The 57,671-nt window shown below is 39.3% G+C and carries 59 protein-coding genes and 3 pseudogenes (1 of these 62 cut by a window edge); 47 read left to right on the plus strand and 15 right to left on the minus strand.

Annotated elements, in window-relative coordinates; translation table 11 throughout:
- Positions 1 to 28: 28 nt before the first annotated feature.
- The 3 genes from ACZ9EE_RS18345 (at position 29) to ACZ9EE_RS18355 (ending at position 1,778) form a co-directional block, all read left to right on the plus strand.
- The gene (locus ACZ9EE_RS18345; protein ID WP_476029271.1) at positions 29 to 736 is read left to right on the plus strand and encodes a DNA alkylation repair protein; all 708 of its coding nucleotides are present in this window, start codon (positions 29 to 31) and stop codon (positions 734 to 736) included.
- Between the two features lie 135 nt (positions 737 to 871).
- Positions 872 to 1,333: a hypothetical protein gene (locus ACZ9EE_RS18350; protein WP_476029272.1), complete on the plus strand. Its 462-nt coding sequence runs from the start codon at positions 872 to 874 to the stop codon at positions 1,331 to 1,333.
- Positions 1,263 to 1,778 carry a glycoside hydrolase domain-containing protein gene (locus ACZ9EE_RS18355; protein ID WP_476029274.1) on the plus strand — a complete coding sequence of 172 codons (516 nt, stop codon included), beginning with the start codon at positions 1,263 to 1,265 and terminating at the stop codon, positions 1,776 to 1,778. The genes ACZ9EE_RS18350 and ACZ9EE_RS18355 overlap by 71 nt, the downstream gene beginning before the upstream one ends.
- Before the next feature lie 226 nt (positions 1,779 to 2,004).
- On the opposite strand, the gene ACZ9EE_RS18360 is transcribed toward ACZ9EE_RS18355, so the two are convergent.
- The gene (locus ACZ9EE_RS18360) at positions 2,005 to 2,322 is read right to left on the minus strand and encodes a hypothetical protein (protein WP_476029276.1); all 318 of its coding nucleotides are present in this window, start codon (positions 2,320 to 2,322) and stop codon (positions 2,005 to 2,007) included.
- Positions 2,323 to 2,513: 191 nt separating this feature from the next.
- On the minus strand, positions 2,514 to 2,975 hold the full coding sequence (locus ACZ9EE_RS18365; RefSeq protein WP_476029278.1) for a hypothetical protein: 462 nt from the start codon (positions 2,973 to 2,975) through the stop codon (positions 2,514 to 2,516).
- An 81-nt stretch (positions 2,976 to 3,056) separates the two neighbouring features.
- Here ACZ9EE_RS18365 and ACZ9EE_RS18370 point away from each other — a divergent pair, with 81 nt between their 5' ends.
- Positions 3,057 to 3,938 carry a VanW family protein gene (locus ACZ9EE_RS18370; RefSeq protein WP_476029280.1) on the plus strand — a complete coding sequence of 294 codons (882 nt, stop codon included), beginning with the start codon at positions 3,057 to 3,059 and terminating at the stop codon, positions 3,936 to 3,938.
- A gap of 81 nt (positions 3,939 to 4,019) precedes the next feature.
- Positions 4,020 to 5,021 (plus strand): DUF3231 family protein, encoded by a 1,002-nt coding sequence (locus ACZ9EE_RS18375; RefSeq protein ID WP_476029282.1) that lies wholly within the window; start codon positions 4,020 to 4,022, stop codon positions 5,019 to 5,021.
- A 69-nt stretch (positions 5,022 to 5,090) separates the two neighbouring features.
- Here ACZ9EE_RS18375 and ACZ9EE_RS18380 read toward each other — a convergent pair whose 3' ends face one another.
- On the minus strand, positions 5,091 to 5,759 hold the full coding sequence (locus tag ACZ9EE_RS18380) for a slipin family protein (protein WP_476029284.1): 669 nt from the start codon (positions 5,757 to 5,759) through the stop codon (positions 5,091 to 5,093).
- A 454-nt stretch (positions 5,760 to 6,213) separates the two neighbouring features.
- Here ACZ9EE_RS18380 and ACZ9EE_RS18385 point away from each other — a divergent pair, with 454 nt between their 5' ends.
- Positions 6,214 to 6,663 (plus strand): VanZ family protein, encoded by a 450-nt coding sequence (locus tag ACZ9EE_RS18385; protein ID WP_476029286.1) that lies wholly within the window; start codon positions 6,214 to 6,216, stop codon positions 6,661 to 6,663.
- 429 nt (positions 6,664 to 7,092) lie between these two features.
- On the opposite strand, the gene ACZ9EE_RS18390 is transcribed toward ACZ9EE_RS18385, so the two are convergent.
- Positions 7,093 to 7,905 carry an alpha/beta fold hydrolase gene (locus ACZ9EE_RS18390; protein WP_476029287.1) on the minus strand — a complete coding sequence of 271 codons (813 nt, stop codon included), beginning with the start codon at positions 7,903 to 7,905 and terminating at the stop codon, positions 7,093 to 7,095.
- Positions 7,906 to 8,137: 232 nt separating this feature from the next.
- Here ACZ9EE_RS18390 and ACZ9EE_RS18395 point away from each other — a divergent pair.
- The 13 genes and pseudogenes from ACZ9EE_RS18395 to ACZ9EE_RS18455 all read left to right on the plus strand — a co-directional run bounded on the left by ACZ9EE_RS18395 (position 8,138) and on the right by ACZ9EE_RS18455 (position 19,112).
- Positions 8,138 to 9,080, plus strand: a pseudogene (locus ACZ9EE_RS18395) (AAA family ATPase).
- Entirely contained in the window at positions 9,077 to 10,273 is a 1,197-nt protein-coding gene (locus ACZ9EE_RS18400; RefSeq protein ID WP_476029289.1) for a DUF58 domain-containing protein, read from the plus strand. The pseudogene ACZ9EE_RS18395 and the gene ACZ9EE_RS18400 overlap by 4 nt, the downstream one beginning before the upstream one ends.
- Before the next feature lie 299 nt (positions 10,274 to 10,572).
- Entirely contained in the window at positions 10,573 to 11,463 is an 891-nt protein-coding gene (locus ACZ9EE_RS18405; protein ID WP_476029291.1) for a hypothetical protein, read from the plus strand.
- 234 nt (positions 11,464 to 11,697) lie between these two features.
- Positions 11,698 to 11,832: a hypothetical protein gene (locus tag ACZ9EE_RS18410; RefSeq protein ID WP_476029293.1), complete on the plus strand. Its 135-nt coding sequence runs from the start codon at positions 11,698 to 11,700 to the stop codon at positions 11,830 to 11,832.
- Between the two features lie 250 nt (positions 11,833 to 12,082).
- Positions 12,083 to 12,685, plus strand: a pseudogene (locus tag ACZ9EE_RS18415) (cupin domain-containing protein); the annotation flags it as partial.
- 9 nt (positions 12,686 to 12,694) lie between these two features.
- On the plus strand, positions 12,695 to 13,225 hold the full coding sequence (locus ACZ9EE_RS18420; RefSeq protein WP_476033005.1) for a cupin domain-containing protein: 531 nt from the start codon (positions 12,695 to 12,697) through the stop codon (positions 13,223 to 13,225).
- 25 nt (positions 13,226 to 13,250) lie between these two features.
- Positions 13,251 to 14,201 carry a glycoside hydrolase domain-containing protein gene (locus ACZ9EE_RS18425; RefSeq protein WP_476029294.1) on the plus strand — a complete coding sequence of 317 codons (951 nt, stop codon included), beginning with the start codon at positions 13,251 to 13,253 and terminating at the stop codon, positions 14,199 to 14,201.
- A gap of 572 nt (positions 14,202 to 14,773) precedes the next feature.
- A complete protein-coding gene (locus ACZ9EE_RS18430; RefSeq protein ID WP_476029296.1) occupies positions 14,774 to 15,133 on the plus strand; it encodes a hypothetical protein in 360 nt (119 codons plus the stop codon).
- 201 nt (positions 15,134 to 15,334) lie between these two features.
- On the plus strand, positions 15,335 to 15,676 hold the full coding sequence (locus ACZ9EE_RS18435; RefSeq protein WP_476029298.1) for a hypothetical protein: 342 nt from the start codon (positions 15,335 to 15,337) through the stop codon (positions 15,674 to 15,676).
- 55 nt (positions 15,677 to 15,731) lie between these two features.
- Entirely contained in the window at positions 15,732 to 16,613 is an 882-nt protein-coding gene (locus ACZ9EE_RS18440; RefSeq protein WP_476029300.1) for an FAD:protein FMN transferase, read from the plus strand.
- 1 nt (position 16,614) lies between these two features.
- Positions 16,615 to 17,151, plus strand: coding sequence for a ferric reductase-like transmembrane domain-containing protein (locus tag ACZ9EE_RS18445; protein WP_476029302.1), 537 nt, complete (start codon positions 16,615 to 16,617; stop codon positions 17,149 to 17,151).
- Positions 17,152 to 17,700: 549 nt separating this feature from the next.
- Positions 17,701 to 18,897, plus strand: a complete 1,197-nt coding sequence (locus ACZ9EE_RS18450; RefSeq protein WP_476033006.1) for a class I SAM-dependent rRNA methyltransferase — start codon at positions 17,701 to 17,703, stop codon at positions 18,895 to 18,897.
- A 23-nt stretch (positions 18,898 to 18,920) separates the two neighbouring features.
- Positions 18,921 to 19,112 carry a hypothetical protein gene (locus tag ACZ9EE_RS18455; protein WP_476029304.1) on the plus strand — a complete coding sequence of 64 codons (192 nt, stop codon included), beginning with the start codon at positions 18,921 to 18,923 and terminating at the stop codon, positions 19,110 to 19,112.
- A 59-nt stretch (positions 19,113 to 19,171) separates the two neighbouring features.
- On the opposite strand, the gene ACZ9EE_RS18460 is transcribed toward ACZ9EE_RS18455, so the two are convergent.
- Complete coding sequence (locus tag ACZ9EE_RS18460) at positions 19,172 to 20,275, minus strand: 5-methyltetrahydropteroyltriglutamate--homocysteine S-methyltransferase (protein WP_476029306.1); 1,104 nt, start codon at positions 20,273 to 20,275, stop codon at positions 19,172 to 19,174.
- A gap of 233 nt (positions 20,276 to 20,508) precedes the next feature.
- On the opposite strand from ACZ9EE_RS18460, the gene ACZ9EE_RS18465 reads away from it, so the two are divergent.
- The 3 genes from ACZ9EE_RS18465 (at position 20,509) to ACZ9EE_RS18475 (ending at position 23,022) form a co-directional block, all read left to right on the plus strand.
- Positions 20,509 to 21,471, plus strand: coding sequence for a bile acid:sodium symporter family protein (locus ACZ9EE_RS18465; RefSeq protein WP_476029308.1), 963 nt, complete (start codon positions 20,509 to 20,511; stop codon positions 21,469 to 21,471).
- 146 nt (positions 21,472 to 21,617) lie between these two features.
- Positions 21,618 to 22,043, plus strand: coding sequence for a CBS domain-containing protein (locus ACZ9EE_RS18470; protein WP_476029310.1), 426 nt, complete (start codon positions 21,618 to 21,620; stop codon positions 22,041 to 22,043).
- Between the two features lie 214 nt (positions 22,044 to 22,257).
- Positions 22,258 to 23,022 (plus strand): sulfite exporter TauE/SafE family protein, encoded by a 765-nt coding sequence (locus ACZ9EE_RS18475; protein WP_476029312.1) that lies wholly within the window; start codon positions 22,258 to 22,260, stop codon positions 23,020 to 23,022.
- 110 nt (positions 23,023 to 23,132) lie between these two features.
- Here ACZ9EE_RS18475 and ACZ9EE_RS18480 read toward each other — a convergent pair whose 3' ends face one another.
- A complete protein-coding gene (locus tag ACZ9EE_RS18480; RefSeq protein WP_476029314.1) occupies positions 23,133 to 23,510 on the minus strand; it encodes a cupredoxin domain-containing protein in 378 nt (125 codons plus the stop codon).
- 226 nt (positions 23,511 to 23,736) lie between these two features.
- Between ACZ9EE_RS18480 and ACZ9EE_RS18485 the strand changes: the two genes are divergently transcribed.
- The 3 genes from ACZ9EE_RS18485 (at position 23,737) to ACZ9EE_RS18495 (ending at position 25,648) form a co-directional block, all read left to right on the plus strand.
- Positions 23,737 to 24,132, plus strand: a complete 396-nt coding sequence (locus ACZ9EE_RS18485; protein ID WP_476029316.1) for a hypothetical protein — start codon at positions 23,737 to 23,739, stop codon at positions 24,130 to 24,132.
- A 1-nt stretch (position 24,133) separates the two neighbouring features.
- Positions 24,134 to 24,811 carry a PspA/IM30 family protein gene (locus ACZ9EE_RS18490; protein ID WP_476029318.1) on the plus strand — a complete coding sequence of 226 codons (678 nt, stop codon included), beginning with the start codon at positions 24,134 to 24,136 and terminating at the stop codon, positions 24,809 to 24,811.
- 72 nt (positions 24,812 to 24,883) lie between these two features.
- The gene (locus ACZ9EE_RS18495) at positions 24,884 to 25,648 is read left to right on the plus strand and encodes a M50 family metallopeptidase (protein ID WP_476029319.1); all 765 of its coding nucleotides are present in this window, start codon (positions 24,884 to 24,886) and stop codon (positions 25,646 to 25,648) included.
- Positions 25,649 to 26,068: 420 nt separating this feature from the next.
- Here ACZ9EE_RS18495 and ACZ9EE_RS18500 read toward each other — a convergent pair whose 3' ends face one another.
- The gene (locus tag ACZ9EE_RS18500) at positions 26,069 to 27,244 is read right to left on the minus strand and encodes an IS256 family transposase (RefSeq protein ID WP_476029321.1); all 1,176 of its coding nucleotides are present in this window, start codon (positions 27,242 to 27,244) and stop codon (positions 26,069 to 26,071) included.
- A 414-nt stretch (positions 27,245 to 27,658) separates the two neighbouring features.
- A complete protein-coding gene (locus tag ACZ9EE_RS18505; protein ID WP_476029323.1) occupies positions 27,659 to 28,552 on the minus strand; it encodes a nuclease-related domain-containing protein in 894 nt (297 codons plus the stop codon).
- Positions 28,553 to 28,790: 238 nt separating this feature from the next.
- On the opposite strand from ACZ9EE_RS18505, the pseudogene ACZ9EE_RS18510 reads away from it, so the two are divergent.
- The 18 genes and pseudogenes from ACZ9EE_RS18510 (at position 28,791) to ACZ9EE_RS18595 (ending at position 47,063) form a co-directional block, all read left to right on the plus strand.
- Positions 28,791 to 29,481 (plus strand): annotated as a pseudogene (locus ACZ9EE_RS18510) (FadR/GntR family transcriptional regulator).
- A 261-nt stretch (positions 29,482 to 29,742) separates the two neighbouring features.
- Positions 29,743 to 30,768, plus strand: coding sequence for a zinc-dependent alcohol dehydrogenase (locus ACZ9EE_RS18515; RefSeq protein WP_476029325.1), 1,026 nt, complete (start codon positions 29,743 to 29,745; stop codon positions 30,766 to 30,768).
- A gap of 115 nt (positions 30,769 to 30,883) precedes the next feature.
- Positions 30,884 to 32,215, plus strand: coding sequence for an MFS transporter (locus tag ACZ9EE_RS18520; protein ID WP_476029327.1), 1,332 nt, complete (start codon positions 30,884 to 30,886; stop codon positions 32,213 to 32,215).
- Positions 32,216 to 32,441: 226 nt separating this feature from the next.
- Positions 32,442 to 33,293, plus strand: a complete 852-nt coding sequence (locus ACZ9EE_RS18525; RefSeq protein WP_476029329.1) for a transketolase — start codon at positions 32,442 to 32,444, stop codon at positions 33,291 to 33,293.
- Positions 33,293 to 34,246 (plus strand): transketolase family protein, encoded by a 954-nt coding sequence (locus ACZ9EE_RS18530; RefSeq protein ID WP_476029331.1) that lies wholly within the window; start codon positions 33,293 to 33,295, stop codon positions 34,244 to 34,246. The genes ACZ9EE_RS18525 and ACZ9EE_RS18530 overlap by 1 nt, the downstream gene beginning before the upstream one ends.
- Before the next feature lie 24 nt (positions 34,247 to 34,270).
- Entirely contained in the window at positions 34,271 to 35,029 is a 759-nt protein-coding gene (locus ACZ9EE_RS18535; protein ID WP_476029333.1) for an SDR family NAD(P)-dependent oxidoreductase, read from the plus strand.
- Between the two features lie 51 nt (positions 35,030 to 35,080).
- Positions 35,081 to 35,812 (plus strand): FadR/GntR family transcriptional regulator, encoded by a 732-nt coding sequence (locus tag ACZ9EE_RS18540; protein ID WP_476029335.1) that lies wholly within the window; start codon positions 35,081 to 35,083, stop codon positions 35,810 to 35,812.
- Positions 35,813 to 36,169: 357 nt separating this feature from the next.
- The gene (locus ACZ9EE_RS18545; protein ID WP_476029337.1) at positions 36,170 to 37,501 is read left to right on the plus strand and encodes an MFS transporter; all 1,332 of its coding nucleotides are present in this window, start codon (positions 36,170 to 36,172) and stop codon (positions 37,499 to 37,501) included.
- 49 nt (positions 37,502 to 37,550) lie between these two features.
- Complete coding sequence (gene pfkA, locus ACZ9EE_RS18550; RefSeq protein ID WP_476029339.1) at positions 37,551 to 38,507, plus strand: 6-phosphofructokinase; 957 nt, start codon at positions 37,551 to 37,553, stop codon at positions 38,505 to 38,507.
- A gap of 67 nt (positions 38,508 to 38,574) precedes the next feature.
- Positions 38,575 to 38,721, plus strand: a complete 147-nt coding sequence (locus ACZ9EE_RS18555; RefSeq protein WP_476029341.1) for a GapA-binding peptide SR1P — start codon at positions 38,575 to 38,577, stop codon at positions 38,719 to 38,721.
- 28 nt (positions 38,722 to 38,749) lie between these two features.
- On the plus strand, positions 38,750 to 39,196 hold the full coding sequence (gene rpiB / locus ACZ9EE_RS18560; RefSeq protein ID WP_476029343.1) for a ribose 5-phosphate isomerase B: 447 nt from the start codon (positions 38,750 to 38,752) through the stop codon (positions 39,194 to 39,196).
- 469 nt (positions 39,197 to 39,665) lie between these two features.
- On the plus strand, positions 39,666 to 40,106 hold the full coding sequence (locus ACZ9EE_RS18565; RefSeq protein WP_476029345.1) for a PTS sugar transporter subunit IIA: 441 nt from the start codon (positions 39,666 to 39,668) through the stop codon (positions 40,104 to 40,106).
- On the plus strand, positions 40,084 to 40,566 hold the full coding sequence (locus ACZ9EE_RS18570) for a PTS sugar transporter subunit IIB (protein WP_476029347.1): 483 nt from the start codon (positions 40,084 to 40,086) through the stop codon (positions 40,564 to 40,566). The genes ACZ9EE_RS18565 and ACZ9EE_RS18570 overlap by 23 nt, the downstream gene beginning before the upstream one ends.
- Positions 40,567 to 40,587: 21 nt before the next feature.
- Positions 40,588 to 41,382 (plus strand): PTS mannose/fructose/sorbose/N-acetylgalactosamine transporter subunit IIC, encoded by a 795-nt coding sequence (locus ACZ9EE_RS18575; RefSeq protein WP_476029349.1) that lies wholly within the window; start codon positions 40,588 to 40,590, stop codon positions 41,380 to 41,382.
- Entirely contained in the window at positions 41,375 to 42,181 is an 807-nt protein-coding gene (locus tag ACZ9EE_RS18580; protein ID WP_476029351.1) for a PTS system mannose/fructose/sorbose family transporter subunit IID, read from the plus strand. Before ACZ9EE_RS18575 ends, ACZ9EE_RS18580 begins: the two co-directional genes overlap by 8 nt.
- Positions 42,182 to 42,203: 22 nt before the next feature.
- Positions 42,204 to 43,259: an SIS domain-containing protein gene (locus ACZ9EE_RS18585; RefSeq protein ID WP_476029353.1), complete on the plus strand. Its 1,056-nt coding sequence runs from the start codon at positions 42,204 to 42,206 to the stop codon at positions 43,257 to 43,259.
- A gap of 46 nt (positions 43,260 to 43,305) precedes the next feature.
- On the plus strand, positions 43,306 to 43,965 hold the full coding sequence (locus ACZ9EE_RS18590; RefSeq protein ID WP_476029355.1) for an HAD family hydrolase: 660 nt from the start codon (positions 43,306 to 43,308) through the stop codon (positions 43,963 to 43,965).
- A gap of 320 nt (positions 43,966 to 44,285) precedes the next feature.
- Positions 44,286 to 47,063, plus strand: a complete 2,778-nt coding sequence (locus ACZ9EE_RS18595) for a sigma 54-interacting transcriptional regulator (RefSeq protein WP_476029357.1) — start codon at positions 44,286 to 44,288, stop codon at positions 47,061 to 47,063.
- A 218-nt stretch (positions 47,064 to 47,281) separates the two neighbouring features.
- Here the strand turns inward: ACZ9EE_RS18595 and ACZ9EE_RS18600 are convergent, their stop codons facing one another.
- On the minus strand, positions 47,282 to 47,995 hold the full coding sequence (locus tag ACZ9EE_RS18600) for a HoxN/HupN/NixA family nickel/cobalt transporter (RefSeq protein ID WP_476029359.1): 714 nt from the start codon (positions 47,993 to 47,995) through the stop codon (positions 47,282 to 47,284).
- A 381-nt stretch (positions 47,996 to 48,376) separates the two neighbouring features.
- Here ACZ9EE_RS18600 and ACZ9EE_RS18605 point away from each other — a divergent pair, with 381 nt between their 5' ends.
- A complete protein-coding gene (locus ACZ9EE_RS18605) occupies positions 48,377 to 49,768 on the plus strand; it encodes an EAL domain-containing protein (RefSeq protein ID WP_476029362.1) in 1,392 nt (463 codons plus the stop codon).
- Between the two features lie 16 nt (positions 49,769 to 49,784).
- Entirely contained in the window at positions 49,785 to 50,633 is an 849-nt protein-coding gene (locus ACZ9EE_RS18610) for an ATP-binding protein (RefSeq protein ID WP_476029364.1), read from the plus strand.
- 46 nt (positions 50,634 to 50,679) lie between these two features.
- Here ACZ9EE_RS18610 and ACZ9EE_RS18615 read toward each other — a convergent pair whose 3' ends face one another.
- The 5 genes from ACZ9EE_RS18615 to ACZ9EE_RS18635 form a co-directional block, all read right to left on the minus strand.
- Positions 50,680 to 50,961, minus strand: a complete 282-nt coding sequence (locus tag ACZ9EE_RS18615) for a KGG domain-containing protein (RefSeq protein WP_476033007.1) — start codon at positions 50,959 to 50,961, stop codon at positions 50,680 to 50,682.
- A gap of 181 nt (positions 50,962 to 51,142) precedes the next feature.
- A complete protein-coding gene (locus ACZ9EE_RS18620) occupies positions 51,143 to 52,603 on the minus strand; it encodes an alpha-amylase (protein WP_476029366.1) in 1,461 nt (486 codons plus the stop codon).
- A gap of 236 nt (positions 52,604 to 52,839) precedes the next feature.
- The gene (locus ACZ9EE_RS18625) at positions 52,840 to 53,976 is read right to left on the minus strand and encodes a zinc-dependent alcohol dehydrogenase (protein ID WP_476029368.1); all 1,137 of its coding nucleotides are present in this window, start codon (positions 53,974 to 53,976) and stop codon (positions 52,840 to 52,842) included.
- Between the two features lie 16 nt (positions 53,977 to 53,992).
- Complete coding sequence (locus tag ACZ9EE_RS18630) at positions 53,993 to 54,352, minus strand: spore coat protein (RefSeq protein WP_476029370.1); 360 nt, start codon at positions 54,350 to 54,352, stop codon at positions 53,993 to 53,995.
- A gap of 15 nt (positions 54,353 to 54,367) precedes the next feature.
- The gene (locus tag ACZ9EE_RS18635; RefSeq protein ID WP_205180216.1) at positions 54,368 to 54,577 is read right to left on the minus strand and encodes a spore coat protein; all 210 of its coding nucleotides are present in this window, start codon (positions 54,575 to 54,577) and stop codon (positions 54,368 to 54,370) included.
- 182 nt (positions 54,578 to 54,759) lie between these two features.
- On the opposite strand from ACZ9EE_RS18635, the gene ACZ9EE_RS18640 reads away from it, so the two are divergent.
- Together ACZ9EE_RS18640 and ACZ9EE_RS18645 are read left to right on the plus strand one after the other, a co-directional pair.
- On the plus strand, positions 54,760 to 54,963 hold the full coding sequence (locus ACZ9EE_RS18640; protein WP_476029373.1) for a hypothetical protein: 204 nt from the start codon (positions 54,760 to 54,762) through the stop codon (positions 54,961 to 54,963).
- Positions 54,963 to 55,274, plus strand: coding sequence for a spore coat protein (locus ACZ9EE_RS18645; protein WP_476029375.1), 312 nt, complete (start codon positions 54,963 to 54,965; stop codon positions 55,272 to 55,274). Before ACZ9EE_RS18640 ends, ACZ9EE_RS18645 begins: the two co-directional genes overlap by 1 nt.
- 126 nt (positions 55,275 to 55,400) lie before the next feature.
- Here the strand turns inward: ACZ9EE_RS18645 and ACZ9EE_RS18650 are convergent, their stop codons facing one another.
- Positions 55,401 to 57,671, minus strand: partial view of a substrate-binding domain-containing protein gene (locus ACZ9EE_RS18650; RefSeq protein ID WP_476029376.1) — the 3' portion only. The gene runs 312 nt beyond the window's last position; only the last 2,271 of its 2,583 coding nucleotides appear in the window; the start codon falls outside the window, past its right edge — the gene reads right to left on this strand; its stop codon occupies positions 55,401 to 55,403.

Here is a 57,671-nt window from a genome sequence, read left to right on the forward strand (position 1 = left end):
TGAAAATACCTTATAATGGGGGCTTTATATGAACGTCAAGGAGATCATGGACAGGCTGGAAGAACTGGGTTCAGAACAAACCAAAAACACGTTTATTAATCACGGAGCGAGTGGCAGTGTTTTTGGAGTAAAGGTGGGAGATTTAAAAAAGCTCGTCAAGTATGTTAAAAAAGACCAGGAGTTGGCTTTGGCATTATACGATACTGGAAATTCTGACGCTATGTATTTAGCCGGATTGTCTGTTAATCCCAAATTGATGACAAAGGAGACTCTTCAAAATTGGGTCCAAAAAGCAAGCTGGTATCTACTTGCGGAATACACGGTTGCAGGGGTAGCTGCTGAAAGCCCGTTTGCCTTGGAACTCGCAGGTGAATGGATAGACTCCGATAAAGAAATGACAGCCGTTGCTGGCTGGAACACGTATGCAAACTATTTATCGATAACCCCCGATGACAAGTTGGACTTAGAAGAAATCCGCGCCCTGCTCATAAGGGCTGAAACCACCATTCACCAAGAAAAAAACCGGGTTCGCTATTGTATGAACGGCTTTGTAATTAGTGTAGGAGCCTATGTAACTGCTTTACATGATGAAGCGATTAGGGTTGCCGAAACAATTGGCAAGGTGCATGTTAATATGGACAAGACAGCGTGTAAAGTCCCTCCTGCCGTTCCATATATAAAAAAAATAAAAGAGCGCAACAAAATAGGTGTGAAACGAAAAACTTGTATCTGTTAAGATGGGTGAGCAAGGGGACGGTTCTTATGCTTCGGAAGCATAAGAACCGTCCCCTTGCTTCGCTTTGCCCACACGTCCTTACGACATTCTGAATATACTGGCTCCTGAGATTGTCGTGTGGAGGGAATAGATGATATGAAGAAACGCCAATGGATTTCGAGCATTATTTTAACTGCCGTCTTGGTTCTTCCTTTACTTCTTGTATTCTTCACCCATAATACCACTCACGTTCAGGACCATTCCCCGAAGGTAGTCCAAGATGTTACTGCAACTGAAGTGGTAAACTCCCAAAAGGATCCAGCCAATGATGGAACGAAACAAGGTGAGCAGCCTCAAAAAGAAACACCCCCTCAACAAAAACCTGCCCAAGAAAAACAAGCTCAAGAACAAAAGCCTACGATCGTTTGGGGTGTTGACACGGCTTCTAGTGTTGACCAAGCCTTTCTACAGTGTGTTAAGGACAACTATGGCGCACCGACTGTGTTTGGCAGATATTTAGAAACAAAAGGGAGATGTGTCAATCGGTTTGTCCAAAGAAGAAGTCAATTTACTCCATCAGCAAGGCATCAAGATCCTGCCGATTTTCAACCACTTTAAAGAAGCCATCGGCTATGATAGAGGGGTTGCAGAGGCCAAGGAGGCCATTGCTTACGCTCAAAAAATAGGAATACCTAAGGGAGTAGTCATTTTTGCGGATATAGAACCAACGTATCCCGTCGATGAAGCATTTATAAGAGGATGGGTGGAGACTTTATCCAGCTCGCCTTATAAGCCAGGAATTTATGGTGTTTTTACACCAGGTAGTAAACTGTCCGCTGCATTTCAAGTAGCTGCTTCAAAAAATAAAAATATTCAAGGGCAAACCATCCTTTGGAGCAGTAATCCCGATCCGGGTGTCTCTGCGAAAAATAAAGCCCCTGCCTTTCAGCCTGGTGCCCCAAAGAACATCAAGATCTCGATCTGGCAATACGGAATTGATGGGGAAGCTTGTAATATCGACACGAACCTTATTCAGTCTACTGTGCTAGATAAATTATGGTAGGATAATGAAGCAGGGGGACGGTTCTCTTGCTTCTTTACATAAAAAAGCCATGACTAAACTCAATTTGGTAAAGTATTTAGGGAAATGAGCGGAGCTCTGCATTTAGTTGAGGGAAGTCATATCGCAATGGAAGAGCTGGTCATTAAAAAAATAAAGCCTTCCGATCGGAGGTCTTATTTATACTAAGCATTTAATTAGCAAAGGAAGTATGTTTTGTTTTCCATTTTTACATTGCAATAAATAACCAAAAACTATAAATTCCTAATGTAATTAAGCAAAGGAACCACCATTTTATCCAGTTTCCAAACAATCCAACTGCAGATCCAGTGAATTGTAGTCTTCTCCCATTAATAACCGTGTGTCGTGTTTTCCATCCTAAAATCATTGTAATTGCCCAGGGATAGCAAATTCCCAATGTGCAGACAGTTACAAGTCCTCCTAGGATAGACCATCCTATGTACTGAAAAAGACCACCATCAAAATAAGATTTTTCTTGCGTTTGTGCAGCAAAATTTTGCTGGACGTTTGCTGTTAAATCACTCACTAAATTTCCCCCTAGAAAGATTAAATAATTACAGGAGAATTGTACCATAAACGAATAGGTGAAAATCCTATTTTTGGATAATGTTAATTAGAATGACAAATTCTCCATACCAACATACCATAATCTTTATCGCTTACAACTTTTTTATAATGGCGGGGACTGATTCAAGGTTTGAACAAATATTGATTTCATTAATACTTAACAAATGTTGTAATTCCATAATGGGTCAAATAATTTCGATGACTCAGTTCATCTAACCATTTTTTTGAATGTAATTGATACAAACCATAACTGTCTTGGTAAGTGAAACTTCCTACATTTACTTCAATCGGCTCGGGATGTGCTTCCATCCTTTGTTTGTATTCCTTAAAGGCATGTTGGTTGGGCACGTGATATATTTCCAACACATCTCCCACTTCCATATACTTTTCAATGTAGGCTAAAAATAAACGGTTTCCAACTCCATTTGCTTCATAAATATAAGGCAAAGAAAATAATCCATCCACTTCTTTTACCCAATATTCATCTACTTCCTGCACAGAGAAAAAGATAGCATCTTCCTCACGTTCAAAAAACGTCCGATTATTGTATTCTTCGATTTCATCGGGTATGATAAACGGTTTTAATGAAGCTAAGAATGTTATTTGTGTCATTAATATTTCCTTTCTTGGCTTACACTGATTTACATGAAATCGACCATTTTACTCATAATAAAGGTAGGGAGGTTTCAGTGCATGAACTTTACTTGGTTACTTGGGCTTGTCATGTTAACGCAGCAAGTTAATATGCCAGGCGAATTATTAATCACGAACAATGGGCACCCTATCTCAGTTGCTAATCGTACTAACTTTTCGACCATTATGCCGGAATTACCTATTATTAATCCGGAAAAGTTAAAAACCTTTATGGACCAATTGGACAAACAAGTGTCCTCCGTGCCTAGAAATGCCATTATAGATCACAATGGAACGATTATACCAGAGCAGGTTGGGTACCGTTTAAACCGGGATCTTTTCACGGAAAAGGTTCTTTCTTATTATTTTAATAATGGATCAGCTGAAATGGAAGTCCCTTTACAAGTGGTTTCCCCTAAGGTCGATAGTGAGTTACTTGGAAATATTCGGATTGAAAAAATCGGACAATACGTAACCTACTTTAATACCAGTAATAAAAAAAGAAATCATAATATTTATCTTGCCGCAAAATCGATTAATAACCATGTTCTCTTTCCAGGTGAAACCTTTTCCTTTAATCAAGTCGTGGGGGAAAGAACAGCAAGGAAAGGATATGTGCCGGCTACTGTGATTGTTAAAGGGGAATATTCAGAAGACTTTGGCGGTGGCATTTGTCAGGTTTCATCGACCCTTTTTAATGCCATCGATAATGCAGGGTTAAAAGTGATTCATCGCTACTCACACAGCAAAGAGGTCTCATACGTTCCTCCAAAGCGCGATGCCACGGTTAGCTGGAATGGACCTGATTTAATTTTTAAAAATGAATACAACCAACCAATCCTCATTCAAGCAAAAATGTTACGCGGCAAGCTGAAAGTGGAGATATATTCTTCCGATGTCATAACCTATAAGCCCAAAAAAGTTCCCTATCTTTCTTATTAACATAAGCACGGGGACGGTTCTTTTGCTTCCAAATGGGAAGCAAAAGAACCGTCCCCATGCTCCTCAGGAGGGGGTATCATAATGACTTTGAATGGAATTCCGATTACTTCATCAGAATTAGCGAATTTGTGGATGGCTTATCAAGAAAAGACGATGATCATGAGAATCTTAGAGCATTTTATTGAGCATGCTGATAATGAAGAAAAACAACTATTACAAACTCATTATGATGGTGCTACGAAAACCATAGAGATCATTAAGGAGATTTTCACACAAGAAGGGGCAGTCATTCCTCGTGGTTTTACAGAAGAAGATGTTCATAAAGGTGTTCCCAAGTTATTTGATTACCTGTACGATATCATGTATTTGCATATGATGACTAAAGTGGAAATGAGCTTATATTCCCTTTTTTGTGGCATGTCCTATCGAAAAGATATTAATGATCTATTTATCCATTTAACAGCAGAAGCGCAAGTGATGAACGGCCAATCGACTCAATTCCTTCTAGAAAAAGGGGTTTTGGAACGTCCGCCTTTTGTATCAATGCCTAAAGAGGTGCATTTTGTACAGGATACACATTATAGGAGTGGTTTCAGTTTGTTAAGTGAGCCAAGATCCCTTAATACGATTGAAGTTTCTCTTATCCATCATGCGATTGAAACAAACCTTATCGGAATGCAGTTAATGATTGGTTTTGCCCAAGTGGCTGCTAATGAGGAAGTGCAAGGCTATCTTGCCAAGGGGATGAAGTTGTCAAAAAAGATTGAAAGCGATCTAGGTGAATTTCTACGCGGAAGTTTTATTGAGCCGCCAGCTACACATGCAGGAAAAGCAACCGCGTCAAAAATCGCCCCATTTTCTGATAAATTGATGATGTATAACTCCAGTTTATTAACTTCATTTGGGCTAGGGAGTAATGCTTTAGGCGGTGCATTTAGTTTACGTAATGACTTGCCGACAAAAATGGCTTTTCTCGCAAAAGACATTTTCACCTTTGCCCATGAAGGAGGCAGAATCATGATCAAAAACGGCTGGATGGAAGAACCTCCACAGATTGAGGACCGGAATGAACTCACGAAATAACAGCGGGCGGAGCATGGGGACGGTTCTTTTGCTTCCGGAATGGAAGCAAAAGAACCGTCCCTATGCTCACTACCCATTTGTTTTCTTTTTGCTACTATTTAGAACGTCAATAATAAACGTGTTTCCCTGTGAGGCTTCAATCGTTTGAATTAATCGAAGGTGTGCTAATTCAGGGTTGTTTTCCAACATCTTTGCGGTATTGGCTAAGCTTCTTAATGTCGCCGCTTCGCCGCGGGCCTTTTCTAATAACGAAAGGGCCTCTTTTTTTGCTTTAAGCACCTCTGAATAAACCTTCTTTAATTCTGCTGAAAACATGATGTCCTTCAAATCAACTGAATGAATCGAAAACCCTATTAAAGATTTATCCTCCAACAGTAAATTTCTGACATCATCGTTTATTTTTTGACGACTTTTTAATAACTCATCCATTTCGATTGAGGATATGACTTCTCGTAGTTTAAATTGTACCGTCATATATAAATAGTCCTGGAAGTTTTGATACTCTGAAATCAGTGCTTGGGGGTCGAGAATCTGATATTTGACTGCTAAACTAATTTTCACAGTAACATTGTCAGCCGTTAATAATTCTTGCCCGTTTATTTGTAGAATGGCTGGCCTCATATCAAAAATCTCTAAACGGATGGTTGAAGTAAGGTAGGTATATTTTCCTGGTCCTACTATCTCCTTAAACATTCCCTTGTGAAACTTAATTCCACGTTCATATTGAAAAATGGTCATCGTTCTAACAAGCCTTTTGAATAAAATGAATAATTAGAAAATTAAGATAATTACAAACGCAATAATCATAATATCGAACATTTAATCACCTTCTCTCTTAGAGTTTTTGAATCCACCCAGCGGATTGGATTAGCCAATGGAGGTCCTACCTGCAAAATTGGCCAACACATATATACCGTGGGTGGATCCACTTTTGGGGTTCGAACCCAAGATGCACTGGCTCCAAAAGGACACCAGTATCCAACAAGGAGAACGCAGATCAGCGACACCTTTTAAAGATTTTAAAAGATGGCTTTACACTACTCCAATTATGATTATAGCACAGGAAGCATGGGGACGGTTCTTATGCTTCCAGAATGGAAGCAAGAGAACCGTCCCCATGCTTCTCTTGTCCTCTATACTAGCTAGGTAGTACTATAGTAGTTATTGATAGGAACGGAGGAAGATGACATAGATGAAAAGAAGAAAATGGTGGATCCTTGCGGCGATCCTGTGGATGGCAGTGATTTTTATGTTTACACAGGTTCCTTATTCTACTGGAAAAAACACGTCCGATACTCTCCAAAAACTACTTGTGACCTTACATATAAGCGGAGTAGACCATGCGGTAGTTGAGCAGCTAAACTTTTTCGTACGGAAACTGACCCACATCACGGTATTCGGCTTCCTTGCCTTCTTATTTTTTAAGTCCCTTGAAGTCTACCGATTCGCGTATATTTTTTCATGGATTCTAACGGTTCTTTATGCGATGACGGATGAATATCATCAATCCTTTATGCCGGGCAGGACAGCTTCGATAAAGGATGTCTTTTTATTTGACTCTGTCGGGGCCTTTCTCGTCCTGCTAGTCACATTTTTGATTAGTAGAAAAATAGGGAAGAAGACGAGGTCAAGGGTAGGGTAGCCGACTTCATTTTCATAAGTAGCTGGGGAGTGTTTTTTAAAGAGATATAGTTAATCCCTTTCTAAAGCCAATGACCTGCTATTGCAGGCGTTGGCTTTTTTTATAGATTTCAGTTTTCGACATTTCTTTCAGGCCTTTTTAGAGAAAGAGTCAATACTGGTGCGGATTTGTTCATTTTTAATCAAATGTTTGATTAAAGGGGAAGGATTGGGAAAAAGGGAGAATGCTGTACCTCCAAACGAAAGCAAAAGAATTTTCCGGGAAATTGAAGTTTTTTCTGAAAAAAATCCTAACTGTATTCGACAATATTTTTAACTAGATTGTTCTAGAATATCAAGTGTGAAGTACACCTGAACGTTTCTAACCAAACGTTTGGTTAATAAACCATAGTGGAAACATAGTCGAAACTATGTCGTCAAAAAGCCCATTTTATCCAATAAAATGGGCTAGTTCTCGATTCAACTTATCCCGCTCATCGTAAAATAATCCGTGGCCGCTGTTTTGGAAGGGGACAAGCTTGGAGTTCTTTATTCCGTTTCTTTGTGCTTCGGCCAAGGGAAAGTGACAAACTTGATCATGGACACCATGAAGAATAAGAGTAGGAACTTGAATTTGTGCTAAATCGTAAAACAGTTTTTCTTCATATAACCAAGTGTTTGCTATGGCAGCCGTTGCCCAGCCTGCGGCTTGAAGCCCTAACTGGAAAAACCAATCAGAGAATGCCTGCGTTACATGCTGGAAGAAAAACATGTCTCCAAACCCACGCAGCATGTTTGGCCGGTCCTTATCGGTTTCTTTAATAATCGTCAGTACTTCTTCCTTTTTAAGACCGTACGGGAAATAGGGACGTTGAATCAAACTCGGAGCTGCTGCCGCAAGCAGTGCGAGCTTGGAAACCCCAAAGCCGCCATGGCGGGCCATATATCTAATTGCAATCGCTCCCCCGGTGGAGTGTCCCGCTAGCGTGATATTTTGTAAATTCAGTACCTCGATTACGGCTCTGACATCATCAGCCAGCCGGTCATAGTCGTACCCTCCCCACGGTTTATCTGACTTTCCGAACCCTCTTTGATCCCAGCCGATACAACGATAGCCCATCTTTGGCAGTTGGTTAAACTGATATTCAAACAATTGATGGTTCCCCGGCCAGCCATGAAGGAACAAGATCGCCTTGCCGCTCCCTAGATTAACGTCTTCTACATAAAGGGACACGCTGTCCTCGACCTGAATATAGTAGCCCATACGGATTCCTCCATAAGTTGAGTCTTCTTCTAGACTATATTCTTGGGCAGGAAGTAAATGAACCAAAACGAGGCCAGCCAATTTTTTAACTTTTCATTTCACTGTAAATATTGTTACTATATTTTTACAACTATGCAAAACTTTTCATCAGACATCAACGTCTAATCATAAAACAAGAAGCGGTTGAACTTTGTCGGTAGCAAAAAATGGGGGAGATTTTTGAGTGGATTTCATGGAACGAGTAGAAGGGATCAAACGAGAGATAAGCAAAGTGATGGTTGGAAAGGATCTAGAGGTCGAATTAATGACCATTTCGCTGCTATATAACGGGCATATTTTACTTGAGAGCGTCCCGGGAACAGGTAAGACGATGTTGGCCAAAAGCTTCGCTGCAACGATTGGCGGTAACTTTTCCCGGATCCAATTCACGCCGGATGTTCTTCCGAGTGATGTCACAGGGATACAATTTTTTAATCCGAAAAGTCAAGAGTTTGAATTGCGGCCTGGACCGATTCTAGCCAATATCGTGCTAGCTGACGAAATTAACCGGGCGACTCCTCGAACACAGTCGAGCTTGTTAGAGGTCATGGAGGAACGACAAGTAACAATTGATGGCATAACCGTTCCGTTGGAAGAGCCTTTCATGGTCATTGCCACGCAAAACCCGGTCGAGTCGCAGCAAGGAACTTTTTCACTCCCTGTCGCCCAGATGGACCGTTTTTTTTATCAAAATAAATGTTGATTACCCCGGATACGACGATGAAAAGAGAATCATGCAAATTCAGCGTGGAGATAAAAGCAAGACCTCGATTGATCAGGTCTTATCGATTGCTGAAATCGAACAGTTAAAGGCCCAGCTCTCGACGATCCACATATCGAGTGAAATGGAAGATTACCTTCTTTCGATCGTGCGCGCGACGAGAAATCATCAGGATATCGAATTAGGGGTCAGCCCCAGAGGGACAATCGCCCTGATGAGAGCCGCACAGGGGAAAGCCTTCTTAACCGGGTGCACCTATGTCACGCCTGATGATGTTAAACTGGTTGCACCTTATGTTCTGATGCATCGTATTTTCCTAACGGTTGAAGGGTCGTTAACGAAATCTCCTGACAATATAATAGAAGAAATTCTTAAATCTGTCCCTGTTCCCGTTGAAGCAGGTGCGCAGGGATGAGTTGGAGCAGGTATGCAATCGAAGAGGGGAGAATCCAAGGCACGAGTATTGTTGCAATCCTCTTATTTTTTGTGAGCCTTTATATGCATTCAAGGTTAGTGATGTTCCTATCGATTTTTTTCTTACTGATCGTTTTCGCTAATCATTACTATTTAAAAAGGGTCGGCGAACGGTTTTACTATGAAAATATTCATGAAAAACAACATCATTTTATAGATGGGGCAGGTCAGTGGACGTTACGTTTCAGAAATGAAGGATTGCCGATTTTAAAAGCTGAAATAAGGATCTATTTTGATCCTTTTGTCAGGCCAGTAGGAGAGGAGCTTGAATCCAGCCATTCCTTCCAGGAGCTTTCGGTTCCTTTTTCGTTATACACCAATCAAAACAGTCAATTGGTCATTCCATTTACGGCAAAAAAGCGCGGAATCGCTAAAATTCGTAAACTGGAAATACATATTCCCGGCCTGCTTGGCTTTGGAAAAATGGTTCTTGAATCCAAACATCATTTGAAACAAGAGGTGGTCGTGTATCCGAATCCCGCACCTGTTAAGGGATTGACGGAAAAAATGTCGAACCTGCAGGGTACGAGTGTCGTTTCCCATTCTATCCATGAGGACCGTCTTAGCAATATAGGAACAAGAGACTATGTTTCATCTGATAGTTTCAATCGGATTCACTGGAAAGCCAGTGCTAGAAAACAAGTACTTCAAACTAAAATATATGAGAACATCGCTGAAACAAGCTGGAATGTATCCCTGTACATTTTAAATGGTCACTCGATAGCGGGCAATCTGGAAGAGTTACTGAGCTGTATAACAGAGTTTGCCTATTACGCTTTTAAACAGCAGATCCCTTATTCGCTTTGTATAAACGTTCGGGCGATGGGGGGCATTCCTTTTCTCTGTCTGCCAAAGGGAGAAGGAAAGGAGCAGCTGCAAAAAGCTTTAGAAATGCTAGCTTCTATTAATACCGATAGTTTAAGTTTGCCTTATGCGTCGATGCTGTCCTTTTATCAGCGGCATTTTTCGGGCCAGCCATTTTTTCTGCATGCTGGAATTCGGACTGCAAAAGACAATGAGATGCTTGTATATGAGTCAAGGAAAGGAACCCGGATGTGGGAATTGAAAATGGAGAACGATATGAACATTCTCAGTGAATTAGAACTCCAGTATGAAAGGAGGCTTCATCATTGATCAGCCGGGTGGGAGCGGTCACTTATTTTTTCTGTTTAGAGGTATTCACGGGCTTTCTGATTCTGTTTTTATTTTTTATCCGCCAAAAAGAATTACCTCCGGTTTTTAGCTTGTTTGGTTTATGCGTGGTGGGGATCGTTCTTTTTACTATTTTAGTAACAACGTTTCACGATAGGGGCAAATGGCTTTTCTTGCTAACCTATACGCCCGTACTGTTTGTGGCTGGTCGCCTTATAGGATTGTCTCTTTACCTGGAATTCATTGTGTTGGTTTTCGTTTTTTGTCGGGGATTTGTGTTAGTGAATCAAACCTCGGAATCCTCCGGTTTCGATTACTCCCTCCTGTTATCGTATCTGATTGGTTTCGTTACGATTATTTATTCTGCCATGAGTCACTATCCGTATCATCTTTATATTATCTATCTCATGGTTTTTCAAACGGTCTTCATGGTGACGGGCAGTTTTATTAGAAAATGGCATTCGATACCAAAGGATAAGGCGAAGTTTGCCTTTTATTATTTGCGGGTTATTGGAATGTTGATTGGTGCAGGTGCCGTGGTAACGATTCTTTTAAAATATGTAAAGGCCGTCCTTGTTTACATAGCAACGTTTTTTGTGATGATTTTATCTTATTTGTCAGGACCGTTGTTTCACTTCTTCCAATATCTGGTCAGCCTATTTGGGGAAGAAACGATTAAACCGCCTTCAGCAGCAGAATGGAGGATGAAGGGCAAGGGAACGTATGAGGAAGCAGGCGGGGGTCCGTCCGATTTGTGGTTCTATTTCTTGGTTGTTTGTATCGGTGTTGTGTTGTTTCTTTGTATAAGGATGATAAGAAGAATGAGGCTTTCTCGTATGAGCACCAATCCTTCAGCGGAATTCCATCTGGTAGTCGGTGAGTCTGCACTTTCCTCGCGGTTATCGCTTTTCCGTAAAAAAGAGAAAAGACCCAGCGATTTAATTAGAAGGGAGATCTTCGAGTTTGAGAAATATGCACAGAAAATGGACGCAGGCCGTCATCCCTTTGAAACGGTGGAGGAGTGGTGGAAAAGGGCAGGGCTAAACGGTGCTACTCAGGCAATTCACATCTACGAAAAAGTGCGATATGGCAATCAAAACTATTCCCATGAGGAACTAAATCAACTAAAACATGAACTGCACAAATTAAAACTTCAATTGAAAGAGCGGTGAGGGTTGGGAGCACGGGGACGGTTCTCATGCTTCCGAAGCATGAGAACCGTCCCCATGCTCCTTTCTCTGAAAAATAAAGAAAAACGGCGAAAAAATGAGGAAATACTAGAAAATATACGCTTACAAGGAAAATGTTCCTGCTTTTTTGGTGAATGTTTCCGTTTTCCAAGACTTTGTCAAATGAGCCCCTTTTGAACGATAATAAGGATATAAATTTTGGAAGGTGGTAATCAAATGATCAAGAAAATGGAAAAATTTATGAGTACTTACGGAAAATACATGGCAGCTACAGCATTAACTTTAAAACCGATGAGTAAAGAAGAAATACAGATTGTGGCAGATTTGTTTAGAAACGACTCTCAAAGATAAGGTTGAGAATCGTTTTTTTTTTGCTTCTTTTTAAGTCCTTTTATCGGTATCATCCCCTTTTGATCACCCCTTTCCATTTCTTCATATATGTACTAGACCCTTTCCTCCGTATTTGCATAAATAAACCTTTCATGTTCCAATATTACAGGCATTTTAACCAATCACACTTTCCTGTTTGGCATATTCATAGATTACGGGTTTTCAGGAAAAACAGCCTTTTTACCTGTATCTTAGGCAGGAGGTTTAATAGATGAAAAAAGACCAAACTAGTAACACAAAATCATCTAGTGGGAAAACGACAACGAACGGCGCCAATCTTTTTTTCGATACACGGAAAAGTGTGTTCTTTAAGCGGAATGCTGAGAATATTATCTTCCAGGTTACCTCATCACAATTACCCGTGTTGAGGAATATTAGCTTAGATAATATTTTTCTTAGCAGGGGGCACATTTTGGAACCACATTGGCATCCAAATGCTGCTGAGCTCGATTATGTGGTTAGTGGTGAAGCGATCATCTCTGTACTTGATCCATTCACCCCGCAATTGCTTACTTATCGTGTAAAACCAGGAGATGTTGTTTTTATTCCGATTAACTGGTGGCATTGGATCATCTCCATTACCGAGGAAGCACATGTGGTTGCGATATACGACACAAAAAAGCGTCAAAACACCTTCGGCTCCGATGTCCTTCGAAAAACTCCACCAGAGGTTTTTCAATTGGCATATGGTGTAAATGCGGAAAAGTTAGCCAAAGTATTGGCGCCAATTACTGAGACCGTCGTAATCGGACCGAAAAATAGTGCTCCAATGAGTGATATGATTAGGGAAATGTTTTTACCTATGAATGGACAAAGGGAAGGAATGCGGTGGGGATCCAGGACTTCGCCAGAACTATTTTTTGATGTCAGTGATAATGTCGGCTTTGAGCGAAATCCGCAAAACGTTCTTTACGAAGTTACCTCCGCGCAAATACCAGAGATGCAGGATTTGGCTTTAGGGGATCTTTTCCTAAGCCGGGAACATATTCGCGAGCCACACTGGCATCCCAATGCCGACGAACTTGATTTTATTATCTCTGGAGAAGTCATAATTTCGATTTTGAATCCGTCAACCTTAGAACTGCAGACCTATCATGTTAAACCAGGTCAGGTCACCTTCCTGCCAAAAGGATGGTGGCACTGGATTACTTGTGTTACCGAGGAGGCCCATCTGCTAGTAGCCTTTAACGATGGCCAAATCCAATCAATTGAAGGCTCCGACGTGCTAAGATTAACACCACCAGATGTATTTGGGCTCGCCTATGATGTAAATCCTCGGAAATTAGCCAAAGTATTATCCCCGATTGATGAGACAGTCGTCATTGGACCACCTGACCCTGAGGGTGGAAGCTAGGGGACGGTTCTCATGCTTCCGAAGCATGAGAACCGTCCCCATGATTATGGAGGTGATCCTTATTAGGAACTTAAACGGGGTTGACTGTGCAACAAAACTCAATCGTTCGTTAGCTGAGGGTCTTAAATCGAAGGGTATTCAGTACGTTGGACGTTATCTTGGAGATAGCTGGAAGTCGATGAATAAAAGGGAAGCGGATGACATCCTCGATTCTGGGTTGCGGCTGGTGAGTATATGGGAAACCAATCCGACTAACGCCGCTTATTTTACAAAGGCCCAGGGGCGTTCAGATGCACAGGAAGCATCACGCTACGCTAAGGCGCTTGTACAGACAGAAGGAAGTGCGATTTACTTTGCTGTTGATTATGATGCCAGGCCAGCTGATATGGACAAGATATTAACCTATTTTGCAGGTGTTCGTCATGGCATTGACCAAAGCTTTAAAGTGGGAGTCTATGGCTCCTATGCTGTACTTAACATGCTTTATGATCGTAAGGCAGTGGATTTTTATTGGCAGACTACTTCTTGGTCCCGTGGCCATGTAGCAGATTTTCATGATATTCTTCAATACCAGCATAATCTAACATTAGCAGGTATCCAAGTTGATTATAATGAATTCGCTAATCGTGCTGGATCCTGGAGCAGAGGTGTTTCCCAACCCGAAAGTTTTCCTCCATCTGCCTATACGGTTCAACCCGGCGATACCTTAAGCAAAATTGCTGCGAGATTTGGCGCAACGGTGGATGACTTAGTGAAGTTAAATAGCATTGAAAATCCTAACCTTATCTATGTTGGACAAATTTTGAAGTTAACTGATAATCATTCGCCAGGGCCTGTGTATTATACGATAAAATCTGGCGATACATTGTCTCAAATCGGATTCGTTTTTGTAATACCTGTCGCGCAGCTGCAAACTTGGAATGGAATTACTGACCCGAATGTTATTAGAGCTGGTCAAAGGATACGTGTGAAATAATCCTGCGGCTAAGTCATTTGATTGTTCCGGTTCCTTTAAAGGACAGCTCTCGACAACTCTTTCAAGCCATTTTTGGAAGAAATTCAGTAATGGTGCGGTTTAGTTCGGTTTTTAATTAAACGTTTGTTTAGAGTGGAATCATCGCGAAAAGATGAGATTGATGGAAGTGCAAACGAAAACAAGAGAATTTTCCGGGAAATTGAATTTTTTTCTGCAAAAATTACGAACCATTATCGACTAAATTTTTGACCAGTTTACTGGTGAAAGTCATTTACAACGTGAATTTTTGCATTTTTAACCAAACGTTTGATTAAGATTGCATATAGAAAATAAAGTCGAAATCAGGCCGTTTAGACAAGATGAAATAGCCCATTTTATCCAATAAAATGGGCTATTTCTCTTTTTCACTTTTTCATAGTAATTAATAAGTATTCACATAATTGTCAACAGTAAAGGAAAGTAGGTATGTTAAAATTTAGTAAAATAGAAGCCACTTTCATTTCATATATGGAGGGTTAACAATTAAGCAGTTTGCCTCTTTAGTGTGGAGATAATACATAGGAGTGATTTTAGTGAAAACAGTTGAAGCCTTAGATTGGCTAAAAAGTAACCATAATCCATCCGCCTTTGCTTCAAACAGATTCGGTGAAACGGTTCATGCCATCCAATTCATTGAAAAACTATATGAACTTGGAGCAGCCAAGGTAAGTGTGATCGGTATTCTAGATGAACCAGAGCGTATTGAGGATGAAGGGGGACCATATGCTGCGTCCTTAATCGTAGAGTTACCACAAGACAAAGGAAGACGAAATAAGATTATCGAATTTTATAAACAGGAAATGGAAGAGCAAGGGATTGGTGAAGGGGAGGGCATACTAGAGTGGAATGAAAGCAAGATGAAGGAAGGTATACTGGGTTTTGGATGGGACTAATCTTCTACAAAGGATTATTTTTAAAATATTATCATCAATTTATAAAAGGCCAATTTCTACTATTTTGTAGGAATTGGTCTTTTTTACTATGAAGATGTTCTTTTCAATTTCTGGAATTTATTAAGGTTTAGTTAAGGTTGCCGATTCATAATACAGACATGGACATAAACAAAGCATTTAAAACTGAAAGGAGTCCTACCAATGAAAAAACAGAAATTTACCTCTTGGGGAGTGAGTTTTGCAAGTCTTGCTCTCGTTGCCGGAATGATGTCATATATGGGAATAAAAAAAGATACAAAAACCAACACAACCACAGTGGCGACAACACAAAATACAACACAATCATCTCAAAGCAATAATAACCAAGATTCATCAATCACCTATGATATCCCTAGTCAATCTACTGATGCTAATACATCAACTGATACGAATACATCTACAGACACAAGTGGAACTGGGCAGTCAGATGATCAATCTGTTTCACAAGACAATTCGTTTCCAAGTCAACATGGAGGCTTTGATACGACAACCGGTGGAACCTGATGAAGTGTAAGTATTATCTCACTTCAATCATTGAAACCACTACAGGAGGAACTTAATGATGAATAAGTATAGTTTCAATTCCATGAGCACACTGGTCCAAATATCGATCAATCAAGAACTATTTGCCAATGACCTCATGCCCGTATATAAATTATTTGCATCTGTCGAAGACACGTGCAGCCGGTTTAAAGAAGATAGTGAGCTATCCCGGTTAAATCAACAGCTGGAAAAAGAAGTAGAGGTATCGGACCAATTATTTAGCATTTTAAAAGAAGCACTTCAATTTTACGAAGAAACAAATGGAGTTTTTAATCCTGGTATTTTGTCAGCGATCGAAAACAGCGGCTATACAAAATCAATTGAGTTAATCAGAGGTCGGGAGTTGGCGGCTCCCTCGCCAACAGCCCCCGTGTTTACAAAAATAAGACCTTATCAATTAGACGAAAATAGACAAACGGTGCTTCTTCATACTCGAATCGATTTAGGGGGTATTGCAAAGGGCTGGGTGGTTGACCAGGCAGCTGAGGCCTTATCCCAGCATGGATTTGGGTTTGTTAATGTCGGCGGAGATATTCGGATTTTTGGAAGTCTGCCCCGGCCATTAAATATTGGCATTGAAGATCCCTTTTATTCAGCCAAAATGCTCTCTTCCATCCAAGTATCGGATGGGGCCATCGCTACTTCCACGTCGATGAAAAGAAGATGGAAGGTGAATGGTACAAGCAAGCATCACCTGATTGATGCTACAACAGGCGAACCATCTGCGAGTACGATTATCTCTTCTACTGTAACGGCACCAACGGCTGTAGAAGCGGATGTATTAGCAAAAGTGGTCCTTTTATTGGGAGAAGAACGCGGGAAGGCTTTGCTTTCTGTCAAAAAGAAGCCAGCGGTTATGATTAATGAAGCAAAAGAAATCTGGAGAGGTGGCGAATAAAATGGAGTCTTTAGAATGGTACGCAATCCGGGCAACTGGGGTTGTGGCATATCTATTATTATATTTGGCGGCATTAAGTGGACTTTATTCTGCGGTACAGAAGAAACGGAAAAAGAAAGTGAATAATCTCCTTCATTTTCATGAGGTAGTCTCCGACTGGTCACTAATTATGACGGCCGGCCACTTAGGAATTTTATTAATTGATGCTTTCATGAAATTTAGTTGGTCTGATATACTGATTCCGTTCAGCGGCAGCTATGAAACGATTTCGATGGGATTAGGATCGATTGGTTTTTATTTCTTAATTGTAACGATTGTCACATCGAAATTCCGTAAGAAGATTGGTTACCAAAGGTGGCAGAAGCTGCATGCGCTTAATCCGATTCTGTATATTCTAGTAACAGCACACGGGTTAATGAGTGGTACGGACTTCCAAGGAACGGTTTTGGCTGTTGTTAACATCGTACCAGTTGTTCTTATGCTCGGAATGTTTCCGTCTGATAAGAAGAAGTTAACGGAAGGGAAAAGTGCAATTTAGGAATGGGTTGGAGGTTTCTCCAAGCCATTTTTTTATGCTGTTTTTAGGTTGAGTGATTGTTTTTAAGAAGAGCAGTTTCACTTTGGACACGGTGCTAAGAATAAGGGTGGTCTTGGAGTATCTGTTTATGAATGCAAAACTTATCACCTATCATCACGGCCGGAGTTTTGGCTGGTCATGCTTGGTTTGGCTATTTCTGTTCATTGGACTACGCCTCCACCATACACGGCCGCTATGGGCATGGGTCCTATGCTTCATATGTACTGCGTTCTTAATCCTATACTTTCACATTCCGGTTACGAAGTATAAATAAAGGAAGCATGGGGACGGTTCTTCTGCTCCGGAATCAATCCGGAAGCAAGAGAACCGTCCCCGTGCTTCTCCTCGTCGGACCACCAAGAACGGTTAGTCCAAACTTAATCGTTTAAACGTCCTGATTATGAATTATAATAATGGTAGGGTTGGAAGCATAGGGACGGTTCTTCTGCTTCAAAGAAGCAAGAGAACCGTCCCCATGCTTCTCCAAAAAATTTTTGATTGGATGACGAGATGACAAATGATGTTAGTTTTACGGTAAAGGGCAAGTTTGTTAATAAGTATAAAGGCGGTTATCCGCTCATATCAAGGGAAGCCATTGTTAATTTGGACGAAGGTACTGAGGAAGGAACGATTGTCCGTCTTGTTGATGAAAGGAATAAGTTCATCGCGAAAGGCTATTTTGGCAAACAAAACAAAGGGTATGGGTGGGTTCTTAGTCGAAACGAGAATGAACAAATCGATCAAAGGTTTTTTGTGAATAAATTGAGAGAGGCGCTCAATTATAGAAAGCCGTTTTTTAATAGACCGGATACCAACGCCTTCCGAGTCGTCAATGGCGAGGGCGATGGTTTAGGCGGGTTAACGATCGAGTATTTTGATGGCTATTATTTAATCACCTGGTATAGCAAAGGAATCTACCGCTTTCGGGAATATATTATACAAGCTCTAAAAGAATTAACTACGTATAAAGCCATTTATCAAAAGAAAAGATTTGATGTCAGCGGGAAATATATTGAAGAAGATGATTTCGTAGCGGGAGAAAGAGGTACCTTCCCGATTATCGTAAAAGAAAATGGGGTAAACTTCGCGGTTTACTTAAATGAAAGTGCGATGGTTGGTGTATTTTTAGATCAAAGAGATGTTAGAAAAAGAATCCGCGATGTTTATGCGGAAGGAAAAAGCGTCTTGAACACCTTTTCCTACACAGGAGCGTTCTCTGTATGTGCTGCCTTAGGAGACGCAGCTAAAACAACAAGTGTGGATTTAGCTAATAGAAGCTTACCTAAGACGATTGAGCAGTTTAGAGTGAACGGGCTCGATGATGACGCACAGGAGATCATAGTAGAAGACGTATTCCATTACTTTAAGTATGCCGTAAAAAAGCAGCTATTGTTTGATATGGTTATCCTGGATCCCCCAAGCTTTGCGAGGTCTAAGAAGATGGTATTCAGCGCGGAAAAGGATTATAAGAATCTTTTAAAGGAAGCTATTTCCATTACAGAAGATAAGGGGATAATCGTAGCGTCCACCAATGCTAGTTCGTTTAATATGACTAAGTTCAAAAGTTTTATTGATCAGGCTTTTAAAGAAACAAACAGGAAATACCAGCTAGTGGAGGAATTTTCCCTTCCGCAGGATTTTAAAACAATAGAAGAATTTCCAGAGGGCAATTATCTTAAGGTTGTTTTTATCAAGAAGTTGAAATAGAAACAAAAGGAGTAACACGGATCATGAAGTTTATCAAATCTCAAATGAAGCAGCTCATCAAAGACAATAAAGAATTGCAAACGCGCTTAAAAGAGTTAATGGAAGAACACAAGCTTGAGAAAAACTTTGCCCTCAAGGCTTTGTACCATGCAGAGGTAGCCGAAGGCGGAAAGTATCAACTAGCATACCAAGCACTTGACATACCCAAAGGGTGAGCATGGGGACGGTTCTTTTGCTTCCGAAAAGGAAGCAAGAGAACCGTCCCTATGCTTATTTATTTCCAGACATCATTGGCAATCGAGATAACATGTTTAACTTTATCCCATTGCTGTTCTTCAGTAAGAAGGTTTCCTTCTTCGGTAGAAGAGAAGCCGCACTGTGGGCTTAAGCATAGTTGGTCTAAATCAACGTATTTAGCTGCTTCGGCAATTCTTGCTTTGATTAGTTCTGGGTCTTCTAAATCGCCAAACTTAGAAGTAATCAGTCCTAGAACGATTTGTAAATCCTTGCGGTTCACGTGTTGAAGCGGAGCAAAGCCGCCAGAGCGCTCATCATCAAATTCTAAGAATAAGCCATCCACCTTTAATTCGCCAAAGATATATTCGGATGCATTGTCATAACCGCCGCTTGCCGTATAAGTAGACTTAAAGTTTCCGCGGCAGATATGCATCGTGATCACCATGTCTTCCGGTTTGCCCTCAATCGATTCATTGATTGCCCGTGTGAAAATTTTAATCAACTCTTCAGGAGTGTAGCCTTTAGCTGTGATTTGCTCTTGGCCTTTTTCTGAGAAGAAAACAGCCCATGACGTATCATCTAGTTGCAGATAGCGGCAGCCTGCGTCATAAAATGCTTGAATCGCTTTTTGGTAAGCTTTTATTAGATCATCAAAGAATTCATCTTTGTTTGAATAAGCAGCTTCCTCAATAATTCCTCTAAAAAACAGCATGTTTGGACTAGGAATTGTGAATTTCGCTGTGTGGTCACCTGCAATGTTGTGCAGGAATTTATAGTCTTCGATAAATGGATGCTGACCAAAGTCTAGTTTGCCCGTTACTTTTACTCCGTGAGCTCTCGTTTGAACACCATTAAATTGAATTCCAGCGTCGGTTTCAAAAAACTCAACGCCCTCTAGTCCCGCTAGGAAGTCAAAGTGCCACCAAGCCCGGCGCAATTCTCCATCTGTTACGGCCTTAAGGCCAACTTCTTTTTGTTTTTCTACTAATTTAATGATTTCTTCATCTTCAATCGCACGAAGCTGTTCCGCGGTGATTTCTCCGTTTTCTTTTTGAAGACGCGCTTGCTTAAGTCGCTCTGGGCGTAAAAAACTTCCGACATGATCTGCTTTGAAGGGTGCTCTCGTAAGTGTCTGTGTCATTTCTCTGCTCCTTTTAAAAAATATAATTTTAATTATATAGAAAATTTTCGAAAAATGCATAGAAGAAATATCTACTAATATTTCCTTTCCTGCCAATTGCTATTAATTGTGCCACGCTTATAAAAGGGGAAATATTATTTATAAGAAAATATTGATTTTTTAAAATATTTATTCTACTATATTAAAAAAGACTAATTACTTAGGAAAACGAAGGAAATATAGGGGGTACTGTTATGGGAGTCATCGAGAAAATCAGCGGCTTTGCTGGGAAAACCTTTACGTTATGGGTGTTGATCTTTGCCGTTGTTGCTTTTAATTTTCCAGCTCACTTTGTGTGGCTGGGAGGCTATATTGTTCCACTATTAGGGATTGTTATGTTCGGCATGGGTCTGACACTGGAGTTATCAGATTTTAAAGAGGTATTTAGAAGGCCGAAAGAAGTGGCGCTTGGGGTCATCGGGCACTTTATCATTATGCCGCTGCTGGCTTTTATATTGGCAGTTGGGCTCCATTTGCCAAAGGAAGTGGCTGTAGGTGTTATTTTAGTAGGATGCTGCCCAAGCGGGACAGCTTCGAATGTTATGGTGTTTTTAGCAAGAGGAAATGTGGCACTTGCTGTTTCCATCGCCTCAGTTTCTACGATTCTTGCACCAATTGTTACACCATTGCTGATTCTTCTATTTGCAAGTAAGTGGGTTGATGTTAGTGTGGCATCATTATTCCTTTCGATTGTACAGGTTGTCATTGTCCCATTGGCGCTTGGGTTTATTATCAAAAAGTTGTTTGGAAAACAAGCAAAAGCCGGTGCAAAAGCGATGCCGCTTGTTTCCGTTATTGCGATTGTGTTAATTGTATCGGCTGTCGTAGCAGGCAGTGCAGCCAAGATTGCCGAAACTGGATTGCTTATTTTTGGAGTAGTCATCCTTCATAATCTATTAGGATTCTTGATTGGCTTTTTCTTTGCCCGTATATGCGGAATGGATCTGGCGAAACAAAAGGCTGTCGCGATGGAAGTCGGCATGCAGAATTCTGGCCTGGGAGTTGCGATCGCAACCGCTCATTTCTCACCTTTAGCCGCTGTACCAAGTGCGATTTTCAGTGTGTGGCATAATTTATCTGGCTCCGTTCTAGCGAATATTTTCAGCCGTATGAAAGAGAAAAATCAAAATGGGGATAGTATCAAGCGCGTAGTCTAATTTTGAAAAGCCATCCAGCTTAGTTGGGTGGTTTTTTTGTGGAATGAATGTATTCAAATGATCCTGTGATTTGATTTTTAATTCATGTTTAATAATAAAATCGGGCGGGTATCAATCAAATAAGAAGTAATAAAGGAGGCATTAAAATGAATGTTGCTGATGTTATGACAACCGATATTGATTGCTGTACTCCTGAAAGTACTTGTAAAGAAGTAGCAGTAAAAATGAAAGAACTGGATGTCGGTGTCATTCCAATTTGTGAAAACGAAAAATTAGTGGGAATCATTACCGACCGAGATTTAGTGATAAGAGGATTAGCAAACGACCTTTCGGATGCATCGACTGTTTCTGAATTATTAACAAATATGGTGGTAAAAGGCACCAAAGACATGTCAATTGAGGAAGCGGCAAAAATAATGTCACATGAACAAATTCGCCGGCTTCCCATCGTCGAAAATGAAAAATTGATTGGAATGGTCTCTCTTGGTGATTTAGCTGTAAATAATCAGTCGAGTGACGAGGCAGGAGAAGCCCTTAAAGAAATATCGGATCCTGCTGAGCCTAATAAATAATTTAATTAACTAGTTTCATATAGCGGGCAAAATGGCTGCTTTTGATCGGCCTTTTTGCACTAAGAAATCCGGTCAACATTGGGCCGGATTTTTTATTTTTAGAATGTCTAAGAAACTTTCAGAATTCAGTAAGAAGTTTGTTATTTACAAGATTACTATAATTATATATAATCCTATATAAATACTTGGAATTGAGATAGGGCGTGCGATAGATATGAGTATAGGGATTGCGTTGATGGGCCTCTTGGTTGGCTTTTTAGTAGGAATGACAGGCGTGGGAGGAGCAGCACTGCTAACACCCGTGCTTATTTTAATAGGGGTTAATCCATCGATTGCCGTTGGAACAGACCTTGTTTATAATTCAATCACGAAACTATTCGGTGTTGTTCAACACTGGAGACAAAAAACAGTGAATGTGCAAATGGTTAAGTATCTCGCCATGGGAAGTATCCCGAGTGCGGTTATCGCGATAGCGGCCCTTCATTTCTTCGAAGCCTCTTATCATAATCAGGAACAGATCATTCGGCACGCCCTTGGATATGTATTGGTATTTGTCTCGATTGCGATTATTATCAAAACGTTCATGGAGAAGCGGTTACGGCCTAATCGCTGGCAGACGAAACCCTTGAGCGAAAAAAAGGGCTTAACGATTTTAATTGGCTGCGTGTTTGGATTTATTGTCGGACTGACTTCATTAGGTTCAGGTTCTTTATTCGCGGTCGCGATGATTTATCTCTATAAAATGAAGACATCAGAGATGGTTGGTACCGATATTACTCATGCGTTTCTACTTGTTACCGTAGCAGGAATGCTTCATATTAGTTATGGCAATGTTAACTATATGCTTGTGGGTAATCTATTAATGGGGTCTATTCCTGGAGTACTAATAGGCAGTACGATTTCCGCAAAGGTTCCGACGAGACCGCTAAGGGCCGTGGTGGCGGTATTGATTTTTGTGAGTGGGTTAAAACTAATTTAATGAAAAGTCTTATTATTCTATATGAAAAAAGAAACTCGCCTAAGTATTTGGCGAGTTTCTTTTTTATGTTCAATAAGTTTAAAAAAGCAAGGCCCGATTGGCCCTGCTAGTTATTTAACGATTACTTGTCCAACCATTCCTTCTTGAAAATGGTACCGGCAGATCAGTTCATATGTACCGGGCTTGTCCGCTTTCACGGTAATGGCTTTTTCTTGTCCCGGCTGGACTTCGGCGTCAATTCTGAGCTTTTCGACGGTGAAGGTGTGCTCTTTCCTACCTGTGTTTTTCAATCTCAACGTTGTCGTTCTTCCACTCGGAATCGTGATGACCTTTGGATTAAAGAAATCATCGTTCAACTGGACCTCAATTGGTTTCCCTGACTCAATAGGCTGTGTTATGGCGTCAGATTCAGCAAAAACACTGAGTGAGCCTGGGGCTGTCACAACCAAAATCATCGCAAGCAAAACGACCCATTTTTTCAAAGACATTCGTAAACCCTCCTTTCCTAAGACTATTTTCTTCCAATTCGTAAAATATTATCACGATTAATTGGGTTAATGGAAAATCACGTAGAATCGCTCCCATTACGCAGAATCCTCATCTTGTTTTGTAGAGTGTCTCATCTTTTTAAAAATAAATTTCTCTTTTCACCAAGTTTTCACCATTCCCGTCTAAAATTCATTACATCAGGTAACGAAAGGAGGCAAAAATGAGATGAATACAAAAGTGAAAAAAGGAATTTTTTGGGGAGTCATCGTTGCATCAACTGTCATGATCATCAACGTACTCCACTTTCTTCTAGGAGGAAGCAGCACTTTTGCTAGAGGTCCAGGAGGACATGGTGAAATGGGAGGACGCGGCGGATTTGCGGGCCGCCACATGATAAATGGCCCGCACCATGGCAGCGGGTTCCCTTGGCTTTTCCTTATTATTGGACTAGCTGTCCTCGTCCTACTAGTAAGATGGCTTAGAAAGAAGTCGAAAGCGTCTTCGATGCAACAGTTTATTGATACCTCTCTTGCAGGTTCGCATATACCAGTCACAAACCAAAATGCTAACGTTTTGGATCAATGGGAAAAAAATATTTTAACTAAAAAGGAGAATGAATAAAATGGGTATTTTTAAAAGATTAAAAACAATAACAATGGCGGAACTTAACGGATTGCTAGATGGGATTGAGGATCCAATTGCGATGTTGAATGAGTATTCTCGTGAAATGGAACAAGAAATTGTCAAAGGTCAGAATGCATTAGCTCGACAAATTTTTGTCGAGAAAAAACAGCAAGCACTCATTTCTGAAACGAAATCATTGGTGGACAAGCGCACACGTCAAGCGAAACTGGCACTAGAGCAAGGTGACGAGGCAATGGCAAAACTAGCTGTTCAAGAAAAGCTCAGCAAAGAAAACCAGCTGCAGCTATACGTAGAACAATTAGCGTCAATTAAAGGACAAACTCAAATCCTTGTTGAAAAATTGGACGAGCTCAAGGAAACATATAACCAAATGCAGCAAAAGAAAATCTTGTTAGCTTCCCGTGCCAATGTGGCTCAGTCGATGAAGCAAATTCAGAAAGTGACGGTATCCTTCAATACCGATGATATTGCAAGGGGAGTGAACCGGGCCGAAGAAAAGATTCTTATGATGGAAGCAGAAGTACAGGCAGGCAGTCAATTTGCGACTCCGTTAGCTGCGTTTGATGCCGCATACGGAAATTTTGTAAGCGATGAAGAGCTAAATAAGGAAATTGAAAAGTTAAAAAGCGAAAAGGAAAAAGTGGCCGCATTATAATTCAGGATGAGAAGCACCACCTTACAGGCTGGTGCTTCTGTTTCTATCGACGAAAGGAGAGGAGGATGTACATTGAATACGACTACGCTGATTCTTATCTACCTGGTTGCAGCATTGGTGGGGAGCATGCTTCCTTTTATCAGGGTTTATTTAGCTCATTTTCATAACTTGGTCAATCTCGCCATAAGCGTCTGCTTGGAAGGTGGTAAAATCCGTCTATTTCGGGATGGTTCAGGCCAGACAACCGGGAGTGATATTTCACCGTTTAAAAAAGCACTCATTTCGTATGCAGGCTACACGGGTGCTTCGCTGGTCGCGATCGGTTTGTTTTATTTGGTATTGAAAGGGCACTATCATTTGGTGATTTATCTATATTTAGGGCTTAGTGTTGTTGCTTTATTGTTGTGGATTCGCAATGCCTATGGGATCCTTTGGGGACTTTCAACTGTGGTTTTGCTGGCTTTGCCGGTCTTATTCCGTTATGAAAATGTTTTGGCTTTACCTGTCCATGTTAATTTCGAAACGCTTCTCCTTCATATTGGCATATTTCTAGCATCTGTTGTGTTTATTCAATCGATGATTGGTGCGGTTCAGGTGTGTAGACAAGCTTTTATGTCGAGAAGTAATCCAAAGAGAAGGGCGGCACTGGTTCAAACGAAATTTATCCCTGCGGTGGTTTTGGGAATAATTCTGTTTGGACAGACCGTATTAGCTGGTTACTTTTTTGCTCTTAATTTTATTAGTCTTCCATTTAGTTTAGATATGGATCTAACAAATCAACTTCTTGCTGCAAAAAATGCAATTTGGTCTACAGTTATTGGGAGTTTGAAGCAGTAAGGGATAACCAAAATAGTATGGCAATCATCTCGCATTGATCGGGCTGTTTTTCGTAAAGAAAGCAGCTCTATTTTTGTAATGGGTTTAGACATTTAGTTGATAGATTTTATTGACGACCGGATCGGTATAAAAATAGGTACTTGGGTAGTCAATCGACGGTATTAACGACCGAGCAGAAGAAAAGAGAGGTACTTAGGTAGTCAATCATGCTTATTGCCGACCGAACAAGGGAAAAAAGAGGACCCTGGGTAGTCAATCGACGCTATTGCCGACTGAGCAAGGGAAAAAAGAGAGTCAAGTCCTGTATATTGTGTAAATTAATTTTCCTTATGATTACAATGTATACGCGCAATTAAGAATTTTGATGGATTGGAAGGGGGTACCCCCTTCCAATCCATCAAAATTTCGCGCGATTCGCGGCTACTTTTTTTCTTTTTCCGGCACTACTTTTTTCATAACTTGTTCTTCGGCTAAGTCCATTAAGACAGCTCCAACTAATCTAAATGCTGACTGAGTGTTAGGAAAAATACGTATTACCTTTTCTCTTCTTCTTACTTCTTGATTTAACCGCTCCAATGAATTTGTACTACGAATATATTGGTGATATTTTGAAGGTTCATTGAAATATTGGATGGCATCTTCGAAACCTTCTTCTAAGATTTTTATTGCATTTTCTAGTTTAGGATTATCCCCAAACTGATTCATAAACTCCTCTTTTAATTTCCTAGCGTCCTCAACTTTCACCCCTCCAAAAATCCTTTTTAAACCTAGCTTCACCTCATCCATATCTTTTTTCGGGAGTTTATTAAAGATATTTCGTTTAAAATGTACCGTGCAGCGTTGCCAAGTCGATCCCACAAATTCACTATCAATTGCCTTTTTTAAGCCTTTATGTGCATCAGATATTATTAATTTAGGTGCTTGTAATCCTCGTGATTGTAAGTGTTGAAAAAATCTTTGCCAGGCTTCATAGCTTTCAGAATGATCGACTTTCAATCCCAGGATTTCTCGCTCATTATTTTCAGTGATTGCAGTTGCAATATAGACTGCCTTAGAAATCACCCGGTGATATTCTCTAACCTTGATGTACATGGCATCTGCAAAGATATAGGGATAATACATCGTATTAATTGGCCTATTAGCCCATTCATTAACAACAGGATCAAGCTTTTCTGTTAGAGAGGAAACGAAAGACTTGGATACACTTTCCCCACATAACTGTTGCACGATATGCTTTACTTTTCGTGTAGAAACTCCATTCACAACCATTTCTAGCATAGAGAGGACAAATGCTTGGTCACAACGTGCATATCTTTCAAATACGGACGTTGAAAACTCACCGTTACGAGTACGTGGTACCCTTAAAGTAATTTTTCCAATACTTAATAAAAGTTCACGTTCATAGTAACCATTTCGATAGTCACGACGTTCCGGCGAACGTTCATAAGCACCAGCATTTAAATAATCATCTCTTTCCTGTTCCATTACGGAATTCAATACTAGGACGATAGAGGCTTTGATCACTGCGTCTATATCAGAGTTCATCACAGAATCTTTTAAATCATCAATATTTAGGTTAAACTGTATTTGAGTCATAATTAATTCCTCCGCATTGTTTACTTCGCCGTTAACATTGTAACCATGAGGAATTAATTTGACTCATTTTCTTTTTACACAATTATACGGACTTAATCAAAAAGAGCACCCTGGGTAGTCAATCGACGCTATTGCCGACCGAGCAAAGGAAAAAAGAGGACCCTGGGTAGTCAATCGACGCTATTGCCGACCGAGCAAGGGAAAAAAGAGGACCCTGGGTAGTCAATCGACGCTATTGCCGACCGAGCAAAGGAAAAAAGAGGACCCTGGGTAGTCAATCGACGCTATTGCCGACCGAACAAGGGAAAAAAGAGGACCCTGGGTAGTCAATCGACGCTATTGCCGACCGAGCAAGGGGAAAAAGAGCACCCTGGGTAGTCAATCGAGTAACTAAATAGAATATAAGAACATTTTTTATTCATAATACGCCCATTGACCATACCCTATCAAACTATAATTTTGTTTAAGGATTCTCCCAATTTGCTTTTTAGACTCAATAACCCTACACCACTCATAAACCAAATTAGTAGTGATTTGCATATCAGGAAATAGCAGCACTATCTCCTCTACACTTCGTAAGACAGCGGAATCAATCGTTTCCTGATGACCGTATGTTCTACATACAATCTTATCCCTTCTATCCATCGAACAATTTAACGAGTGACACACTGCACAAATAATTCCCTTTTGCAATCTATTATAGGTATAAAAAGGTAAGCGAGTATAGGGAGAGTCCGTTTGATGCATTGAAATTAACTGATCAGCAAGCATCTTATGGCGGTTAGTTAGCTTTGAAGGAATTTCATTTAATTTTTTCATAAGGCAATTAAGCTGAGTGGGGTGAATAATCGGCTCGTTTAATGGGGCTTGATATAAGGTGAAATTGGGGTTTACAAAGGTTAAGGAACCTTCAATAGGAAATTGAAAACCAAGATTTTTAAGTAAAGGGCGGAAAAGGGATTTGCTTCGCTTTAATTGGTCCAAAGGATTCTTTATTTCATCCTTAGATAATTTAGGATAGAAATTTCCTAATTCATATCTATAATCACCTTCAAAGTTTTTTACTTCATATGGGTAAATTGTTTGCTGAGAAATGATTAAGGTGTCAATTTGAAAAAATGATTTATTATGCTCGAGACACAAATCATTTAAAATGTATAAATCATTTTCCAGCTTTGATGTTAACTGGTCAAAAACCACCTCACCCTGGTATCCTTTTTCAAGGTTAGCATAATGCTGCTTGTCTTTTATAGATAACTCCATTCGTGCGTTTAAAGAGATCAAGGTCCTTAATTCTTTTGATTTCATACGCGTCTTGTATGGGTGCATATCAGACTTCCTTTCCTATTTTTTAAAATACTCCTCATTAATTTTACAAAAAACTATTAAATAAGTGTTTGAATACTTTGTTAAAATTGATTAAGAATTGGGTTAAACCTTTAAAGTATTTAGTTGATTGCCCTTTTGATAAAAATTCATTATAATTAAACATGTCTAATTACTCACTTAGAATACAACATACAAAGTGTAGAAAGAGGTGATTATTATGAATTTTAATCCAGTATCCAGCAAGAAATTATATATGCAAATTTATAATCAAATTCTTTCAGAAATTCAATCGGGTTCATTTAAAATAGGTGATAAACTGCCAGCTGAAAGAGAACTATGCGAAATGTTTGGTGTAAGTCGTGCTCCAATTCGACAGGCATTGAGCGCTCTGGAATTAAATGGAATCATTTATTCCCGTCAAGGCGAAGGCGTTTATGTGAAAAGCAATCAGCTTGCAACCGATCAATCCTTCTTTAAATCCATCACCCCTGAAGATATTGTTGAGGCAAGAATGAACATCGAGCCACTTATTGTTAAATTTGCAGCCCAAAGAGCAACGGATGAAGACATTGAGGAGCTTCGTTCAACCATAAAACAGATGGAGGACGAAACAAAGGCTGGTGTATACGTACCAGAAACAGACGAGAAATTACATTGTAGTATTGCCCAAGGCCTCTCATAATGATTTATTTATTAACATCATGGCTGCTATTATCAACGCGATGAAACAACAGGAAATGTGGAAATTTATTCGAGACCGGACCGTAACTCGACCGGATTACCGGGACGTGAATTTCAGGGAACATCAATTACTTATTAAGGCAATTGAGGATCGCAACGAAAAAGAAGCAGTGAAAATTATGACTAACCATATGCAAAATTTATATGATCGGTATTGGAAGGATTAGATTGACCAAAAAAGTTGTTTTAAAACCTTCAAGTGCCAAATACCTGAATTCCCCATAAAAAAATGGGGAATTTTTTTAGTTTCTATTGGCTCTAATTCCTTGTTGTTCATCATGGTAATTATTCAAAGCTATTAGATTATTTTAACAACTTATTGACAAACAAAATCAAGAAAAGTATATTTAGTACATAACATCTTAGTAGACAAGTGAACAAGAGGACAAGTGAAAGGGAATGAAAAACATTAAAAAAAGGGGGAGAATATGAGAGCAGCAGTCATCGATAAGCCATTTTCAATTCGTTTACAAAAGGTTAGTTCACCGGTAATAAAGCATGCAAATGAGGTCAAGATTCAAGTAGTTGTAACGGGAATATGCGGTTCAGAAATTCATGCCTACCACGGGACACATCCTTTTCGAATCCCACCAGTCATATCAGGACATGAACTTGCAGGGATGGTTGTAGAAACAGGGTCAGAAGTCAAGGGGGTCTCAGTGGGGGACCGCGTTACCGTGGAACCTCATTATGGATGTGGTGTTTGCAGATCTTGTAAAGCTGGAAATTATCATATTTGTAAAGAAAAAAGAGTGTTAGGTACACAAGAATGGATCGGTTCTTTCGGTGAATATATCGTTGTTCCGGAAAACACAATTGTAAAGCTACCAGATAATATCTCCTATGAACAGGGAGCCCTAATCGAACCCCTTGCAGTGGGCGTTCATGCTGTTAGAAAGGCTGGAGTAGGTCACAACGATAAAGTGGCTATTCTCGGGGCTGGTCCAATAGGTTTAGGTCTAATGATCGCTGCAAAAAACGCAGGGGCAACCAAGCTCTTCATAACAGATGCGGTGGATTATAATTTAGATATTGCAAAAAGACTGGGTGCCACTTTTCCCATTAATACCACTTATGAGGATGCAGTTGAAAGAATATTGAAAGAGACAGATGGTGAAGGTGTAGACACAGTATTTATTGCGGTTGGAATTCAATCTGTCCTGAATGATTCTTTCAAAATCGTTAAAAGGGGCGGGAAAGTATCCGATGTTGCTCTTTTTGGAAAGAAACCAGAAATTGATATTTCTTACATTCAAAATAAAGAAATTGAATTAGTTGGATCCAACATGTATGTGAGAGAAGATTTTGAGATTGCAGCAGAGGCAATAGCAGCCAATTTATTTGATACCTCTTTGTTTATAACAAAAGTTGTGCCCATTGAAGAGATCAAGGATGCTATGAATCTAGTTGACCAAAAATTAGAGAATGTTATAAAGGTTTTATTGAAATTTTAAATGTTCTATATTTTTGTAGCTTCGATCTTTTGGAAAAAAAAGAAATAAAAGTTTTTTAAACTGTTTTATGTAAGGGGTTGCAAAGATTCTAGAGGGAATGATAGGAGGAATTATTTTGGATATACTTCAATTAGAACGTTCAACTACTAAAAAGGTTACGTTAAGATTAATTCCGTTTTTATTTTTATGTTTTACAATCTCGATACTAGATCGGGTAAATATTGGATTTGCAGCACTACAAATGAACCAAGATTTAGGTTTTTCTAATGCGGTGTTTGGATTTGGGGCAGGGATCTTTTTCTTTGGTTATTTCCTTTTAGAGGTCCCGGGCAGTGCTATTATGACGAAAATCGGCCCAAGAAAATGGATTAGTAGAATCATGGTTACATGGGCTATCATTGCCATTTTTATGGCTTTTGTAAAAACGCCCATGCAATTTTATACAGCACGATTTCTTTTAGGTGTTGCAGAGGCTAGTTTTTATCCATGTATGGTATTTTATTTAAGCGGTTTTTATCAAACCAAACATCATGCAAAGGCAATTGCCGGATTTATGATTGCTATACCAGGTGCGAATGCATTAGGTTCACCACTTTCTACTTTCCTACTAGGAGTCCACTGGTTAGGCTTGGAGGGATGGCAATGGATGTTTATTATGGAAGCGATTCCAGCTGTGATCTTAGGCATTGTATGCTATTTCTATCTTGATGATAAAATTGAAGCTGTAAAATGGCTAAATAAAAGTGAGAAAGAATGGTTAATTGATATTACAACAAAAGAGAAACTTCAAAAACAGGAAGTCAAACACTATACTTTCTTGCAAGCTTTAAAGGATCGTGATGTTTTAATCTTATCTATCGGATATTTTTGCTGGATGATTGGCTATTACGGAATTGTCATGTTTTTACCAACCATTTCAAAAGGTTTAACGGAAGCCACATCCCTTAGTACTCAATCAATGGGTTGGGTTTTAGGGTTCATGTATGTTTGTGCTATGGTTACGATGATTCTAGTAGGTAACCACTCCGACAAAAAGAACGAGCGACGCTGGCATGTTGCCGTTTGTTTAACAACCAGTGCCATTGCAATGATCATTAGCAGCTTGGTGGCAAATACTAGTATTGTTTTATCATTTGTCTTTTTAACAATCGCTCTTTGTGGAGCATTTGGCGCATACTCTCCATTCTGGTCGATTCCTCCATCTTTCTTAACGGAGGCAGCAGCTGCAGGGGCTATTGCACTAATTAACAGTATAGGGAATCTTGGCGGATTCTTTGGACCCTACATTGTTGGGTATATTAAAGATGCAACAGGATCATTTAATGCTAGTATGATTTTCTTGGGTGTAAGTATGGTAATAGGCTCTTGTATTGTTGTTTTCTTAGTGAAACAGTCAGGCAAGGTTTTAAAGACCAATGTCGAAAATAAATTGGAAAAGTCTAGTTGAAAAGATTATTAATCTAGTCGTCTCGAACCTTCGGATCACAATTTTTGTGACCGGAGGTTTTTTGTTATCTAGGTGAGTTTTTATAAATTTTCTAATTTATTAATTTTATTTAAAAAACCGTATTGACAAATATGATAGCGGTGATATACTGAGTTCATAAGTTAACTTAGTAGACAAGTAGACAACATTATAACAAAGCGATCTTAAATCTGAAAAGGTTATCAAAATGAATGAGGTGACTGGTATGAAAGACATTGGTATCGAAGAATTAAAGCAAAAAGCAATTGAAATGAGAAAAACAGCTCTTACGATGATACACGAAGCTCAATCAGGGCATCCAGGAGGCTCCTTATCTGCAGCCGATGTGGTAACGGCACTTTATTTTAAGGAAATGAATATTGATCCGGATAATCCTCAATGGGAAGATCGTGATCGGTTTGTTTTATCGAAAGGGCATGTGTGTCCGATCCAATACTCTGCGTTAGCTTTAACAGGTTTTGTACCATATGACACCATTTACACGTTAAGAAAGTTTGGTTCTCCGTTCCAAGGACATCCAGATATGAAAAAGTGCCCAGGTATTGATATTTCGACAGGGTCTTTAGGACAGGGACTTTCTTGTGCAGTTGGTATGGCACTGGGAGGCAAAAGGGATTCAAAGACTTACAGAGTTTTCGCTATGTTAGGAGACGGAGAGTGTCAAGAAGGCCAAATTTGGGAAGCTGCACAAAGTGCTGTTAAATATCAGTTAGATAATTTAGTTGTATTCGTTGATGACAATGGATTGCAAATTGATGGTACAACCGAAGAAATTATGCCAAACCAAGATTTAGAAAAGAAATTTGAGGCATTCGGTTTTGAAACGAAAAGAATCAATGGACATTCAATGGAAGAGATTGTAGAAACATTAGATTCTATTCGCGAGGCTAAAAATGGAAAGCCAAAATGTATCGTACTTAACACGGTAAAAGGTAAGGGAGTATCTTTTATGGAGCATTCAGTTGGATGGCATGGTGTTGCTCCTAATGATGGCGAGTATCTTACAGCTATAGAAGAAGTAATGGGGGGGTTAAAATAATGAGCTTAATGGAGAAAGATATTTTAGTCAAAAAAGCTACCCGAGAAGCCTTCGGTGATGAAATTGTACGATTAGGAAAAAAGAATAAGAATATTTATGTAGTGGATATTGATATTGGTAAGTCATGTAAGACGACAGAATTCGCCAAGCAATTTCCAAATCAACATGTGAATGTCGGTATAGCCGAACAAAATGCAGCTGGTTTAGCAGCTGGACTTGCGACAACAGGTAAAATCCCTTTTGTAAGCACTTACGCTGTATTTGGTTCATTAAGAATGGCAGAGCAGGTCAGACAAGAAATTTGTTACCCTAACCTAAATGTAAAGATTGCTTGTTCTCATGGCGGACTTACTCCAGCGAATGACGGGGCAAGTCATCAAAGTATTGAAGATATGGGTGTACTAAGAACCATCCCAAATATGACGGTCATTATGGGTGCTGACTATTATTCTACTAGGAAATTAATCGAACAAGCAGCTGAAATGTATGGTCCGGTATATCTTCGTTTTACGAGAGATACTGTTCCGGTTTTATATGATGAAAATGAGGAATTTACGATTGGAAAAGCAAAGCAGATCAAGGATGGGGAAGATATCGCGATTATTGCAAACGGTGACACGGTCTACCTCGCCTTAGAAGCCGCAAAGCAATTAGAAAAAGAGGGTATTTCAGTAAAACTATTAGACATGCACACAATAAAACCTTTGGATCGCGATGCAGTCCTTGAATGTCTAAATATTGGAAAAATCATCACAGTTGAAGACCATAATATTTTAAATGGTCTAGGAAGTGCAGTATGTGAAGTAGTCGCCGAGGAAGGCAAGGGGATTGTAAGAAGAATTGGAGTTCAAGATCAGTTTGGTCAGTCAGCCCCATATGAAAAGTTGTTAGAGCTAAATGGTATTACGATAGAAAATATTATTTCTACAGCTAAAGAATTAGTAAAAAAATAATCAATTTTTGAGGAGAGAAGAAACATGTTTGAATTAGATAATAGAGTAGCGATCGTTACAGGCAGTGGTTCAAAAAAGGGGATTGGACGCACAATTGCTTTAACCCTTGCAAAACAAGGAGCAGCAGTGGTTATCGCTGACCTTAACATAGATGGCGTTCATGAAGTCGTTAATGAGATTAAAGAAGCTGGCGGAAAAGCTTTAGGAGTTGAATTAAATGTAACCAGCAAAGAATCGAATGAAGCGATGGTAGAAAAAGTTCTACAAACCTATGGCAGAATTGATATCCTTGTGAATAATGCTGGAATTTCACAAAAGGTAACCGTTGAAGATATGACATATGAGGACATCAACCGGGTATTTAATGTAAACATGTTTGGCCTGTTCCTATGCACCCAAGCTGTACTAAAAACGATGAAAGAACAAAAGTATGGCCGAATCGTTAGTCTTTCCTCCGTTTCCGCTAAACGAGGAGGCGGAGTATTTGGCGGGCCGCACTATTCTGCTTCAAAGGCTGCCGTATTAGGATTCTCTAAGAATCTTGCTCGTGAAGTTGCCGTTGATGGAATCACCGTAAACTGTGTGGCACCAGGTCTTGTTAATACAGATATTTGGAAGTCCCTTCCTGAAGATGAAGCAAAGAAGGTGATCGACGGAATTCCAATGGGAAGACCAGGTGAGACTGAAGAGATTGCGGCAACTATTGCCTTCTTATCTTCACAAGAAGCATCCTATATTACAGGGGAAGAAATTGATATTAACGGCGGTTCACACATGGATTAATTTAATCCATACTGTACAGGCATTCCAGTCAGGAATGCCTGTGTAATTTCAATGTCCACTATACAGAGAGGAGTGGTTGTTATCAATTTCAATCCAGTTGCAAGTAAGAAATTATATATGCAAATTTATCATCAAATCCTTTCTGAAATCGAATTAGGCTCATTTAAAAAAGGTGATAAACTGCCTGCCGAAAGAGAGCTGTGTGAACAATTCGGTGTAAGCCGTGTTCCCATTCGACAGGCCCTAAGTGCATTAGAATTGAATGGTTTTTTATATTCCCGTCAAGGTGAAGGTGTTTATGTGAAAAGTAATCAAATTACACCTGATCATTCTGAATCGGCCATTTTTTTTAAATCGATATCCCCAGAAGATATTGTGGAGGTAAGGATGACGATAGAGCCTCTCATTATAAAGTTTGCAGCAGAAAGAGCAACTGATGAAGACATCGAGGAACTTCGTTCGACCATCAAAGAGATGGAGAAAGAAACAATGGCTGGAGTTTATGTACCAGAAACAGACCACAAATTACATTTTAGTATTGCGAAGGCCTCTCATAATGACTTATTTATTAACATTATGGCAGCTATTAGTAATGCAATGAAACAACAAGAAATGTGGAAATTTATTCGAGATCGAACGGTCACTCGACCGGATTATCGAGACATTAATTTTTATGAGCATCAATTACTTATAAAAGCCATTGAGGATCACAACGAAAAAGAGGCAGTGGAAGTCATGAATAAACATATGAAAAACTTATATGATCGTTACTGGAAAGATTAGATCTATTCAGTTTTCACTCCGAAATCGTATTGACAACCCTTACATACAAAGATATACTTAATGCAAAAAAGGGAACTTAGTATACAAGTAGACAAAGTGTACAGAGAGCGACTATGCAGAAATTTTATATTTATATAATAGAAGATTATGATAGTCGCCATATCTATTTGTATTTACGGAGTAAGTTTAAAGTTTTTTGGAAGCGTTTGATGTATGGGTTTGCAAAAGTTTGAAGATTAGTATTTTTAAATCTTTCTTAGAGGAACTATCTTTTAAAGGTGAATTTAATTCCCTGCAACCTTTAATGAGATGATGGCATGGAATAAGGAAGGGACAACAACATAAGGGGGAATTATTTTGGATCAACTTGCACTAGAGCGTTCAACTACTAAAAAAGTTACGTTAAGATTAATTCCATTTCTGTTTCTATGTTTTTCAATATCCGTACTTGATAGGGTGAATATTGGATATGCTGCCCTGCAAATAAACAAAGATTTAGGTTTTTCGAATGCAATCTTCGGATTCGGAGCCGGAATTTTTTTCCTTGGATATTTCCTCTTAGAGGTACCAGGCAGCGCGATGATGGCAAAAGTTGGACCGAGAAAATGGATTAGTAGAATCATGGTTACATGGGGCATCCTGGCCTTTTTAGAAACTTTTGTCCATACTCCGATTCAATTTTATACAGTACGATTTCTTTTAGGTATTGCTGAGGCAAGCTTTTATCCATGTATGGTATCTTATTTAAGCGGTTTTTATCAAACGAAACATCATGCAAAAGCGATTGCTGGATTTATGGTGGCCATACCAAGTACAAATGCGATCGGTGCTTTATTATGTACTTTCTTGCTAAACGTTAACTGGTTTGGTTTGGCAGGATGGCAATGGTTGTTTATTTCTGAAGCGATTCCGTCTGTCATCTTGGGTGTTATCTGTTATTTCTATCTTGACGATCAAATTGAAGAAGTAAAATGGTTGAACAAAGACGAGAAAAGATGGTTAATTGACGTTACAACAAAAGAGAAACTTGAAAAGCAGCAAGTGAAACACTACACCTTCCTGCAGGCTTTAAAAGATCGTGACGTTCTCATTTTAGCAGCTGGATATTTTTGCTGGATGGTTGGATATTACGGGATTAACATGTTTTTACCAACAATTGCAAAAGGTTTATCTGAAAAAATATCTCTTAGCACTCAAAGTATGGGCTGGATTTTATTTCCTATGTATATTTGTGCCGTGGCGACGATGATTCTAGTTGGCAACCATTCAGATAAGAAGAATGAGAGACGTTGGCATGTAGCTGCATGTTTAACCATAAGTGCGATTGCGATGATTGTTAGCAGCTATATTGCCAATGCAAGCATTGTCTTATCATTTGTATTTCTAACCATTGCACTATGTGGAGCATTTGGAGCATACGCACCATTTTGGGCCATTCCACCTTCTTTCTTAACTGGAGCTGCAGCTGGAGGCGCCATTGCCCTTATCAATAGTATTGGAAATCTTGGTGGATTTTTTGGACCTTACATTGTTGGCTATATTAAAGATACAACAGGTTCCTTTAATATTAGTATGATTTTCTTAGGTGTGAGTATGATTATCGGTTCTTGTATTATTGTTTTCTTGATAAAACAGTCAGGAAAGATCAAGAGTAGGAAATTTGAAAAAGAACTGAAAAAAATAAGTTGAGAAAATCAATCCATACTTAATTTGATATCGTGTAAGAGGTGTGTTGGTCATGAAAAATTTAGGGGTCCTAACAAGTGGCGGAGATGCCCCAGGAATGAATGCCGCTATAAGGGCAGTAGTAAAAGCAGCAAGTCACTATCATGTGAAAGTAATGGGGATACAGTGTGGCTTCCAAGGTTTAATTGACGGTAAAATTCATCGATTAACTTCCCAAGAGGTAGAAGGTATTGCTGATCGTGGCGGAACGATATTAAAAACGTCAAGATCCTTAGAATTCATGGAGGAAACAGGGCGAAAAAAGGCTCTTAAAATATTAAAAAATTTTGAAATAGATTCCTTGATTGTCATAGGTGGGGAAGGGTCTTTAAAGGGAGCCGAAAAATTACATGAACTGGGTATTAAAGTGGTCGGAATACCTGGAACCATTGACAATGATTTAGCTTATACAGATTATTCAATTGGATTTGATACCACTTTAAATACGGTATTGGAGTGTATCGGTAAAATTAAAGATACTGATTATTCGCATGATAAAACAACGATTGTTGAAGTGATGGGAAGGTATTGTGGCGATTTAGCTTTATATTCTGCTTTAGCAGGCGGAGGTGAAATCATATCTACGCCAGAAAGACCATTGGATTTATATTCCATGTGTTCAGAATTAAGTTCTAGAATTAGTAGTGGAAAAAAGGATAACCTCGTTATCGTTACAGAAAGAATGTATGATTTGCAGGACATGCAGCACTATATTGAAAAGAAGTTAAACATTAGTGTAAGAACTACCTCATTAGGGTTCATCCAAAGAGGCGGAAATGCATCAGCATTTGATCGGGTATTAGCAAGTAATATGGGTGTTACCGCAGTCGAACTGCTGATAAATGGAAATTCGGGTCTAGCTGTTGGAATGAAAGAAAATAAAATCATTCATAAAGAACTTGGCTGCGTAAATTCCGAGATAGCTGATAAGCAGGATAAATATAGATTACTAGAAAAGCTTTTATGCTAGAAAAAGTATAGCCCTTAGTTGTGTTTATCAAAAAGGTTTTAATTAACAAAAGTTAAGGGGGAAGAGAATGATGGGTGAGAAACTAATTGAAAAACAAGATACGATTATATGTCAAATGTGTGAAGAAGTAATTGATACTGTTGATAGCACTGAAGGCGTTAAAACATGGTACGGAATCTGTCAAAATTGTTCCCAGGAGAAGAAAGAAGATTAATATCAATAGACTGTTGGAGGGTAGTAAAATGAAAGTAGCGATTGCATCTGATCACGGCGGTATAAATATTCGCCATGAGATCATCTCATTGTTGGAAGAGATGAATATGGAGTACATAGATTTAGGTTGTGATTGTAACACCTCGGTTGATTATCCAGATTATGCTATTCCTGTTGCGGAAAAGGTAGCAAGTGGTCAAGTAGAGCGAGGTATTTTAATTTGTGGTACAGGAATTGGAATGAGTATTTCGGCAAACAAAGTAAAGGGAATACGCTGTGCACTGGTGCACGATACATTTAGTGCTAGAGCAACAAGAGAGCATAACAATTCCAATATATTAGCAATGGGAGAGCGTGTCATCGGTCCAGGTTTAGCTCGTGATATCGCAAAAATATGGTTAACAACCCCTTTTGAAGGTGACAGGCACGCAAATCGTGTCAATAAAATAAAAGAATATGAAGAAATAAACTTTTAGGAAGCGAGGGGACGGTTCTCTTGCTTCCTCCAGAGTCTAATGCAGAACCCCTTTCGCTAATCATGCGAAGGGGGTTTATTAGTTAGTTATTATCAGCATATATTCTAAAATCGGAGCACAAGAACCGTCCCCATGCTCCCATTGACAACCGAGTAACGGTTCCTGTCGTGGACAACTTTATTCCGGACACTGATACCGCCTCTAGAGACAAGGCTGGAAATTCGCTTTTTTAATAACAAAACCCAAATGGTTGGTGGAAGCACACAAAAGATTTACGATGATAAACAATGCCAATAGTGTGTTAAAAGGAAATTTTAGTGTGCAATGATGGTTTTGTCTAACGATACCTAATGGGTTAAAACTGTTGCAACTAAAGGAATTAGACAAATAATTTGAAAAATTTTGAGCATGCCATAATTTTGGCATGCTTCTTGCATTATAAAAGGTAAGAAATGAAGGAGGTTATGAAATGAGGCATTTTTTGATTGCCACACATGGAGAGTTGTCTAAAGCATTTATTGAAACAATGGAATTAATAGCAGGTAAAACAACGAATGTTTCATACTTTGGAATGACTAAACTAAAATCTGGTGATTCCGCAAAGGAGGAATTGAAAAAGATTTTAACCACCAAAAAAGAGGATGAACATTTTATTGTATTAACTGATGTTTTTGGTGGAAGCGTCACAAATATTTGCACTGAGCTCCTGATGGATTTTAAAGACTTTGATATTATTACAGGTTTAAACCTCCCAATGATGCTTACCTTAATTCTATCAGGCGATGAACTTAGTATAGAGGACATGATTGAAGAAGGTGTTCGCTCTGCTAAGGAAGGCATCATTCATATTAATAAATTACTAGAAGCACAGAAAGGAAGTAAGGAAGATGATCTCATTATTACGGATTGACGATCGTTTAATTCATGGACAGGTAGCATATGGATGGAGCAAGGCACTTGAGATCAATGTAATTCTCGTCGTAAACGATGAAGCCCAAAACGACGCGATGAAGGCAATGGCCTTAAATTTGGCAAAGCCAGATAGTGTTAAATTATATATCCGGGGAGTACAGGAATCAGGTGAAATTGTTAAAAAATTCGCCGAATCCCAAAAAAGTAAAGTATTAGTTCTCGTGAAGAACACAGAGGACGCACTGGCACTTGTAAAAAGTTCAGGGGGCGTTTTAAAAGAAATTAATGTAGGCGGGTTGCGTTTTTCAGAAGGGAAACGGAAGCTAACCGACTTAGTCGCTGTAGATGACCAAGATTTAGCCAATTTTAAAGAGATGGAAGACAGTGGTGTTGAATTAGAATTTAGGATGTTACCTCGGGACAAGAAAAAAAATCTTAAAGACTTACTAAAAAATTAACAGGAAAAAGGGGGATATAAAATGGTTTCGCAAGCAATTATGCTAGGAATTGTTGCAGGAATTGGCATTTTGGACAGCCGGATTTTTGGTGCCCTCATGCTCGAACGTCCTCTCGTTACCGGATTATTAGTTGGATTGGTTCTTGGAGATGTCAAGCAGGGTGTGATAATCGGGGCACAGCTTGAGTTAATTTGGATGGGGATTGCAGGAATTGGTGCATCAACTCCTCCGGATGTTGTAACAGGCGGGGTACTTGGAACTGCATTTGCTATTTTAACCGGGAAAGGACCGGAGGTAGCGTTGGTTATTGCTGTTCCGATCGCTGTGTTAGCTCAATCTTTAGGGGTTTTGGTACGTATCGTTAATGGCTATTTTATGCATAAAGCAGAAAAATTTGCTGCGAAGGCCGATTTCCGTGGTGTGACATTGATGATGTGGATTCCACCAGTATTGTTTTTCCTAAGCGTTTTTATTCCCACCTCTTTAGCCATTATTTTAGGGGCAGACCAAGTGAAAGGCTTAATAAATGCAGTCCCTAAAACGATACTTGATGGATTAGGAGTTGCTGGCAATCTGCTTCCGGCCGTCGGATTTGCCTTATTGCTTGATATGCTATATTCGAAAAAAATGGCAGTATTTTTCTTCCTTGGATTTTTGGCAGCCTCTTACCTCGGATTAAATATTACAGCGATTGCCTTATTTGGAGCTTGTATTGCAATAATTATTCATATTGTTATTAATAATAAAACGGCCGAGGTTGGCAATGGTGCTATGGCAATTAATAATTTAACGGAAGGAGAGATTGACTTTGACTGAGAAAAAGGTGACGAAAAAAGAACTTCGCCAAGTTTTTTGGAGATCGCTAGCCCTTCAAGGTGCGTTCAACTACGAACGGATGCAAAATATGGGATATGTATACGCAATGATTCCCGTTATCAAAAAACTGTATACGAAACAAGATGATCAGGTAAAGGCGTTAAATCGCCATTTGGAGATTTTTAACACGACACCTGCCATTTCAACAACAATAATGGGTATTTCAGCAGCAATGGAAGAACAAAACGCAAACAATGAAGGCTTCGATGACAATTCCATCAATGCGGTAAAAGCATCTTTAATGGGCCCACTTGCCGGAATTGGAGACTCTTTATTCTGGGGCACGTTCAGAGTCATCGCAGCAGGGATTGGGATTTCCCTTGCGACAAAAGGAAATATCTTTGGCCCTATTCTGTTCTTACTTTTATACAATATTCCGCACTTATTCGTAAGAATCGCGGGATTAAGATTAGGGTACCGGGTAGGAGTATCTTCCCTTGAGAAAATTCAAAAAGAAGGCTTGATGGAAAAAATAATGGCGATTGCGACAACTATTGGTCTAGTTGTAGTCGGGGGAATGGTAGCCACGATGTTAAATGTAAAAACCCCACTTCATTTGAATATCAATGGAGCAAAAGTAGTCGTTCAAGACATATTGAATCAAATTTTTCCAAACATGTTGCCATTATTAATAACCTTTGCAGTATTTACATTAATGAAACGAAAAGTGAGTATCACTAAACTAACACTAGGGATAATTATCGGCGGAATATTGATTCACTGGGCCGGTATTTTATAAATAGAAAGGGAGATTGAGAGAAATGAAAATTCAAGAATATATGCAAGAAACTCCAGTAAAAATGAAAGAAATTATTCAAGCAGCGGACCAGCTGTTCGCGGAAGTAAGAACAAGAGAAATTGACCGTATTGTTGTGACTGGCTCAGGAACAAGCTTTCACTCTGGACTTCAAACGCAAAAATTAATGCAGCATTTTGCAGGAGTTCGTGTGGATGCCTACTATCCATTTGCCATTAACACGGAGACATTTCTAGGAAACTCATCTAAAACATTGGTAGTTGGCATTTCGCAAGGAGGAAGCAGTTACTCTACCTATAATGCGATGAAAATAGCAAAAGAAGCAGGTTGTTTAACAGCCTCTATGGCAGGTCAAGATGATGCTCTAATTGATGAGGTAGCAGATTTCATTCTTACGGTTCAATGCGGCGAAGAATTAGCAGGTGCAAAAACGAAAGGTTTTTACTGCACAAAGTTAAATCTGACCCTTCTGGCCCTTCAATTGGCAAGAGAAACTGGCAAGCTATCAAATGAGGACTATAATAAGGAAATTTCCGTACTAGAAAAAACAGCCGATCAGTTCTTAAAAACGTATGATACAGCCCTACAATGGATTGAGACAAATAAAGAAAAGCTTGCTCAAGCGAAGGATATTCGTGTAATCGGCACAAGTGAGATTTATGGTGATACGTTAGAAAGCGCGCTGAAATTACTAGAAACGATGCGTATTCCTGTTACAGGATATGAGTTTGAGGAATTTATCCATGGTATCTACAATGCGGTAAATGAGGATTCAACTATCATCATTTTTGATACAGGTGTAGAGAAACGGGTAGAGAAAATGGTTGAGGTGCTATCCGGCTGGACCGAGCATATTTATGTAATTGGCAGCAAAGTGGAGGAAAATCCACAAAATATGAAAGCAGAGTTCATTAACCATCCATACTATAAAACATATGAATACATCATTCCTGTACAATTAATCTGTGCAGAAATTCCTCCATTAAGAGGAGTAGACCCAAGCATTCCAAAAGACCCGAAATTTCATATGAAATTGGGAAGCAAGAAGTTTAATAAGTAGGTTTTAGTATGGAATAAGAGAATTTAGGAAAAGGGAGGTTGATGATTTGATTAAGGCTGTTGTCTTTGATTTTGATGGACTGATTATCGATACCGAGACCGTTTGGTATGATAGTTTTAAAGAGGTATTGGGCAGGTATGATATTGAGTTTCCATTAGAGATTTTTCTCCCTTGTGTCGGAACACATGGAACCATTATCGATGAATATATTGAAGAAAAGCTAGGTGAAAACGTCAGTGTCACAGAGGTAAGACAACAAGTACGGGAATGCCATCGTGAAAAAATCGACGGTATTGGTGTCAGAGAGGGAGTACGTGATTATTTACAACAAGCAAAAAAATTGGGTCTCAAGATTGGTTTGGCTTCTAGTTCAAGCAAAGAATGGATTCATGGATTTTTAAAAAAACTCGATTTATTCCATTACTTTGAAGTTATTAAGACTGGTGATGATGTCAAAATGGTTAAACCTGATCCCGCCCTTTACAATCAATGCCTGGATGCTTTAAATGTCAGTTCCAATGAAGTCGTAGCTTTTGAAGACTCAAACAATGGAGCGAGAGCCGCAAAGGCTGCAGGTGTAACTTGTGTAATCGTACCAAATCCTATAACTGCAGGAATGACTTTTGAGCAATACGATTTGCGGATTGAGTCCATGGCCTCTCAATCACTGACGGATGTGTTAACTAGAATTGCCACTTTTGTGTAAGCTATCCGCTTTATGGACTTCAAACTCTAGAGCATTACAAATCAATAATTAAAGCCGGACCCCTTGGAATGAGGAGGGATCCGGTCTTTTTATATAAAAGTTGAGTTGCATGAACAATTTGGATTTGGTGAGTCATGCTGCTAGCCGATTAAAAGCATTCCAGTTAAAGGGTCCTCAAAACACCTCTTTTTCCCAATCCTCAAGCCTTTGGTTATATTATGTATTATAACGTCATAGAAAACCATTGAAATATATTGTAAATTCATATTACAATCGGTTTATTAAGAAAGTTATCTTTAATAGATGGGAGGGCTAACAGTATGTATGATGAATTCATAGATTATATGATTGAAGTGACTACCACATTTTCTGTTGAGGCTGAAGTAGATTGTGCACCATTTCAAACTGAGGCAGTGGCTCTCCATTTTAATATAGATCGAACTAGAGCAAGCAGAATATTGAATGAATTGGTTAAAGAAGATATTCTAGTGAAAGTGAATACACGTCCAGTTTGTTTTTTACACAGAGAAAAGCTAGAAGAAAACTATGGAAATGTTGCAAATTCTACTTATGATAGTTTTGATGCTTTAAAAAAAGAATTAGTAATTGATAAGGCAGAAGGAATTTTTAGTCAGTTGATTGGATATGAGAAAAGCTTGAAAGAAGCTATTCAACAAATAGAAACATCTATTCATTATCCTGACAATGGGTTGCCGCTAATGTTGCTTGGACCTACGGGAGTAGGAAAAACTTTTTTGGCCAAACTCATTTATGATTATACCCGTGCAAAAATGATCATTGCGAATGATGCCCCTTTTTATGTATTTAATTGTGCGTTGTATGCAAATAATCCGGAATTGCTGACAAGTTACTTGTTTGGCCACGCAAAGGGGTCATTTTCAGGTGCAATTAAGGATCAAATCGGACTTATTGAACAGGCAGATCACGGGATACTGTTTTTAGACGAAGTTCACAGGCTGGATCGAGAAGGCCAGGAGAAATTATTCACGTTTATGGATCAGGGAACTTTTTCCCGAATGGGGGAAACAAATGTCGTTAGAAAATCCAAGGTTCGCTTAATTTTTGCAACGACAGAAAACTTATCTGTTTTTTTAGAAACATTTTTAAGAAGAATTCCTATAACTGTAAATGTCCCAAGCCTCGAAGAACGGGGCCAGGCTGAGAAAAGTCAGTTTATTCAGAGTTTTTTTGCAGAAGAATGCAAATTACTCGGTATTCCAATCCATGTCACTAATAAGGCACTTGATATCTTAAATAAATATTACTATGCCGGAAATATTGGAGAATGCAAGAATATTATTAAATACTCCTGCGGGTTTGCCTATTCCAAGAAAGAGAAAAACATCGACCAGATTTTTATCACTTTGCAGGAATTGCCCGGACAAATTTATAAGAATTCTCCACAGCTATTTGATAATTATGCTGCAAAGGCAGGGGGCGTTTTATTTCATCCTCATAAAAAAAAGCAAATCCTACATGTGAATGAAACGATGATTAAGCATATTGAGCAAACCTACAGAAATTGTATGGGGTATTTTTCTAAATTGGAAAATAGTGAATGGAAAGAACGCGAATTTCTTGAGAAGTGTACAGTAGAAATTACGGCAATGACGGACAATCTAATATTTGAAAGACCGAATGAATCAAAGAGTTTTATGATGGAATTTAATCTCTCCGCCATACAGGACATTTTTCGGTATTTAGAAACCCATTATAATATTAAATATGATGGAAATAGTGTATATACACTTTCATCCTATTTATTTTTCAAATCCCATCCGTTTATCCTGAATAAACAAGATGAGGCCCTGACAAAGCAAATGCTCCAATTTATTAAAAGACATTATAAAGCTGAATATTTAATAGTGGCGAAAATCAGGTCTTTTATGGAAAAGAGTATGGAATTAAATTTATATCATGAAGATATTATTTTGATGACATTATTTTTGTGCAAAAATCAAATACAGCAACATGATAATCGTCTGAAGGCGATGATTATTGCTCATGGTTATGCAACGGCAAGCAGTATTGCAAATGTTTGTAATCGCCTGTTAGGTGTAAAGGTTTACGACTTCATTGACATGCCTGTTGAGTCATCCATAAAGGATATTACGAAACAAATGCTTCAATATGTAGAGGAAAATGACACATCTAGCGGGTTGGTTATTTTAGTGGATATGGGTTCGTTAAGTCTTCTTCACGATCAAATCAAAGAGGCCATTGATGGTCCGCTTCTTTGTATAGATCAGGTTTCTACATCATTTGCTTTAGAAATTGGGAATTACTTATCACAAGGCAAATCTATTGAAGAGATGTTGAAGCCGTTGGAGGAACTTGTTCGGCCTAATATTAATGTTTATTATCCTTCTAAACGGAAGGATTATGCAATTGTTACTTCCTGTTTTACAGGTATCGGCACTGCTACACAGATTCAGCAATTACTTTCTGAAAGTATGGAAGATTTGCTTGATATAAAAGTAGTATCCCATGATTTTGAGCGCTTAAAGCAAAATGGAATGAACGAGCCACCACTTCGAGTGTATGATGTTTTGGCGATTGTAGGAACAGACAATCCTGAAATTGAGGGAATCAATTTTATTTCATTGGAAGATATTATTTCTGGGAAAGGTGAAAATGATGTTTTCAAAATCTTTGAGAAAATCGCACCTCCGGAAACGATTCGAAAAGTGAATGACAGAATCATCAAGAACTTCTCTCTAACAAGAGTAATTGATTCCTTGATCATTTTAGATACGGAAAAGGTTATTTCAAAGGTGGAACATGGGATCAAGCAATTGGAAAATCAGATCAGACAAAAGCTGCCCAATGATAAAAAAATTGCCTTATTTGTCCATGTCAGCTGCTTGATAGAACGCTTAATCAGAAAGTCACCGATTTCGGAATATCCGAATCAAGAAGAATTTGAGAGAGTTTATAAAAAGGAAATAAGTATTATAAGAGATGCATTCAATGTGCTTGAAAAAACATATAGCGTTCAAATGAATATTGCTGAAATTGGTTATATTTTCAATATCATTAAAACAAATTTAATTTCCGATAAGGAGTTATCGACATAAGCAGATAACATTTAAGATAGGGTTTCCCCAAATTTAAGGGGATACCCTTTTCTACGTTCACTGTTTGGCATGTATCCTTGCCGTTTTGCTTGGCAGTATAGGGGTACATAAATTTTTATAAAAGTGTATCCATTCTAGTTTTTTAATCACATTACCCATAAAAAAAGCCCTCCACCTATATACGAAGGGAAGGACCTTTTGTTTTTAACATAAATCTACTATAACCAAAGTTTATATAATCCTTCTGTTACCGCTAAGTTATACATGTAATACACCCCAAAAGCGATACTAATGACACCAGTCACCCTTGTAAGAGCCTGATTCAGCACCCGTTTTTTGGCACTAAAAACAAAAGGAATCCCAATCAGAGTCGTAAAGAAAAGCATTCCCAAAATGGTTCCTGCTCCGAATATCAGGATATATACAGCCGCCTCCCAAACACTCTTGACTGTACTCATCGTTAGCAAGACCATTGCGCCGCTGCCAGCTAGACCATGCACTAAACCGATAAATAAGGATTTCAAGTATGAAACATTTGGGTGTTGGTGGTTATGCTGATGCTGCCCGTTATGAGAATGGGAGTGGAGATGTTTATGCTCGTTCCCGTCATGTGCATGCTGGTGAATGTGGACATTTTTAAAAGAAAGGATAGTTGTTAAACCAAGGTAAACAAGCATGATTCCCACTAAAAATTCTAATGACATCGCCCATTTTTCAGGTATTTCACCTTTCATTAAAATCAGAATAACGCCAATGATAAATAATGTCGCCGTATGGCCAATTCCCCAGAAAACGCCCGCTAAAGTGGATTTCAATAATTTTTTACTTTGGCTGGCAATGGTAGAAACAGCAATCACATGATCCGGCTCGATCGCATGCTTGATTCCAAGGACAAATCCTAAAGCTAGAATGGAAAGAAAACTTATCTCCATAATTTCCTCCTCATAAGTTAAAATCTTTTAAAAAGGTATGAATGCTATTAATAAATAATACTATTCTGCTTAACTAAAAGAATTATAGCAAAGAATTATATGAATTGATATTATTTGTTTATTAAACAAACTATATTTTCTTTATGCTCCTTGGTATTTGGTGGCATTTCGACCTGTTCAATTCGGACAGGTGCGCTAAGCGTGGTGTCATAGATTTTTCGAGGAGGATTACTGCCTTAAGAATTCACAAGTGAACCTGTAATATTAAGTTTTTTCCTCCTTTTGTACTAGTCGAAAAATTTTAAAATAGAGCCATTTGATTTCATAAATGTGATAAACTGACAATATCTTTTTTAAAACAGCAGTGATGGGGTATAGTTTGTGAATGAATCAATAGACTCAATAGACAATAAAAGTATAAAAATAGAACTAGAAAAAGCCATTGGACAGAACCAATTTTCACTCCACTATCAGCCGAAGATTGATTTAAGAACGGGCGAATTAGTTGGAGTAGAGGCGTTAATTAGGTGGAATCACCCAAGATGGGGAATGATACCACCAGATATTTTTATTGGGATAGCCGAAGATACAGATTTAATTATTCCGATTGGGGAATGGGTTTTATTTTCTGCTTGCAGCCAAATTAAAAAATGGCAAAATGAAGGTTTTTTCACAGTCGTTTCTGTCAATCTATCACAAAAGCAGTTTATTGACTCCAATATCGTTAGAACCATTGAAGAGGTTCTGCAAAAAATAGGGCTGGAACCACACTATTTAGAGGTTGAGCTAACTGAAAGTATAAAGTCTGATATTGATCAGACCATCCTATCCTTACAACAATTGAAGAAGCTGGGAGTATCGATCAGTATTGATGATTTTGGGACGGGCTATAGTTCATTAAACTATTTAAAGGAATTTCCGATTGATACATTAAAAATTGACCAGTCTTTTATCAGAGAACTTCATCAAAATCTGAACGATGAAGCGATTGTAAAAACGATTATCTCGATCGCTCACAATTTAAACCTGAAGGTTGTGGCCGAAGGAGTCGAAACAAAGGAACAGCTGATCTTTCTCCAACAGCATTTGTGTGATCAGGGGCAAGGCTATTTATTTAGCAGGCCTATGCCGGCAAACGAGTTGAAAGAAACCCTTTCGGAGGTTCAACAAGTTGTAAATCAACACGGGATCCCCGAAGATGCAAGGACTCGGATCTGGTATGAGGAGTTATTAAATCAAGCAAAAAAAGAGTTACAAGATACCGTTCGTTTGCAGCAAGGAATGATCTTTAAGTATAAAAGAATAAATGGACAATTTATTCACACCCTCTGTGATGGGGAATTATTATATAAAATGGGATTCATCCCTGCTCAAGTGGTAGGGAAAAGATTAGAAGATTTTCTTCCACTGGAAAATGCCTTAAATAAAACTCCCTACTATCAGAGGGCGTGGGATGGAGAAGAACTTGTTCAATTAGAAGACCAGATTAATGGAATTAACTACCTGGCTAGTTTACGCCCCGTCAAAAAAGGCGGAGAGGTCATCGAGGTCATTGGATCTTGTGTGGATATAACCGCCCGAAAACAGGCAGAAATTTCTTTACGCGAAAGTGAGTCCAGGTATCGCCTTATCACAGAAAATACGAGTGATATCCTTATGCTGCTGGATCATCGTGGACGGATTTTATATGCATCTCCTTCACTAGGCAGGTTACTTGGCACCCCAACAAAGTCCTATGTAGGGGGAAAGCTCATTTCTGTTAATTCACCCTGAAGACAGAGATCAAGTGATGGAACGATATAAACAAATCTTAAAAAAGGTTCCTTCTGCGCGAATGGAAGCACGTTTCCTTCATGCTGATGGCAGCTGGGTATTAATTGAAGGTATTGGTACGCCAGTGTTGGGCAGTAATGGTGAAATGGAACATTTTATCATTGCGGGACGTGATATAACAGAGAAAAAACGAACAGAAGAACAATTAGCACAATCAGAGAAATTAGCGATAGTAGGAGAATTGGCTGCTGGGATGGCACATGAAATCCGAAACCCGATAACATCCATAAAAGGATTTATCCAGCTATTTGAGCAAGGGATACAAAAGCCGGAATATTTTAACGTAATCTTTGACGAGTTTCAAAGGCTTGAGGATATTCTTCAAGAATTTTTAAACCTGGCTAAGCCGCAGCCATTCAAGTTAAAAAAGTATGATTTGGCATCCATTATTCAAGATGTTGTCAAGTTGCTTCGTCCTGAAGCTAATCTGAAAAATGTTCAAATCTATCAAGAATATGACCAGATGCTCCCGAAAATTATGTGTGATCGTAATCAAGTTAAACAAGTTTTCATTAATATTATTAGAAACAGTATGGAAGCTATGGTAAATGAGGGGATCATTAAAATCCTTGGAAGTTTAGAAAGTGAGTATGTCCTGATAAAAATAATCGATAATGGGATCGGGATTAGTGAAGAACGTCTGAAAAGACTCGGTGAGCCTTTCTATAGCAACAAAGAAAAAGGTACGGGTCTGGGTTTAATGTTATGCTTTAGAATTGTAAAACAACATAATGGGACGATTACGATAACTAGTATCGAGAATCAAGGTACAACCGTTGAAGTTCGTTTTCCGATCGCATACTAATAAAAAAAGGGAGAAGAGTTGTCTTCTCCCTTTTACCTATGCACTTTTAATCATTATTATCCCGTTGTTCCGATCTTGCTTCTCCGCCTTTACGGCCGATATCCTGATAAAATTCTTTATCATGGTTTTCAGATGTGGCTTCTCCGCCTTTGCGGCCAATTTCCTGGTAAAATTCTTTGTCATGGCTTTCGGCTGTGGCTTCTCCGCCTTTACGGCCTATTTCCTGATAAAATTCCCTGTCATGGGTTCTAGAAGTTTCTTCTCCGCCTTTGCGACCTGCTTCTTCCACCGTCATACTACCGTTTTTTTCGTTTCGATCTTTGTTCATCATAGATTCCTCCTTTTTGAGTTTGGAATTGCTATTGACTTACATTCTTTATGTACCCGGCTTCTTGGGTTTCAAACTATTTTTTCTCTTTTTTTAAAATGGTTTTGGGGTGCCGGCAGTGTAAGATAACAATAAAAAAACTGCCTTTCTGAACTAGGATTCAGAAAGACAGCCTTCTATCTTACTCTTCAGGAACATATGCCCAAACCGAAACGCCTCCGCCATTAACAGGGAAAGTAGCGTATCCATCTTCTTCAATCAGGATTTGTTCATCCCTTGAGTTCATGAGATCAACCCAGGTTTGCCCAGCCTTGTCTTCACCAACATACATTCTTTTCTCCCCATCATCTCCATTCGAAATGACAACTGCACATCCGGAATTTTCAACATCCTCTACACCAAGTCGAACCCAGCCAATCGTATTTGGATGGTCGAAGTAATCATGCTGCTCCCCGTACGCCTTATTGTACCTGGCAAGCAGGAGGCGATCGAGGATTTCTTGTTTGCCATCTTCAGGCTCTGGGCCGCCGATTCCAAAATAATCCCCATAGAAGACGCATGGATTCCCATCTCTCCTAAGGAGAATGAGCGCATAGGCACTTGGCTTAAACCAGTCCTCTACCCACGATTCCAGGGATTCTTGGGGCTGAGTGTCATGATTATCCACAAAGGTAACAGCATTATCCGGGTGGGTGTTTACAAGGGTATCCTCGAATATAACGCTTAAATCAACCTCGCGTCCTCCGGTGGAGGCTTCATGCAGCTTATAATGCAAAGGAACATCAAACAGGGTGATTTCATAATCGACATGATCCAGATATTTTTGGCAGGCAAGAAGTTCCGTCTTCCAGACCTCTCCTACGAAAAAGAAATCATCGCCCCGATGGTTCATCATCTCTATTACAAATTCCCTGATGAATTGGTGATTAATATGCTTGATGGCATCCATGCGGTATCCGTCACAATCAAGGGTATCAGCAAGCCACTTTCCCCATTCAATCATTTCTTTTATTACTTCAGGATTTTCATAGTCAATATCGGCAAGCATTAGATAATCATAATTTCCGAATTGATTATCGACATGTTTACTCCAATCCTTGTCATCCCCAACGATTTTAAAGATTCCCTCTTTTTCTGTCTTTTCATCATAATCTGTTCCGTTAAAATGCGTATAGTCCCATTTAAAAGAAGAATATTTTTCGCCGCGCCCTGGGAAGGTGAATTTTGTCCAAGCTTCAATTTCAAACGGTTCAGATATTTCTTTGGTCCGATCCTCCTGGTCCACTTCAATGACCTTAATTTTTTCCGTTTCGTCGGCACCTGCTTTATGGTTCATGACGACATCTACATAGACTTTAATGCCGACATTATGACAGGCAGCTATTGCTTCGTGCAGTTCCTGCTTCGTCCCAAATTTTGTCCGAACGGAACCTTTCTGATCAAACTCACCCAAATCATATAGATCATATATGGCATAACCGTTATTGTCCGGAGTGGACGCTTTTGTCACTGGTGGGATCCAGACGGAAGTGATCCCCATTTCCTTTAATTGCGGGGCCATTTCCTTCAGACGGCTCCAATGTTTGCCATCCGGTTCTAGATGCCACTCGAAAAATTGCATGATGGTTTGGTTTCTCTCCATACTCTGTTTCCCCCTTGGTTATGTAAATAGTAGAGTATAGGATGTTTACCCAGTTAGGCTCTAAACCAATCCAGTTAGGGGTGACTTTAATTTAACTATTAAAATATTTAATTTTTTTGGGGGCTAATCATGCTGGTTAGGGTTCTAGTTGTAAAAGATGAGGAGTTTGTCTGAAAATGGGGAAGGTGCACAGGGACGGTTCTCATGCTTCCGAAGCATGAGAACCGTCCCTGTGATTATGGTTTTAACACTACTTTTATACAATCTTCTGTTCTGGTATCGAACACTTCATAACCATGCTTTGCTTGATCTAATGGGAGGACATGTGTTACTACATCACTTGGGTCAACTTTTCCGGATGCAAATAAATCGTATAAGAAAGGCATATATGGAATAACAGGTGCTTGTCCCATTTTTATGTCGATATTTCGCTGGAATAAATCCCCGAGTGGGAAAGCGTTATAGCGGCCGCCATATACTCCAGTTACTTGTATAGTACCGCCTTTTCGAACCGCCTGACTGGCAATGACTAACGCACCCATTGCTCCGCCATGCAACTTTAGTCCGCTTGCCAGAAACTCCATCGGTGTCCACTTTCCATCCATTCCGACAGCATCAATGACGATATCCGCTCCGCCTTTGGTGATTTCTTTTAGGTATTGACCGGTGTTTTCATGCTGCTCAAAATTGACAATCTCCACCTTGTTCGTACGTTTAGCATGCTGCAAGCGGTAGTCAATATAATCTACTGCGATAACCCTTTTTGCCCCTTTGTACCAGGCAAACTTTTGGGCAAGTAACCCTACAGGACCACAGCCTAATATGACGACAGTATCTCCGTCTTTCACGCCAGCATGATCAACCGACCAATAGGCTGTAGAGCCCGCATCTGCGAGCAATACAAGTTTTTCATCTTCCACTTCACACTCTTCGGGGATTTTAAAAGGAGTGAAATTCCCGTAAGGAACTCTCATATATTCGGCTTGCCCGCCCGCATAGCCGCCGGTAAGCTCGGAGTAGCCAAAAAATCCGCCCATGTCTCCGTGAGGATTGGAATTGTCACATTGGCTGGTTAGGTCATGCTGACAATACCAGCAAGAGCCGCAGCTTACATTAAAAGGGATAATAACTCGATCGCCTTTTTTTAGGTTTCGGACATCCGGTCCTACTTCCTCTACGACACCCATTGGTTCGTGACCAATGACAAAGTCCGTAGGCATACTTGGAATCATCCCATGAATTAAATGGAGGTCCGATCCACAGATAGCAGAGGATGTAATTTTTACAATGATATCATCTGAGTTTTTAATAGTGGGATCTTTAACCTCTCTAACTTCGACATTTTTAATCCCTTGGTATGTTACTGCTTTCATCTATGTATCCCTCCTTTTATTGGTTTGGTGTAGCGAACATGCCGCCTCTGTCTGTGTCATTAGGGAATAGAGTCATTTGAGCGATTTGGACAGCTGTCTCTGCCCCTTTTAGGTCAATTGGGACCTGTTCTTTAAAGTTATAAGGATGGAGCCATTTATTCTTCATCATCAGTTCACTAATTTCCCCATGTAAATCAATGGCGGATTCTAATTGTTTCGTTAATACTATTCTTAATTCAGGGTTGGTCGTTTCAGTAATAGCAAAACCATAATTGCGAATCCCATTTTTTACGGATAGTAGAAAATCCATTGCAAATGTGGAATCCGCTAAATTTGGCATGCCTTCCGCATTTCGCGGATCAAGGTAATCTTGCATGTTGTCACCTCCAGTTTAATGAAGTATTTGGCTTTGTTTATAAAATGGGAGAAGTTCATTTATATCCTGAATTGATTGCTTTACATCCTTTTCCATGAGTTGTTTTAACTCATTGTTAAAGCAAATACCTTGCATTAACTTGGACCTGAGCAAACATACTGTCTTAAAATTGATGATTTCATGTGTTTCTAATGTTTCATGTAAGGCTAATTTTTCCTGATCCATTTACTCACCTCCACTTCGTAACAGAGGTATTTTGCCCATTCATCTTTTTGTTTTATGCGAGGTTTTATGTTATTACAATAAAATTAATATTCTATTGATGAAATCAATTAAAATAATGAATATTAGTCCCGGCTAAATGAAAATATAAGAGGGCAAAATACAATACTAATGGAGTGAACGGCATGGTAAAATACTTAGGATTGCATGAGACTCTTGATCTTCACGAATTACTCACCTTTAAAAACCTCTGCTTGACAAAATCATCGACGATGAGTGCGCTGGTACAAGATGAGGAATTAAAAACGATCCTGGCAAATGATGCGGCTTTAGGACAACAGCATATTGAACTATTACAGCAATTTTTAACCAATCGGGAGGCACAGTAATGAATGGATTTATCCAAAATATGGTGGGGATGGGCGGTATGACCGATCAGGTCATCGCAACCGACTTCTTAATATCGGCGAAAGCAGGGGTTCGAAACTATACAGTGGCTATCACCGAAGCGGCTACTCCAGAATTACGGGTGGCATTACGAGAACAATTAAGGGCTGCCATCCAAACACATGAGAATATTACCAACTATATGATTGCAAAGGGATACTATCATCCACATGAGTTGAGTGAGCAGCTGCAGGTTGATTTAACTGCTGCCAACACAGCAACTAACCTTGCACAACAACAATCTAATAGTTAGTTTGTTATAAGAATGGCCAACCAGTAAAACGCAAATAGGTTGGAAGTATAGGTGGCTTTATATTATCCTTATAAAGAAAAAACCAACTTTCTATTATTAAAAAATGAAGGTTGGTTTTTTTCAGTTTCATTTGTTTATTTCATTATTTATATATCTTTGAATAACATCCGGAGCTTCCTGGTTATAAACTAATTTCCAAGCATCAAGAACATTTTCTTTTGTTACCTTTATAGGGGGAACAGCTACATAGGATGGTGCGGGTTTCCCGAGCAGCGCATACCCTGCCAAAATGGCTTCAGCTACTCCTTGATGGAACGGCATCTGAGAACCTAATCCCTTGATTAGTCCATCTTTGGCCATTTCTACGGCAGCATTGGTACCTAAATCAATCGTCGTGATGACTAAATCTTCTTTTCCTAGCCTCCGAGCTGCTGCCATAGCTCCAACCGCTAATAGATCCCATACGACAAAGATTCCATTCAAATCCCAGTGTTCGGAAAGCATGGAGGCTGTCAGTTTTTCCCCCTCATTTGGATTCGTAAAACCGCCGCGTGCAATGATTTGAATGTCAGAATAGTTTTCTATAATTGTTTTTTCAAATGCTGTTAATCTTTGTTCCGTTACAAAAAAGTCAGCGCCATGATAGATGACTCCAATCTTGCCTTTACCGCCTAGTTTCTCCGCCATAATATCGGCTGCATGGACACCGTTACCATAATTATCAGCTGAAACAACACTTACATAATCCTGCCCATGCTGTAAATGGTTTGGTGTATTGTCCATAAATACAAGCTTTATCCCTAATTGCGCTGCTTTTTGAAAGGCGCTTGCCGTCGATACCGGATCTACAGGAAGACTTACAATGATATCCGGCTTTTTAGTTAAGATGGTTTCGATATCTCTCACTTGCTTTTCCTTATTAAATTGGGCATCTGTGACCATTACTACCTCAATGCCCATTTTCTTAAAAGTTGTCTCTAATCCTTCGACCTGGGCCCTTGACCAATTATTCCCTGTATAGTGCATCGCGATGGCAGCCGTATAATTTTTTTCCCTTAGCTTTTTCAATTCCTTCATGGATAACTGCAGTGTTTTGGCTGAAGTAGCCTCCTCACCATGTGGTCCTGTACTTAATATTTTTTGCTCGGGAATATTTTGATTGATTGTACTCGTTAGAGTCTCGTTTACAGTTATCAAAAATTCTCTTACATTAATGGGTTTCGTTACATAATTATCAAAGCCCTTGTCTAATGTCTGCTGGATGTCCTGAGGCATGGCATTGGCACTGACAGCAATAATCGCTATATCTTTCGTTTTTTCATCCTTTTTTAAAAGGTCAAACACCTCATAGCCATGCATATCTGGGAGGTTAAGGTCCAGGAGAATTAAATCTACTTTTTCAGTCCTAGCCAGTGCCAATCCTTCTTTTCCGGAACGAGCAGTTAAGATCGTATAGGATGGCTGGGATTTCAGGATGTTCTTCACCAAGTATAAGTTCGATTCATTATCTTCCACATACAGTAAACCATAGTGATCTGACTTCGCATTCTTTGCTGGTAAATCGATCACTTCTTCCCCCCATTGCATCGCGGTCGTTAAATCATGGGGAAGGGGGAGGCTAAAGCAAAAATCGCTGCCGATTCCTTTTTGGCTCGCTACACTAATTTTTCCACTCATAAGTTGGACAAGTTGCTTTACTAAAGATAATCCAATGCCCGTACCTTCCTCTTGTGTCCCTTCGATCCGATAAAATGGGACAAACACTTTCTGATATTCTTCAACAGAAAGCCCGACTCCTGTATCCGCGATATGAATAACTGCCTCGTTTTGTTTCATATACGAGAAAATCATGACTTTGCCGTCTTCCCGGTTATATTTAATGGAATTATCGAGAAGATTAAGTAGGATTTGTTTCAGGCGAATCGGATCGGCAAGAACGGTTACGGTTTGCGAAGGGTCCATTTGATTATGAATTGTAATTCTTTTTTTCATAGCAAGCGGCTGTACGATCTTGATACATTCATTGATAATAGTCTGAAGTTCTACCTCTTCTATGGAAACTTTTAAATGGCCTGTATCAATTCTTGAGAGATCTAAGATATCATTAATTAAGCTTAATAGATGCTTTCCTCCGCTTAAAATTTCTTGGACAAAGTCCTGCTGCTCCTCATTTAAGGTTTCATCTATTTCTAATAGCTGGGCGAAACCAAGGATTCCGTTCAATGGTGTCCTGAGTTCATGGCTCATTTTGGAAAGAAAGTCCGATTTGGTTAGGTTTGCTTTTTCCGCTGCTTCTTTTGCATGAATGATCGTTTGTTCCAGCTTTTTTCGTTCGGTAATATCCGATATCGTCACAAGCGCAGCTTGTTCCCCGTCTTTATGTAATTTAAGTGGTTT

It is taken from the genome of Bacillus sp. URHA0034 (genome assembly GCF_056280405.1).

Coding starts and splice junctions, on each gene's coding strand:
- ACZ9EE_RS18345 (WP_476029271.1), top strand. CDS start 29: ATGAACGTCAAGGAGATCATGGACAGGCTGGAAGAACTGGGTTCAGAA.
- ACZ9EE_RS18350 (WP_476029272.1), top strand. CDS start 872: ATGAAGAAACGCCAATGGATTTCGAGCATTATTTTAACTGCCGTCTTG.
- ACZ9EE_RS18365 (WP_476029278.1), bottom strand. CDS start 2,975: ATGACACAAATAACATTCTTAGCTTCATTAAAACCGTTTATCATACCC.
- ACZ9EE_RS18370 (WP_476029280.1), top strand. CDS start 3,057: ATGAACTTTACTTGGTTACTTGGGCTTGTCATGTTAACGCAGCAAGTT.
- ACZ9EE_RS18375 (WP_476029282.1), top strand. CDS start 4,020: ATGACTTTGAATGGAATTCCGATTACTTCATCAGAATTAGCGAATTTG.
- ACZ9EE_RS18380 (WP_476029284.1), bottom strand. CDS start 5,759: ATGACCATTTTTCAATATGAACGTGGAATTAAGTTTCACAAGGGAATG.
- ACZ9EE_RS18385 (WP_476029286.1), top strand. CDS start 6,214: ATGAAAAGAAGAAAATGGTGGATCCTTGCGGCGATCCTGTGGATGGCA.
- ACZ9EE_RS18390 (WP_476029287.1), bottom strand. CDS start 7,905: ATGGGCTACTATATTCAGGTCGAGGACAGCGTGTCCCTTTATGTAGAA.
- ACZ9EE_RS18400 (WP_476029289.1), top strand. CDS start 9,077: ATGAGTTGGAGCAGGTATGCAATCGAAGAGGGGAGAATCCAAGGCACG.
- ACZ9EE_RS18410 (WP_476029293.1), top strand. CDS start 11,698: ATGATCAAGAAAATGGAAAAATTTATGAGTACTTACGGAAAATACATG.
- ACZ9EE_RS18420 (WP_476033005.1), top strand. CDS start 12,695: ATGCGGTGGGGATCCAGGACTTCGCCAGAACTATTTTTTGATGTCAGT.
- ACZ9EE_RS18425 (WP_476029294.1), top strand. CDS start 13,251: ATGAGAACCGTCCCCATGATTATGGAGGTGATCCTTATTAGGAACTTA.
- ACZ9EE_RS18435 (WP_476029298.1), top strand. CDS start 15,335: ATGAAAAAACAGAAATTTACCTCTTGGGGAGTGAGTTTTGCAAGTCTT.
- ACZ9EE_RS18440 (WP_476029300.1), top strand. CDS start 15,732: ATGATGAATAAGTATAGTTTCAATTCCATGAGCACACTGGTCCAAATA.
- ACZ9EE_RS18445 (WP_476029302.1), top strand. CDS start 16,615: ATGGAGTCTTTAGAATGGTACGCAATCCGGGCAACTGGGGTTGTGGCA.
- ACZ9EE_RS18450 (WP_476033006.1), top strand. CDS start 17,701: ATGACAAATGATGTTAGTTTTACGGTAAAGGGCAAGTTTGTTAATAAG.
- ACZ9EE_RS18455 (WP_476029304.1), top strand. CDS start 18,921: ATGAAGTTTATCAAATCTCAAATGAAGCAGCTCATCAAAGACAATAAA.
- ACZ9EE_RS18460 (WP_476029306.1), bottom strand. CDS start 20,275: ATGACACAGACACTTACGAGAGCACCCTTCAAAGCAGATCATGTCGGA.
- ACZ9EE_RS18465 (WP_476029308.1), top strand. CDS start 20,509: ATGGGAGTCATCGAGAAAATCAGCGGCTTTGCTGGGAAAACCTTTACG.
- ACZ9EE_RS18470 (WP_476029310.1), top strand. CDS start 21,618: ATGAATGTTGCTGATGTTATGACAACCGATATTGATTGCTGTACTCCT.
- ACZ9EE_RS18475 (WP_476029312.1), top strand. CDS start 22,258: ATGAGTATAGGGATTGCGTTGATGGGCCTCTTGGTTGGCTTTTTAGTA.
- ACZ9EE_RS18480 (WP_476029314.1), bottom strand. CDS start 23,510: ATGTCTTTGAAAAAATGGGTCGTTTTGCTTGCGATGATTTTGGTTGTG.
- ACZ9EE_RS18485 (WP_476029316.1), top strand. CDS start 23,737: ATGAATACAAAAGTGAAAAAAGGAATTTTTTGGGGAGTCATCGTTGCA.
- ACZ9EE_RS18490 (WP_476029318.1), top strand. CDS start 24,134: ATGGGTATTTTTAAAAGATTAAAAACAATAACAATGGCGGAACTTAAC.
- ACZ9EE_RS18500 (WP_476029321.1), bottom strand. CDS start 27,244: ATGACTCAAATACAGTTTAACCTAAATATTGATGATTTAAAAGATTCT.
- ACZ9EE_RS18505 (WP_476029323.1), bottom strand. CDS start 28,552: ATGAAATCAAAAGAATTAAGGACCTTGATCTCTTTAAACGCACGAATG.
- ACZ9EE_RS18515 (WP_476029325.1), top strand. CDS start 29,743: ATGAGAGCAGCAGTCATCGATAAGCCATTTTCAATTCGTTTACAAAAG.
- ACZ9EE_RS18525 (WP_476029329.1), top strand. CDS start 32,442: ATGAATGAGGTGACTGGTATGAAAGACATTGGTATCGAAGAATTAAAG.
- ACZ9EE_RS18530 (WP_476029331.1), top strand. CDS start 33,293: ATGAGCTTAATGGAGAAAGATATTTTAGTCAAAAAAGCTACCCGAGAA.
- ACZ9EE_RS18535 (WP_476029333.1), top strand. CDS start 34,271: ATGTTTGAATTAGATAATAGAGTAGCGATCGTTACAGGCAGTGGTTCA.
- ACZ9EE_RS18540 (WP_476029335.1), top strand. CDS start 35,081: ATGTCCACTATACAGAGAGGAGTGGTTGTTATCAATTTCAATCCAGTT.
- pfkA (WP_476029339.1), top strand. CDS start 37,551: ATGAAAAATTTAGGGGTCCTAACAAGTGGCGGAGATGCCCCAGGAATG.
- ACZ9EE_RS18555 (WP_476029341.1), top strand. CDS start 38,575: ATGATGGGTGAGAAACTAATTGAAAAACAAGATACGATTATATGTCAA.
- rpiB (WP_476029343.1), top strand. CDS start 38,750: ATGAAAGTAGCGATTGCATCTGATCACGGCGGTATAAATATTCGCCAT.
- ACZ9EE_RS18565 (WP_476029345.1), top strand. CDS start 39,666: ATGAGGCATTTTTTGATTGCCACACATGGAGAGTTGTCTAAAGCATTT.
- ACZ9EE_RS18570 (WP_476029347.1), top strand. CDS start 40,084: ATGATCTCATTATTACGGATTGACGATCGTTTAATTCATGGACAGGTA.
- ACZ9EE_RS18575 (WP_476029349.1), top strand. CDS start 40,588: ATGGTTTCGCAAGCAATTATGCTAGGAATTGTTGCAGGAATTGGCATT.
- ACZ9EE_RS18585 (WP_476029353.1), top strand. CDS start 42,204: ATGAAAATTCAAGAATATATGCAAGAAACTCCAGTAAAAATGAAAGAA.
- ACZ9EE_RS18595 (WP_476029357.1), top strand. CDS start 44,286: ATGTATGATGAATTCATAGATTATATGATTGAAGTGACTACCACATTT.
- ACZ9EE_RS18600 (WP_476029359.1), bottom strand. CDS start 47,995: ATGGAGATAAGTTTTCTTTCCATTCTAGCTTTAGGATTTGTCCTTGGA.
- ACZ9EE_RS18610 (WP_476029364.1), top strand. CDS start 49,785: ATGGAACGATATAAACAAATCTTAAAAAAGGTTCCTTCTGCGCGAATG.
- ACZ9EE_RS18615 (WP_476033007.1), bottom strand. CDS start 50,961: ATGAACAAAGATCGAAACGAAAAAAACGGTAGTATGACGGTGGAAGAA.
- ACZ9EE_RS18620 (WP_476029366.1), bottom strand. CDS start 52,603: ATGGAGAGAAACCAAACCATCATGCAATTTTTCGAGTGGCATCTAGAA.
- ACZ9EE_RS18625 (WP_476029368.1), bottom strand. CDS start 53,976: ATGAAAGCAGTAACATACCAAGGGATTAAAAATGTCGAAGTTAGAGAG.
- ACZ9EE_RS18630 (WP_476029370.1), bottom strand. CDS start 54,352: ATGCAAGATTACCTTGATCCGCGAAATGCGGAAGGCATGCCAAATTTA.
- ACZ9EE_RS18635 (WP_205180216.1), bottom strand. CDS start 54,577: ATGGATCAGGAAAAATTAGCCTTACATGAAACATTAGAAACACATGAA.
- ACZ9EE_RS18640 (WP_476029373.1), top strand. CDS start 54,760: ATGGTAAAATACTTAGGATTGCATGAGACTCTTGATCTTCACGAATTA.
- ACZ9EE_RS18645 (WP_476029375.1), top strand. CDS start 54,963: ATGAATGGATTTATCCAAAATATGGTGGGGATGGGCGGTATGACCGAT.